The following is a 49,872-nucleotide window of genomic DNA, read 5'->3' on the forward strand; positions in this document are numbered from 1 at the left end:
CGCCCCGCCCGCCCCGTGAGGCGCGGTCTGGCGGCGGTCGGGTCGGGGGTGTTGATCGCGGCGTGCGTCCTCCTGCCGGCCGTCCAGTGCGGGGACGGCGGGCCGTCGGCGGCGGCTCCCGCGCGGGGCCGCGGCGGGGACGGCTTCAACGCCACCGACGTCATGTTCCTCCAGATGATGGTGCCGCATCAGGGGCAGGGCGTGCGGCTGGCCCGGCTGGCGCGGGACCGTCCCGTCCGGCCGGAGGTGAGGACGCTCGCCGCCGCGATCGAGACGACCGAGGTCGCCGAAATCAAGGACATGGCGGGACGCCTGCGCGGCTGGCACCGGCCGCCGACCGCCGACCCGCACGCGCACGCGCACGCGGCGCACGGCGGCATGCCCCAGACCACCGACAAGGAACTGAAAGCACTGGAACGCAGCCCCGGCGACCGTTTCGAACGCGAGTTCCTCAACCTGCTGATCGCCCACCAGGACGACGCCGTGCAGATGGCGCGGCTGGAGACCGGCAAGGGCGAGGACGCGTGGACGAAGCGGCTGGCACGGCGCGTCGACCGGTCCCGGTCGGCGCAGATCGCACGGATGCTGGCGCTCCTCGGCTCCCCGACCCCGAAGAACCTTCCACAGAAGTAGGTGTTCGGCATGCGAAGAACGATCGGATTAGTCCTCTGCTTCGTCGTCGTCGCGGCGCTGGCGGTCGCTCCCGCGCGGGCGGCGGAGCGGCTGACGGCCTCCTTCAGTCTGTCCGGAACGACCGGAAAGTACGTGGTCAGCAACCCCGGGACGGCCGCCGTGAGCGGCTGGAAGCTGACGTTCGAACTGCCGGCCGGCGTGACGGCGGGCAGCCCGCAGAACGCGTCACTGTCGCAGAACGGGACGACGGTGACGCTCACCCCCGCGTTCTCCATCGACACGATCAAGGCGGGCGGCAGCACCGAGCCGTACAGCCCGGCGTTCACGCTGAGCGCCGCCGCCCAGCCGGCGAACTGCACGCTGAACGGCGCGGCCTGCGACGGGACGGGTGCGCCGCCGCCGCTGCTCGAAGGCGTGACCGCGGAGTACTCGGTCAGCGGGACGAGCGCGAAGTTCATCGTCGCGAACCACACGTCCGCCGCGATCGACGACTGGACGATCGAGTTCACCCTCCCGGACGGGGTGACGGCGGGCAACGCCGCCAACGGCTCGATCAGCCAGAGCGGCAGTACGGTCACACTCAGCCCGGCGTACTACAACTCGACGATCGGGGCGGGCCGGACGACCGAGCCCTACAGCCCGACGTTCACCGTCAGCAGGTCCGGTGCGGAGCCGGCGGGCTGCCGCGTCAACGACGTCAACTGCGACGGGACCCCGGACGCGCCGCCGAGCGCCCCCGGCGGGCTGAAGCCGACGGTCACGACCACCAGGACCGTGTCGCTGGCGTGGGACGCGGCGGCACCGGGCAGCCTGCCGATCACCGCGTACGAGGTCTACAAGGGGTCGGCGCTCGCGACGACCGTCCCCGATACCGGCGCGACGGTCACCGGGCTCACGCCGGACACCGAGTACACGTTCACGGTGAAGGCCCGCGACCGGAAGGGGAACCTGTCCCCCGCCAGCGCGCCCGTCACCGTGAAGACGAACGACCCGGCGGACGACACGCAGGCGCCGTCCGTGCCGTCCGGGTTGAAGAGCACCGGCAAGGACTCGGCCAGCGTGAAGCTCGCGTGGACGGGCTCGTCCGACAACACCGGCGTCGCGAACTACGACGTGCTGGTGGACGGGAAGGCCGCCACGACCGTGACCGGGACGACCGCGACCGTCGCTGGGCTGTCGCCGTCCACCGAGTACTCGTTCACCGTCCGGGCGCGCGACCTCTACGACAACGTGTCCGCGGCGAGTACCGCCATCAAAGTGAAGACCGACGACGTGATCGGGGACGGTTACGCCCGCGTCGGCTACTTCGTCCAGTGGGGCATCTACGGCCGCCAGTACTTCGTGAAGAACCTCGACACGACCGGGAACGCCGCACGCCTCACCCACATCAACTACGCGTTCGCGAACATCGACCCGCAGAACCTGACGTGCCTGCAAGGCGTGACCAAGGGCACCACGTCCGACCCGCAGGACCCGGACCAGGGCGACGGCGCGGGTGACGCCGAGGCCGACTACGGGCGCCCGTTCAGCGCCGCGCAGTCGGTGGACGGCGTGGCCGACACCGGCTGGGAGAAGCTGCGCGGCAACTACAACCAGCTGAAGAAGCTGAAGGCGAAGTACCCGAAGCTGAAGGTGCTGATCTCGATCGGCGGCTGGACGTACTCGAAGTACTTCTCCGACGTCGCGAAGACCGACGCGTCCCGCAAGAAGTTCGCCGCCTCCTGCATCGACACCTACATCAAGGGCAACCTGCCGGACTACAACGGCGCGGGCGGGCCGGGCACGGCGGCCGGGATCTTCGACGGCATCGACCTCGACTGGGAGTGGCCGGGCGCCGAGGGGCACCCCGGCAACCACGTCAGCCCGGACGACAAGCACAACAACACGCTGCTGATCGCGGAGTTCCGCCGCCAGCTCGACGAGCTGACCAAGTCGACCGGCGAGCGGTACCTGCTCTCCGCGTTCACCCCCGCCGACCCGGCGAAGATCGATGCCGGCTGGGAACTGGCGGAGGTCGCCGAGTCCATGGACATCTTCAACATCCAGGGCTACGACTTCCACGGCGCGGGCAGCGACAACTCCTGGGAGCCCAACCGGACGGGCCACCAGGGCAACCTCTACACCGACACCGACGACCCGTACACGTTCCACTTCAGCGTCGAGAACGCGGTGCAGCCGTATCTGGACGCCGGGGTCAACCCGCGCAAGCTCACGATCGGCCTCGCCTACTACGGGCGCGGCTGGCAGAACGTGGCCGACGGCGGCAAGGGCGGCGAATGGCAGGCCGCGAAGGGAGCGGCACCCGGGCAGTTCCAGGAGGAGGCCGGGACTCGCGGTTACGGCAACCTTGTCTCCAGTCTCCCCAACTGCAAGATCACGCATGACGAACAGGCGGTGGCGACGTCCTGCTACACCGGCGACAACGGCCAGTGGTGGTCGTTCGACGACGCCTGGTCGATCCGGAAGAAGACCGAATGGCTCAAGAGCAAGAACCTGCTCGGAGCCATGATCTGGGAGATGTCCGGTGATCCGGGGGTCCTGACGAAGGCCCTGGATGACGGCCTGAGCTGAGCCCGTCCGAACCCGGGGCCGGCGTCGTTCCCCCGCTCGCGGCGCCGGCCCCGCTCCATGCCCTGGTGGCGGCAAGTCACCAGCGGTCGAGGTGCAGGATCTCGTCCAGCGGGACGCGGGCACCGGGGCGGAACGTCTCGCCGGTGTAGTAGGCGGTGGGGATGAGCGCGCCCTGGCGGACGTCGTCGGGCAGGCCGAGCAGTTCCGCCACTTCGCGCTCGTAGGCGAGGTGCAGGGACGTCCACGCGGTGCCGAGCCCGCGGGCGCGCGCCGCGAGGGCGTAGTTCCAGACGGCCGGGAGGAGCGATCCCCACAGGCCGGCCTGGTTGCCCTCCGGGAGCCGTCCGCCGTGCAGGCGCAGGCACGGGATCACGAGGACGGGCACGTCGCCCATGTGTTCGGCCAGGTAGGAGGCGCTCTCCCCGACGCGGCGCTGCACCTCGGCGCGGCCGGGATCGTCCTCGTAGGAGCCGGCGGAGGCGCCGCCCGCCTGCGCGTAGGCGGCGAACGAGCGCCGATAGTACTCGCCGATCTCCGCGCGGGTCTTCGGATCGGTCACCACGATCCATTGCCAGCCCTGCCGGTTGCTGCCGCTCGGCGCCTGGACGGCGATCTCCAGGCATTCGCGGACGAGGTCCATGGGCACGGGACGGTCCAGGTCGAGGCGTTTGCGGACGGTTCGCGTCGTGGTCAGCAGCTCGTCCGGGCTCAGCGGCAGCGTCGTCATGCGTCCATCGTCCCCCAGCGCGCCCACGCGCTCGCGGGCGACCCGGCCCACATGTTTGGACCAGGCGGTCCAAACATTCGTGGACCAGGCGGTCCAGTCTCCGCTATCGTCACTTCCATGGGACTTGAGGAACAGCTTCCGAGCGGCTTCCTGCTGAGCACGGTGGAGAAGCTCGCGGACTGGGCGCGGTCGAGTTCGCTGTGGCCGATGACCTTCGGGCTGGCCTGCTGCGGAATGGAGCTGATGGCCGCCGGGGATCCGCGGCACGACTTCTCCCGCTGGGGCATGGAACGCGCCTCGGCGACCCCGCGGCAGGCCGACGTGATGATCGTGGCGGGCCGGGTCAGCCAGAAGATGGCGCCGGTGCTGCGCCGGCTCTACGACCAGATGACCGGGCCGAAATGGGTCATCGCCATGGGGGTGTGCGCCTCGTCCGGCGGCATGTTCAACAACTACGCCGTGGTGCAGGGCGTCGACCACATCGTCCCCGTGGACGTCTACCTGCCCGGGTGCCCGCCGCGGCCGGAGATGCTGCTCGACGCGATCCTCAAGCTGCACGACCGGATCCAGAACGAGACCTTGGGCGCGCACCGGAAGGCGCAGGTCGCCGAACTCGATGAGCGGGCCTTGCCGGGGCACCGCCCGTCCCGGGCCGGCGCCTAGCGGTTCAGCCGGTCCCGACCATCCGGCGGATCACGCCGACCTGCAGGCATTTGATCCGCATGGCCTCGTCGGCGTCCGTCCGCCAGAGGTTCCGGAGGGCCCACGCGTCGATCGTCCACAGCGCGGCGAGGGTCAGCTCGCCCTGCAGGGACGGCGGCATGTCGTCGCGGACGGCGCCGGCGGCCCGCCCGGCGGCCAGCGCCCGGCCGAGCCAGTCGTCGATCCCGGCCCGCGCGCGGCCGAGCGGGCTGCCTTCGCCGGACGGGGCGCCCGTGGCGTAGAAGAGCCGCCAGAAGTCGATGAGCCGCGGATTGCGCCCGGCCACCTGCATGAGGTCGGTCCCGACCCGCTCCACCTCGTCCCAGAAACCGGGGGCGGCGAGGTCGCCCGGATCCGGGATCTTCAGGTCGCCGCGCAGCCCGTCGACGATCCGGGTGACCGCCGCGTCGAACAGCGCCTCTTTCGACTCGTAGTAGTAGTAAAAGGAGCTTTTGCTCATTCCGCAGGCCCGGATGATGCGGTTCAGCGAGGCGCCGTCGAATCCGTTGTCGGCGAATTCCCGCGTCGCCACGTCGAGCAGTTCGTCGCGCCGTTCCGGCGGCAGCGCGGCCTTCCTCGTTCCCACGCCCCGAGGATATCGGCCCGGCGGACGCGTTCGGCGGTGCGGATGGGGGTAGAGCATCTAGTCTGTCGTGATGGTTCCCGCTTCGGGTGTTTCACCCTCAACGTCCCGGCTTGGGTGGCTTGATGCGCTGCGAGGGGCGGCGGCCCTGGCGGTGGCCCTGCATCACGCGAGCTACGTGTACCTCCCCCGGTTACGCGTGCAGATGGCCGACTGGTTCGATCCCGGCCTCTTCGGCGTGCTCGTCTTCTTCCTCGTCAGCGGATACATCGTGCCCGCGTCGCTGGAACGCCGCGGCAGCGTGCGCGGGTTCTGGGTCGGCCGGTTCTTCCGCATCTACCCGCTGCTGGCGCTGACGTGCCTCCTCGCCGTCCTGCCGTTCCTGCTCGGAGTCCTCGGGCTGCGGGCGGGGCTGGAGAAGTACTCCCCCGCGACGGCCGTCATCGCGCACATGACGATGCTGCAGGACGTCCTGAACGTCCCGAACGCGATGAACGTGCTGTGGACGCTGTCCTACGAGATGGTCTTCTACCTGCTGATCGTCGCGCTGTTCGTGGTCGGCGGGCACCGCCGGTCGGCACCGGCCGCCGTCGTCCTCGTCGTGGTCGCGCTGGTCGCGGTCGCGCTCGCGGCCGGCGGGCTGCTCACCGGCGCGCACGCGCCGGCGGCCCTGCTGTCGCGCACCGCGGGGACGGGCCCGGTGGTCGCGGTGACGGCCGCCGCCCTCGTCGTGGCGATCGGCGCGGCCGTGTCCCGGCGGCCCGCGCCGCGGGTCGCGGGCGGGCTGCTCGGCGGGCTGCTCGGCGCCGTGCTGGTGACGGTCAACGGCCGCGTCGGCGCCTGGGAGGGCCTCGTCATGCTCGCGGTCATGTTCCTGGGCACCGCGATCCACCGCGCCGAGCACGGCCAGATCACCCGGCGCACGGGCCTGGCGGCCGGCATCCTGGTACTGGCGGGCGCGCTCGCCGCCGGCACCTGGAACGCCGCCCCCTACGGCCGGAACGCGCAACTGGTCTGGTGCGGCGCGGTGCTCGCGGCCGCCGCGACGTTCGCGGCGGCGTGGCACCTGCGGCACCGCCGGTTCCCCGCCTGGGCGACCGGCCTGGGCACCATCAGCTTCTCGGTCTACCTGCTGCATCCGCTGCTGCTGATGGTGGCCGCGCAGTTCCTCGGCTTCTCCGGACGCGAGGACACGGTCGGCCTGGCATTCTTCTTCCTCGTCCTGATCGCGGTCAGCTGGGCGTCGCAGCGCTGGATAGAGGCCCCCGCACAACGCCTGGGCCGCCGCTTCACCCGCCCCCCACGAATCGACAACCGCCTAGAACCCCAGCCCCTAGCCTCTTGACCGCTGTGATCGGCGTGTGATCGCGGGCGCCTACGGTTAATGGGTGACCCGCGACTACTACGCCGTCCTCGGTGTGCTGCGGGACGCGTCACAGGAGCAGATCAAAGCCGCCCGGCGGATACGGCTGCGCGAGGCCCACCCCGACGCGAACCCCGGTGATCCGACGGCGGTCGAACGTTTCCACCTCGTCTACAAGGCCGGCGAAATACTCGGGCATCCCGAGCGCCGCCGAATGTACGACGACTCGCTTCGCGAGGACACGACGGCGTTTGGTGGACGCGTCCAATGCCGTACCTGCCACGGCACGGGACGGCTCCCCGATCCCTGCTTCCGCTGCGACGGCAAAGGCTGGCGTTCCGCAACACCGCCATCGCGAGAGCGCGGTCAGACCTGCTACGAAGTGCTCGGAGTCGCGCAGGACGCGTCCGCGGCGCAGATCACCGAGGCGTACCGGAACATCGTGCGCGTCGAGGGAAAGCCGATCCCGGAAAGGGTGAAGTCGGCCTTCAGCCGGATCGGCGACCCCCGCCGCCGCGCAGGCTACGACCGCGGTCTCGGCATGACGACGAACGGCCGCGCGGGCGAGATCGACGTCCACGTCTCGCGGCGCGTCGCCCGGCAAGGGGCCGCCTCGCACGACTTCACCGTGCCCGACCGGGACCTGTGCCCGCATTGCGAAGGCGTCGGCCGCATCATGCTTCCCTGCCACAACTGCGAAGGGCGCGGCTACTGGCGCTGGGGCGGGTCGGCCACGAAATGCGACGCGTGCAGCGGCCGCGGCACCGACGAGCGAGCCTGTTTCAACTGCTCCTTCTCCGGATGGGTCGACGTCACTCGAACCCTGACCGGCCCGATTCCGGCCGGCTCAACCGAGAACTCGCGCATCACCGTCCGCGACGACCTTCTCGGCGTGGTCACCCTCCGCCTGGCCCTCGTCCCCGACTTCGCCCGGAGCAGCGAATGACCGTTGTCCGTGGCGACGACCATTCCGATACCCGCGCCGCGCTTCGGCATTGGCGGTCGCGGACGGGCCGCTAACGGGCGCGGTGGGGTAGAAGGGGGACGTGGGCGGCGCGCGAGGGGCGAGGAATCCGTGGGGTGCGGAGGTGATGGCCACCGGCGTCGTGTCCGTGGGGCTGCATCTCGCGGGGTTCGTGTGGGCGGCTCGGGTGCTGCTCGCGGTCACCGCGGCGCTGTGGGTGGTCCTGGCGGTGACGTTCTGCGCGCTGTTCGGCGGCGGTGTGACGCGCTGGCGGGAGGAGACGTCCACGCCGTCCGCGCTGACGACCGTGGCGGGCACCGGGGTGCTCGGCGACGGCGTCGCGATGATCTCCCATCCGGTGGCGGCCGCGGTGCTGCTCGGCCTCACCGCCGTGCTGTGGACGGTGCTGCTCCCCCGCGTCCTGCGGCAGCTGAGCCGACGCGTGCCGGGCGCCGCGTACCTGGTGACGGTCGCGACGCAGGCGGTGGCGGTGCTCGCGGCGACGCTGGCGGTCGAGCTGCCTGCGAAGTGGCTGGCATGGCCCGCCGTCACGATGCTCGCGCTCGGCCTCCTGCTGTACGTGCTGGTGCTGACGCGGTTCGACTTCGGTGAGCTGGTCGGCGGGGCGGGCGACCAGTGGGTGGTGGGCGGCAGCCTGTCCATCTCGGCGCTCGCGTCCGCGAAGGTGACGCTCGCGATGGACGCGCCGGCGCCCCTGGTGTGGCTGACGCTGGCGGTCCTCGCGGTGGCGCTCGCCTGGTACGCGGTCCTGGTGGGCTGCGAGGTGCTCCGGCCCCGGAGGGGCTACGACGGGCGCCGCTGGTCGACGGTGTTCCCGCTCGGCATGACGGCGGTCAGCGCGATGACGGCGGGGACCGCCTGCGGCGTCCCCTGGCTGGGGACGCTCGGCGAGGTCCTGCTGTGGCCCGCCGTCATCGCGTGGGCGCTCGTCGCGGCCGGGGCCGTGCGTCATGCCGCCGCGTCCGCGTGACCTGCCCGGCGGGGCTTCGGGAGGAACGCGACGATGGCCGTGCCGGCGGTGGTGATGAGGGCGGCGATCAGGAAGGCGGTCGAGTAGCCGTCCACGAGGTCGGACCCGGCCCTGGCGGCGGCCGTGCCGAGGACGGTGAGGCCGATCGCGCCGCCGATCGTGCGGGACGTGTTGACGACGCCCGCGACGGCGCCCGCCTCAGACGAGTCCGCACCGCTCGTGGACGCCTCCACCAGCGGGGTCATCAGGAGGCCGAAGCCGAGGGCCATGGTCGCGCCCGGTCCGAGGATGGCGGTGAGGAACGTCCCGTCGGCGTCCAGGACGAGGCTCTGCCAGGCGAACCCCGCGGCGGCCATCAGCCCGCCGATGCCCGCGAGGAGGCGCGCGCCGATGCGGGCCATGAGCGGCGGGGCGAGGCGGGAGCCGATGATGATGCCCGCGGTGTGCGGCAGGAACGACACGCCGGTGCGGACCGCGCTGTAGTGCAGGACGTTCTGCATGTAGAGCGACAGGAAGTACCAGAGCGCGAAGCCCGCCATCGTCCCGACGAGGGTGGCGAGGTTGCCGACCGCGACGCTGCGCAGCCTGAACAGCCGCAGCTGGACGAGCGGTTCCCGGGTGCGCGCCTCGACGGCGACGAACAGGGCGATCAGGACGAGTCCGGCGGTGATCGGGATCAGGGACGTCCAGCCGTGGTCCTCGGTCCGGCCGATGCCGAACGCGAGCAGCCCCACGCCGGCGGTCACCAGGACGGCGCCGGGCAGGTCGAGGCGGGCGCGCCGCGCGGTGTCGCGCTCGTCGCGGAGCCAGCGGGCGGCGATCACCGCGACGACCGCGCCGACCGGGACGTTGATCAGCAGCACCCAGCGCCAGCTGAGGTAGTCGGTCAGCAGCCCGCCGACGAGGCCGCCGGTGGCGCCGCCCGCGGTGCCGACGGCCGTCCACATGGCGATCGCCTTCGTCCGCGCCGGCCCCTCCGGGAACGTGCCGGTGACCAGCGACAGCGTGACGGGCGCGAGGATCGCGGCGCCGAGGCCCTGGGCGGCGCGAGCGGCGATCAGCATGGAGCCGTCCTGCGCGAACCCGCCGGCGAGGCTGGCGAGGGTGAACAGGCCGAGGCCGGTGATGAAGACCCGCTTGCGCCCGAAGAGGTCGGCGGCGCGCCCGCCGAGCAGCAGGAACCCGGCGAACGTCAGCGAGTAGGCGTTGACGACCCATTGCAGGCCGGTGGCGCCGAGGCCGAGGCCCTCGCGGATGTGGGGCAGGGCGACGTTGACGACGGAGATGTCCAGGACGACGAGGAACTGGCCGATGGACGCGGCGAGCAGCGCCGCCCAGCCGGGTGTCGCCCTGGCAGGGGGCCTCAGGGGCTTCAACGCGGGGTCCTGTGTCGTGTTCATGCCGTCCATGCTGATCGCCGAGGGGGTTCGCGCGCGTCGGGCGCCGGTCCCGGTCCGCCACGTCCGATGGGCCTAGGACCTCCGGGCCCGTCCATTTCGTCCTGAACCGGAGTCCGCCGTGCCGCGTCTACCAGGAAGCCGGTGATCACGTCGTGCGCGCGGGTCCCGGCCCGTCGGAAGGTGTGAATCCGGACGACTCGGAAACAAAGCACGCACCCAAGAGCATCGCCGGAGGTTTCATGCCCGACCCGCGGGACGACGACACGGCGGACCGCTTGATCGGCGACGCCCGGACCGTCCGGGAGCTGTTCGATCTGCTCCCGGCCCCGGTCGCCGGTGTGGAGGTCCCCGGCGACTACCGCGTGGTGGCGGCGAACGGCGCCTACCGGACGCTGATCGGCCGCGAGGGGTTCGTCGGCCGCTCCCTCAGCGCGCTGATGCCCGAGCTCATGGGGCAGCGGCTGTTCGGCGTGCTCGACCGCGTGTTCGCCTCGGGCGAGCCGGAGACGATCCGCGAATGGCGGATCCAGATCCCGACGGAGACCGGTCCCGGCGACATCCTCTACATCGACTGCGCCGTCATCCCGCAGCTGTCCGCGGACGGCGAGGTGACCCGGCTGCTGGCCTTCGTCCAGAACGTGACCGACAGCGTCGCCGACCGCAAGTCGGAGGAGCGGCGGGCGGACACGGCGGAGCGGCGCCTGGAGGAGGCCAGCGACGTCATCGAGATACTGCAGCGCAACCTGCTGCCGCCGGGCCTGCCGATCCTGCCGGGCCTGCAGATCGCGGGCAGCTACCTGCCCGCCGACGCCGAGACCGCCGGCGGCGACTGGTTCGACGCGGTCCCGCTGCCGGACGGCCGGACGGCGCTGGTCATCGGCGACGTGGTCGGGCACGGCGTCGCGGCGTCGGCGGCGATGGGGCAGCTCCGCGCCGTCCTGGAGGACCGCCTCGACCACAGCGGCGACATCGCCGAGGCGCTCGCCGCCGCCGACCGGCTCGCGGGCCGGCTGCCGGCCGCGCGCGCGGCGACGGTGTGCGTGGCGGCCGTGGACCCGGCCGGCGGAGCGGTGACGTACTGCACGGCCGGGCATCCGCCGCCGCTGCTGATCGCGTCCGGGGGCGACGGGCGCTACCTGCCGTCGTCGGGCGGCGGCCCGCTCGGCACCGGCTCGGCGTTCCCGCTCGCCCACGACCGGCTGGGCGTCGGCGACCATCTCGTCCTGTACAGCGACGGCATCATCGAGCGGCCCGGCGTCGACGTCAGCGCCGGCACCGTGGAGTTCGCGCGGGCCGCCGCGGACGTCGCCGCCGACCGGGCGCTGCGCGAGGAGTGGCTGTCCGCCGTGGACCGGGTGACGACGCAGACGATCGAGCTGCTGGTCCGGGAGACCGGGCACGCCGACGACATCACGCTGCTGGCCGCGCAGCGGACCGGCCTGCCGGCGCCGCTGCGGATGGACGAGCGGGCCCGGCCGGCGGTGATCCCGTCCGTCCGGCGGGCGCTGGACGACTGGCTGCACGGCCTCGGGACCCGCGCGGAGGACGCGATCCTGCTGCGGCACGCGGTCGGCGAGCTCGTCACCAACGTCGTCGAGCACGCCTACGGCTCGCCGCCCGGCCACGTGCGGGTGCGCGCCGAGGCCACCGGCCGCGGCTCGGTCGAGATCGAGGTCGCCGACGACGGGCGGTGGCGCGAGCACCGCCGGGAACCGGACCTCGAACGGGGCCGCGGCCTGGCCATGGCCGGTGACTTCGCCGACGACCTGCGCGTCGACGCGGAGTCGGCCGGGACGACGGCGACCATCCGGCACCGGCTGACCCGCCCGGCGCGGCTGCTCACCGCCGGGGACGTCACGCCGCCGCCCGCCCCCGCGAAGGACCTGCCGGAGCTGCTGCTGATCCTCGACCAGCCGTCGGAGCGCGCCCCGCGGATCCGGATGGACGGCCCCGTCGACGCCACCACCTCCGAGCAGCTGCGCGAGGAGCTGCGGATGCGCACCCGCGGCGGCACCGGGCCGCTCACCGTCGACCTGACCGGCGTCACCCATCTGGCCAGCGCCGGCGTGGCCGTCCTGTACGAGGCCGAAGCCCGGACCGGTGCCCCGCTGCTCCTCTACGCCCCGGCGGGCAGCCCCGCGCAGCACGTCATGGCCCTGGTCGCCCTCCCCCACACGACGACCGACCCCGGCTAGCCCGCTGCGGCAGGACGGCGGCCGCTCAACCCGCGATCGCCGCCTTCAGGACGTCGCGCAGCGGCGTCGGCGGGCGGCCGATCAGGTCGCCCATGGCCGGGTCGACGTGGGAGAACTCGCCTTGCCGGGTGGCGGCGAACATGCCGACGAGCATCTGGGCCGCGCTCTCGGGCACCCCGTGGCCCACGAGACCGGCGCGGTACTCGGCGTCCGAGACGACCGTCCGGCGGATCGTGCGTCCGGTCAGCTCGGAGGCGAGCGCCGCGACGCCGGCCATGTCGATCGCCTCGGCGGCGGTGAGAGCGGGGGTGGGTCCGTCGAACGGCTCCTTGGCCAGGATGACCGCGGCGGCCTCGGCCAGGTCGGCGTGGGCCGTCCAGGACACGGGACCGTCCTCCGGCACGGCCAGCTCGCCCGTCTGCAGGGCGGCGCCGAGCAGCCTCACCGTCGTGGACGCGTAGAAGCCGTTGCGCAGCGCGGTGAACGCCACGCCCGACTCCCTCAGCGCGGCCTCGGTCTCCGCATGGTCGGACATCGGCGGGAACGGCGAGGACGGGTTCACGCCCATGTGGCCGGTGTAGAGGATGCGGCGGGCGCCTGCCGCCTTGGCCCCCTCGATCGCGGCGCGGTGGGCGGCGACCACCTTCTCCCCGATGGCGTCCACGGAGACGATCAGAACCTGCGAGGCGCCCTCGAAGGCGTGCGCCAGGCTCGCGGGATCGCCGAAGTCCCCCTGCCGGACGCGGACGCCCCGCTCCTGGAACTCGTGCGCCTTCGCCGGCTCCCGGACGCTGAGCCCGACCCGCTCGGCGGGCACCCGTTCGAGCAGCCGCTCCACGACCGCGCGTCCGAGCAGCCCGTTCGCCCCGGTAACGATGATCACAACATCCTCCAGCCATGCCGAACCAGTGCTAACACGACAACGCTAGCACCGTTATCGAACCATCGCTAACGAGAAACTGTTATCGTCAGTACCGTGGACGATGACGGGCCGCGGGAGCGCATCCTCGCCGCCACGGCGAAGCTGCTCGCCGAGGGCGGCCGGGAGGCCGTGTCGACGCGCGCCGTGGGCGCCGCGGCCGGGGTCCAGGCCCCGACCATCTACCGGCTGTTCGGCGACAAGCAGGGACTGCTCGACGCCGCCGCGGCCGACGGCTTCGCCGCCTACCTGGCCGCCAAGACCGTCCCGGAACCCACGGGCGACCCCATCGAGGACCTGCGCACCGGCTGGGACCTGCACCTCGGCTTCGGCCTGGCCAACCCGGCGGTGTACCTGCTCATGAACGAGCCGCGCCCCGGGCCCGTCCCGCCGGCGGCCGTCGCGGGCATGGAGGTCCTCGCCGGGCTGATCCGCCGGATCGCCGAAGCCGGCCGGCTGCGCGTCCCCGAGGAACGCGCCGTCCAACTCGTCCACGCCGCGGGCTCCGGCGCCACCGTCACGCTGATCTCCATGCCCGCCGACCGGCGCGACCTTGAGCTGTCCGCGCTGGCCCGTGAGGCGGTCATCAGCGCGATCACGACCGACGCCCCGGCGGCCTCCTCCCCCGGCCCGGTCGGCGCCGCCGTCGCCCTTCGCGCCGTCCTCCCCCAGACCACCGCGCTGACCGAAGGCGAGCAGACCCTGCTAGACGAATGGCTGACCCGCATCGCCGCCACCTGACCCCGGCACGGCGCGGTTGCGGATGAGGGGGAGGTAGACCTCGTCCACGATCTCGATGAGGACCTCGTCGGGGGCGGTGGGCGCCCCGCGCATGACGAACTCGTTGCGGAGCAGGACCATGGCCACGGTGGCGACCCGGGGATGGAGGGCTTCGGGCGGCGCTTCGCCGCGGGCCACGGCACGGCCCAGGATGGTCAGCCAGGCGGCGGCGACACTGTCGGTGGACTGGTCCGGCAGCTGCGACAGCAGCTCCGAGGCGCCGCCTGCCGCGGCCATGAGGTCGCGCAGGATCCTGCCGAGCGGAGAGCTCCAGTGCCGGTTCGCGCGGCGCAGCTGCTCCAGGACGTCCCCGCGCAGGCTGCCGGTGTCGGGTAGCTGGACCGTGGTGGTCAGCTGCCGGTAGGCGGCGATGCCGAGTTCGAGGCGGTTCGGCCAGCGCCGGTAGATCGCGTTCTTGTTCGTGCCCGCGCGTCTGGCGACCCGGTCCATGGTCAGCCCGGCGTATCCGGCCTCGGTGAGCTCGCCGGCGGCGGCCCCGAGGATCGCCTCCTCCAGGGCGGCGCCGCGCCGCCGCCGTCCGGCCTCCGGCCGCCTCGTCGGATCGCCCGCCATGGCCCTCTTTCCTCAACCGGTACCGACCGTGCCTTCCAAGACTGGACTTGACGCAGGACGAGCGGCAACTAAGGTACGTCACGTACCTTAATTAGGAGGCAGGGCATGCGGGGCAAGGGCATCACCTACGACACCGGTTTCGTCCGGGACGGCGCGAACTCCCGGAAGCGGTTCGACCGGGACCTGGCCGAGCGGGAGCTGCGCGTCATCCGGGACGAGCTGCACTGCAACACGGTCCGCATCAGCGGCGCGGACCCCGACCGGCTGGAACTGGCCGCGTCGCTGGCCGCCGACCTGGGCCTGGAGGTCTGGTTCTCGCCGTATCCGCTCGAACTGACCGCCGAGGAGATGCTGTCGCTGTTCGCCGACTGCGCCGAGCGCGCGGAGCGCCTCCGGCAGCGGGGCGCCGAGGTCGTGTTCGTCACCGGCGCCGAGCTGAGCCTGATGAACAAGGGCTTCCTGCCCGGGGACAGCCTCAGCGAGCGGGTCGAAGCGCTGCTGAGCCAGCCGAACCGGGAGCGGATCGGCGAGGCCGCCACCAGGGTGAACGACTTCCTCGGCAAGGCCGTCCCGCTGGTCAGGGAGCGGTTCGGCGGCCGGGTCACCTACGCCTCCATCCAGCTCGACCGCGTCGACTGGACGCTCTTCGACATCGTGTCCATGGACCTGTACCGGTCGGCCGAGGTCGCCGACCGGTTCACGGAGGGCGTCCGGGCGCTCGTCGCCCAGGGGAAGCCGGTCGCGATCACCGAATTCGGCTCCGCCACCTGGCGCGGCGCCCCGGACGTGGGGGCACGCGGCCTGGAAATCGTGGAATACGACGAGGACACCGGCGAGCCGCTCCGCCTCAACGGCGACTACGACCGCGACGAGCCCGGCCAGGCCGCCTACCTGAGCGAACTACTGGACGTCTTCGAAGCGGAAGGCGTCGACAGCGCCTTCGTGTTCATCTTCGCCCTCTACGACCACCCGCACCGCCCTCACGGCACCCCCCGCGACGACCTGGACCTGGCCAGCTACGGCATAGTCAAGGTCTACGAAGACCGCCCCGGAGCCCCCTACCCCTGGGAGCCCAAAGCCGCCTTCACCACCGTCGCCAACCACTACCGAACCCACTGAGCCCTCGCGACGGGCGACACGTGCGGGCATCCACCACACAGCCTCGTCGACCAGGCCGGCGGCAAATGGATCTGGGCCCGAATACCCCCGTAGCCGCTGCTCTATCTGTGGCCGAAGCCGGTCAGAGGCAAGGCTATTGCAGGGCGCACCCACCAGGCGGCGATCCGCTACCTATGGGGGATGGGTACCGGGCTGAGCGTCACTACGAACGAAACTCCCGACGGGCGCCACATCGTCCACTACGACGGACAGTCCTTTGAGTTGACGTCGTTCTCGGGTGAGGTGATCTGCCCGGCAAGTGACGGGACGGCGCTCCATCACAGCCGGACCTGCAACCACATGGCCGGCTACGAGGACGGGTGGAAGATCTATCCCGACCAGGGCGGCGACCTGTGGCTACGTCTTCTCGAAGCCGCGCCGGCGGACGACGTGCGAGGACGTCAGGCGTTCGCCGAAGCCGCCGGACTGCGCAACGGGGCGGGCCGCCCGATTTCCAAGCTCTGCCAGACCTGCACCCTTGTTCCGCTCAGCAGCGTCGGTGGAATCACCACACCCGCGAAGCCGCTGTCAAAGGCTCTCGCCGAGTTCGACCGCACCGCCCTCGCGGCGCGGGTTGCCGAGGCGGAGTCGGAGGTCTCCCAGGTCACGCGTGACTTCCCGCTGGACGCCTGGCCGACCATGTCGCTTGAGCGGTATGCGCTGGGTACCGATGTGTACAAGCAATCCTTCAGCTATCGCATGGAATACGGCACCCGGAGTCTGTGTGACATCAGAGGCCGGACGGCCGGCAAGAACATCATCTACTGGAGCAAGAAACACAGCACGTGGAAGTATCCTGCCGAATACGGCGATGAGGTAGAGGCATGGGAGCGCGTGCGGGCGGGATTCGTCCAGGCATTCGACTCCGCCCGTGGTGACGGAGTCGCCTATGTCGACGCCATCGACGAACTGCGGACGGGCTTCGCGATCACCACCAAGGCGATCTCCTGCTACGTTCCCGGCGCGCTGATCCCCATCACCAACAAGGCGCACCTGCACGCATGCGTGTTCCGTCTGTCGGGCAAAGACGCGTCCAACTTGGACCCCTTCGCCGCGCATGAGCTGCTCAAGCAGCTCGTAGACGAAGATGAGCGCTTCGCCGGCTGGCAGCCGTACGAGGTGGCGTGGTTCTTGGACGAATGGGCCACCGCCAGTCCCGATCCCACAATTCTCATGGTGGCTCCTGGCGAGAAGGGCCGGTACTGGAACGACTGCCTTGAGGGCGGATACATGTGTGTCGGCTGGGACGAGGTGGGTGAGCTGACAAGGTTTGCCTCGGAAGAGGAGTTTCGCGCGGGATTCGAAGCCGCTGACCCGCATGGGCACAAGTCCACGAACTCCGTCAAAGCCAATGAACTATGGCGATTCCTCCAGCTCCGGCCCGGTGATCGTGTGATCGCGAACCGCGGCCACAAGGAGATCCTCGGAGTGGGAACCGTAACGTCGGAGGGCTATCGATGGCGGCCCGACCGGCCGGAGTACTTCAACACCGTGTCCGTCGACTGGGATACGGGATACGCGCAGACGCTGCCCGTATCCCAGCAGTTGAGTGGGCAGAAGACGGTACGGGACGTCCAGGCAGACCTTTGGCAGACCATCCAGTCCGGCGGGCGTGGCTCAACGCCGGAGGCGGAGATGGTCATTCCAGATGATCCGCTGTTCGACCAGCTCTCCGACCTGCTCGCACGCAAGGGGCAAGTCATCCTGTACGGGCCACCCGGGACCGGCAAGACGTACGCCAGCCTCCGGTTCGCGCTGCGTTGGCTCGGCACCCGACAAGAGCCCGTCAACGGGGTCGAGCCTCTGGCGAAATACGGCACCACCGAATTCCGCCAAAGCCTCAACGCACTTCACGAGGCCGGATACCTGACCCAGGTGACGTTTCATCCCGCGTACGGCTACGAGGACTTCATCGAGGGATTCCGTCCAGATGAGGGGGCTGACGGCGGGCTCCGGCTGGTATTGCGGGACGGGATCTTCAAGAGGGTGTGCAAAGCCGCCGAGGCGAATCCCAAGCAGCCGTACCTGCTGCTGATCGACGAGATCAACCGGGGGGACATACCGAAGATCCTCGGTGAGCTGATCACGTTGCTGGAGCCGGACAAGCGCGGCATGCACGTCATGCTTCCGAGCGGATGGCCGTTCGCCGTGCCGTCCAACGTCCACATCCTGGGGACGATGAACACGGCGGACCGCAGCATCCGGCTGCTGGACTCCGCGTTGCGGCGGCGGTTCGCGTTCCATGAGCTGCTGCCCGACACCGGCGTCCTGGACGGGCAGAAGGTCGGCGCCGTGGATCTCGGGCTGCTGCTTCGGGAGCTGAACGGCCGGGTCGTCAAGGAGCTGGGGCGGGAACGGCAGATCGGGCACTCGTTCTTCCTGTCCGGTGCCGAACCGGTGGACAGCGAGGCGGAGCTGGCGGCGGTCATCCGCACCGAGGTGCTGCCGCTGCTGCAGGAGTACGCCTATGACGACTACTCGATGCTGTCCCGGTTTCTCGGCGAGAGGATCGTGGACGTGCAGGCGCACACCGTCGCCGGGTTGAGCGACGAGCAGCTCGTCGAAGCGCTCTCGGCGGAGCTCCAGGCGAACGCGGGCGATTGATGGAGCCGATCGTCGTCGACGAGTACGAGAAGCGGCGTGTGCAGGGCGTTGCGCCCACCGCCGCCGACCTCGCCGTCGCCGAGTCGGAGGAGGTCTCGAAGAGGATCACGCTGCGCTGGTTGCGGGGCGACGCTCTGGAGATCGAGGCCGGGTCGCATGTGGGCGTGGTCGATCTGGAATGCGCGTCCGTTCACGTCCGGCCGAAGCTCGTGGGTTCGGAGCTCGGTGTGCTGCAGATGCTCGACTATGCCGCGGGGCTGGGGTCCCTGCGTGATCTGCCGCTGGTCCACCGGCTCGGTGAGGGCCTCGATCTGCGTGACCTTGTGTGCCTGCTGCTGACGAGGGAGTGCGACAGGCTGCTTCGGCACGGGCTGCGGCGGGATTATCTGCGGCGGGAGGAGTCGCTGCCGGTCGTCCGGGGGCGGCTGCTGGTGGAGCGGCAGGTCACGCACCGGTTCGGGATGCTCGACCGGCTGGAGTGCCGGTACGACGAGCGCAGCGGCGACATCCTCGACAACCGGCTCTGCGGGGCGGCGCTGCACCTCGCCGCCAGGACCGCGCGGGACACCGGTGTTCGAGCGCATGCGCGCCGGCTCGCCGCCGACTTCGCCGCCGTGTGCGCCTTGGACGGCTTCGACGTCCGGGCGGCTGTGGAGCGCCTCACGTACCACCGTGCGAACGAGCACTACCGCGAAGCGCACCGCTGGGCACGGATGCTGCTGGAGGGGACCTCGTTCCGCAGCCTCTACGCCAGCGCCGGAGGAACGACGCACGCGTTCCTGATCGACATGAACACGCTGTTCGAAGACTTCGTGACGCGGCTGCTGCGGGACGCGTTCGCCGGATCCGGCGTGGCCGTGCGCGCGCAGCTGTCTCTGCCGAGCGCCGTGCGAGGGTATGCCGGTTCCTACACGTCGATCCAGCCCGACGTGCAACTCGTCCAGGGGCACGGGACGAGGGCTCGGCGGTGTTCCGTGGACGCCAAGTACAAACTCTACGCGGACAAGAAGGTCGCGACCTCTGACCTATATCAAAGCTTCGTGTACGCACAGGCGGTCGGTAATTCGGACGAGCCGCCGGCCGCTTTCATCGTCTACCCCGCCGACCGTGACGTGCCGTCGAAAACGGTCAGCCTGCACCGTCACGACGGGGCCGTCGCGGCTCTGGTGACATATGTGGCGGTCAACGTGCCCTTGGTACTGCGGCCCGGCGACGCCCGAGAAGCATTGTTCGACCGGTTTCGCGGACTGATGGGATCGCCGTTTCATCGAGCGTGAGCGTTCGGGCTCATGGCCTTTCGCGCAGCTTTGCTGCGATGGCGTAGTGAATGTGGACGTCGCGGTAGGTGACGTTCTCCTCGACCTCGTCCGGCAGGTTCGTGCGGATGCTTCCGGACGTGGAGTCGTCGGCGGCGTCTTCGGTGAACTCGACTGAGCTGTCGGGGACGACCTCGAAGCGGAGTTCGTCGGCCTTCAGCTTGACGGTGAAGAGGATGTCCGCGGTGCGGCGGAGCTCGTCGTCGGGATAGTCGTCGCGGGTCATGATCAGTCCTTGGACTGCTGGGAGATCATTCGGAGCAGCGCCCGTCCGAGGTCGCGCACGGAGTCCTCGGTCTCGTGGAGCGCGCTCCGGAGCGTCGCGGCGTCCTGATCACCGTCGTCGGCGGCGGGGGCGTCTTCGGCGTCCTTCGAGTGGGTGTCGCCGGGTGGCGTGTCGTTCCGATCAGGGCTGGCCGCAGCGCCGTTTTGGATGGCTCCACCGGTTCTTTCACCGACGTCTTCGACCGCGTCGCCAGCGCTGCCGACATCGCGGACGCCTTCACCGGTGCCCTTCCCAACATCCTGAACAGCCCCGCCAGCGCCCTTCCCGACATCCCCGACCGCGCCACCGGCGCCCTCGCCCACGTTCTCGACGGCGCCACCGGCTCCCTCGCGGACGCCTTCACCAGCACCCTTCCCAACATCCTGAACAGCCCCACCTGCACCCTTGCCGACGTCCCGGACGGCGCCGCCCGCGCCTTCGCCTACGTTCTCGACCGCGCCGCCCGCGCCGCGGCCCACGTCGGCGACGGCGCCCCTTGCGCCCCTGCCGACCTCGCCCACCGCGGTGCCGGTACCGGCTCCGATGTCGCGGGCCGCTGACTCGACGCCGCGTCCGATGTGCTGGAGGATCTCCGGGTTGCGGTCGAGCGTGGTCAGCACGCGGTCGACGATGACGGCCACGTTGTCGAGCCGGACTTCGAGCTGCGCCTCCGCCTCGACGCCCTTGATCTCCAGCTTGACCCTGCCGAGGAACACGTCCGCGCCGACGTTCAGCCTCAGCATGTCGAGGACCTGGGCGACGAGGGAGACGTGCGCCTCAAGGTTCTCGACCTCAAGGGATATCTCGTCCACCTTGAGCTGCGGCACGTTGAGGTAGACGTCCGGCCCTTCACCGGCGCGTGGACGCTTGTCCGGGTTCAGGGCCCGGCCGGTCAGGCTTTCCGCCTCACCTCCGGGCTCGCTCCGCTCGGTCTCCGGCCTGCCGGACGTGTCGCCCATGGTTCCCCCCGCTGCTCGGTCTGCCCCGCTCCCTGGCTTCACTACCCCCATCAGCGGAAACATCAGGCCGTTGAGCTTTCGGCCTTCTCCTCGGCCGGGGCTTCGGGCTTGGTCTTCGCGTCGCTCTCGCCGTCAGCGCGGTGGTCCTCGCGGCCCCCGGCCTCCTCGTCCTCCTTGAGGGCGTCCTCGTGGGTCTTGACCACCTCGCCGTCGCGGATCTCGCCGCGCCAGCCCTCGACCTCGTCCTGCCTCAGCAGCGTCTGCGTCATCATGTGGCGCTTGATGTTCTTGAAGTCCAGGCGCAGGCGGCGGCCCTGGGCGCGCCAGAGGTTCGCGGTCTTCTCGAAGAAGCCGTCCGGGTGGTATTCGGCCACCAGGAGGACGCGCGTCATGGTGGGTGCCAGCTCGTGGAACGTCACGGCACCGTCGACATAGCCCTTGGAGCCCTTGGACGTCCAGACGATCCGCTCGTCCGGGACCTGCTCGGTGATCGTGGACTCCCAGCTGCGATGGGACAGGAAGATCTGCGCCCGCCAGTTGACCTTCTCGTCGGACTCCTGCTCGACGCTCTCCACCTTCTTGGTGAAGCTCGGATAGTCGGCGAACTGCGTCCACTGGTCGTAGGCGACCCGGCGCGGCAGGCCGACGTCGAACTCCTCGACGATGTTGATGACCTTGGCGCCGCCGCCCCCCTTGCCGCCTCCGGAGCCGCCGCCCACGGCGTTCTTCACCTTCTCCTTCGCGCCGGCCGCGCCCGCGCTGAGGCCCGCCTTGAGCGGGGAGTCGCCTTCGGCGAGCTTCTTCACGCCGGCGGCCGCCGCCTTCTTCCCGGCTCCGCCGCCGTCCGCGGCATCGTTCAGCCGCTCCGTCAGGCCCTCGATCCTGCCGCCGGCCTTTTCGAGCGTCCGCACCATGAGCGCTTGGACGAACTCACGGCCGGCCTCCTTGAGCTGCTCGACGGGGAGCTCCTGGCCCTTGCCGCCGCCACGGCCCCCGGTGTCGGTCTCCGTCATGATCAGCACTTCGCTTCCTCGCCGGCTCCCCTGACCCTGACGACATAGCCGAAGAAACCGCGACAAAACGACCAACAGCGCCGCTGACCAGCGAAAACGAAAGATCTACCATCCGCTTACGGTGGCGCGGGGCGCCCGACGAGCGGGTCCGGACGCGTCGCGAGAGCGGCGGAGTTCGCGGAGCAGCGGCAGGACGCCGGGACCGATCTCGGCGAGCGCGTCGCTCGCTGACTTGCGCTCGCCGTTTGCGTGACGGCGGCTGCGGCGGCCCGCGGAAGACTATTTCGCGTAGCGGGTGGCGATCGTGGTGGCGCGGTTGCGCAGGGAGGTGCGCAGCCACTGCGGGGCCAGGGCTTCCGCGTTCGTGGCGAGCTGCCACAGGGCCCATTCGGCGTGTCTCGAATCCTGGAAGGTCACCTCCAGCCGCAGCCGGCCGTCCGCTTCGGCCTCTTCGGCGAGGACGGCCAGCGCGGTGCCCGCCAGTTCGTCCCGCCGCGCCGGGTCCACCCGTACCAGGACGGCGACCTGGTCGCCGCCGGTCCGGAAGCGCGTGCTGCGCTCCTGCCAGGCGCGGTTCAGGTCGACCCGGTCCGGTCGCTGCGCGGGTTCGTCCAGTTCCTCGGCGGCCAGCACCCGCGACAGCCGGTAGGTGCGGTCCGCGCCGGACCTCGTGGCCAGCAGGTAGCCCTGGTCGCGGACGGTGACCAGGCCGATCGGGTCCACCGTCCGCCAATAGGGGGCCTGATCCACGGCTGCGTAGTGAATGCGCAGCCTGTGTCCGGCGAACACCGCGCGGCGGACCTCGGCCACGACGGCGTCGGGCACCTCCTCAGCGGCCTGCCGGCGCGAGAGGAGGTCGATCTCCGGGTCGATGAGCAGTCGCTGGACCGCTCCGGCCGCGGTGTCCCGCTGGCCTTCGGGTAGCGCGTCGACCACCTTGAGCATGGCCGAAGCGAGCGCCGAGCCGAGGCCGAACGCCTGCGCGCCGCGCCGCGATCCGGCGACCAGCAGGGCGAGCGCCTCGTCGTGGTTCAGCCCGGTCAGCTCGGTCCGGAAACCGGGCAGCAACGCGAAACCGCCGTGCCGGCCGCGTTCGGCGTAGACCGGGACGCCGGCCGCGGACAGCGCGTCGATGTCGCGCAGCACGGTGCGCGTGGACACCTCCAGCTCGCGGGCCAGGGCGGTCGCGGACAGCCGGCCGTGCTGCCGCAGCAGCAGCACCAGCGAGACCAACCGGTCGGCGCGCATACGTGAACCCTCCGAAATACACGACACAGGATGTCGTGATTCGTTGGGAGGCTACCGGAGCCGAAGGACCTGCAAAAGAATGGAGCCGATGTGGCGATGGAGCGAACGGCGGTCAACCCGTGGGCGTGGTCGGTGCAGATGGGCTACAACCAGGGCGAGATCGTCTCCGGGCACACCCGGACCCTGTACTGCTCCGGGCAGACCGCGATGAGCGGCGAGGGCAAGCCCGAGCACGCCGGTGACATGGCGGCGCAGCTGGCGCTGAGCCTCGACAACTTGGAGGCCGTGCTCGGCGAGGCCGGCATGGCTCTCGCGGACCTCGTCCGGCTCAACGTCTACACCACCGACGTCGACCGGCTCTTCGAGCACTACGGCGTGCTGGCGTCGCGATTGGGCGCCGCCGGGGTGGCACCGTCCACCACGATGCTCGGGGTGACGCGGCTGGCGGTCCCCGATCTGATGGTCGAGCTTGAGGGGACCGCCGTCGCGTGATCGCTATTTCGTGACGTGCAGGATTCCGTGGGCGCCGGATTCGCCGTGGCGCATGTCGTGGTCGACGAAGGGGTAGTGGCCGGCTTCGGGGACGACGGTCTCGACGAAGCCGCCTTGGCCGGAGGCCAGGTCGAGGACCTGCGCACCGCCCGGGTCGCCCTTGCGCAGGAGGTAGGCGCCTTCCTTGTAGACGGTGTCGAACTGGGCGCCGACGATATGGAACGCGGTTCCGGAGGACGGGCCCGCGTCCACCACCCAGATCCGGACGCGGTCGCCGGCGCGGGCGGTCAGCGGGGCGTGGTCGTAGCCGGCGGCGCTGCCGTTGAACATCCAGGCGTCCGGGCGGCCGTCGCGCATCTTGGCGACCTGGGCGGACGAACCGGGCGTCCCCAGGTACAGCTCACCCTGGACGAGGACGTACTCACGGTCAGCGTGCGGCAGGTTCGGAGGATCGATGATGACGGCGCCGTACATCCCGTTGGCGATGTGCTGCAGCATCGGCATGGTCGAGCAGTGGTACAGCCAGGCACCGGCATGCTCGGCGCGGAACCGGTAGGTGAGGCGCTGCCCCGGCTGGATGGTGCGCATGGGGACGTCCGGGGCCAGTGACCCGGCGTGGAAGTCGATGCCGTGGCCCATCGTGGTGTCGTTGACCAGGGTGATGGTGAAGACGTCGCCGATCCTGCCGCGCAGAACCGGGCCCGGGACGGTGCCGCCGAACGTCCACATCGTCTGGCGGACGCCAGGGGCGACTCCCAGAACCCGATCCGTGGCATGCAGTTCCAGGCGGTGTTCCTTGGCGCCCGGTGCGGGCTTCACCGCCGCGTCGTAAGGCTTCCAGCCGGGCGACGGATGTGCCGTCAGGTCGAGTTGCCCGGCGCCCATCGATGGTGCGTGCGTCGTGTGCGCGTGCGTCGTGTCTGCGTGCGTTGTTCTGATCCGCATGGTCATCCCGGCCGCTCGGTGACCGGGCACCGTGCACCAGCCGTCGATCGTCCCGTTCACCGACGGCACCGTCAGCGTCGCCGACTCCCCCGGATCCAGCATCGGGGTCGCCTGGCCGGACTCCAGCCGCAGATCGTGCTGCATCGCGTCCTTGTTCGTGACCCGCAAGACCAGGCGGGTGCCCGGCGCGGCCTCGATCGTGCCTGGACGGATGCGCATGCCGACCAGGCTCACGTCCACCGCACGCGTCCCCGAGGCGGCGACGGTCTGAGGGGACGCCGAGTGGCCGCCGCCCACCGTCACCCCGACCGCCAGCGCGGTGAGAAGGACACCCGCGCTGACGCCCGCGACGACCGCGGACGGCCGGTGCGCACGCAGTATCGTCGCGACCGCCAGCAGGACGAACGCGGCCAGCGCGGCGAGAACGACGATCCACGCGGTGCGGGACGCCCACTCCGGCACCGGGAGCACGAGCAGCGGCACCGCGACGTTGATCGCGGCGACCCGGACCGGCCAGACGCGTTCGATCACGGCGGCGTTGGCCTTCAGCGCGGCCGGTCCGCCGCCCAGGACGACGGGCAACAGGAACGTGAGGGCGCCCAGCAGCGTCTGCCCCACGAAGCCGACCAGCACAAGCGCCAGCAGCCCGGAAAGGCTCTGCCGGGCCGCGTCCACGACCAGGACGACGGCGAACCAACCCGTCGAGGCGGCGAGCATCCACGACGCGGGCGTGTGCGGGCGGCGCTGACGCAACGTCCGGACGAAGGGCACGAGGGCCAGCGCGGCGGCGCCCGCGTACACCAGGAGGCCGGCGGCGACGACCCAGCGCAGCCCGGCGAGGAGTCCGCCGACCGCGAGCCCGAGCCCTGGCACGGCGAAGCGCAGGGACCAGCGCGCGATGCGCCCCGTCCCGTCCACCATGCGGGTGCGCAGGACGGTCGGCCACAGCGTGAACAGCGTGCCGAGCACCGCCAGGCCGACCCAGCCCAGGATGTTGACCTGCGCGTGCGCCGCGTGCATCCGCTCGTGCCAGCCGGACGGGACGCGCCCGGACGCCATCAGCCCGCCCAGCGTCCCACCGGTGATCAACGCGGCCCCGGCCCACAGGTACCAGGCGACGACGGGCGTGAAGCGCCCGCCCAGAGCGCCGCGCCCCCGCACGGCCAGCACCGTGATGTGCGCGGCGACGACGCCCACGACACCGGCCGCCCCGCCGGCGGCCAGAGCGGCGAACCCCTCCGAAACGCCGGCGAGCACCGCGACGATCGCCGCGTTCAGCACCCCCAGCCGCGCCATCGGCCACCAGTCCGGTGGCGCCGGAACGCGCAGCAGCGCGGACGCGAAGTGCTCGGTCCAGGTGACGATGGCGTTGGTGACCGCGCCCAGCAGGAACAGGTGGATCAGCAGCCAGCGCGGTTCCCCCTGAAAGACAGCGGCGGCGACGGTCAGCGTCAGCCAGACCAGCACCACCCCGTTGGCGACGGCATGCCACACGGACCGCGAGCGGCGCGGCGCGGGGGGCGGGCCCAGCTTCGGCCGCACACCGATGGACGTCATGACGGGTTCCTTCGCAGCAGGCGGGACGCGGCAACGGCGCACGCGCCGAAGAGCAGGAGCGACACCTCGCCCAGGACGCCACCGACCGTCCGCACAACGGCAACGGCGGACAGGTCGCCCACGGCACGCACGGCCAGCGAGGCGTGCAGCAGCGCGAGCGGGGCGTAGAGCAGCGGGTGGTACGGCAGCCGGATCCGCAGGACGGCGGGCAGGATCACCGGGGCGTGCCCGAACACCATCGACATCACGAAGCCGAGGAAGACGGCGTGCAGGGCGGCGTCGTACAGCCCGCCGCTGGACGGCCGTCCGGCGGCGAGCCAGATCGTCCCGGCGGCGGCGAGCCACAGGTATCCGGCGAGCAGGCAGGCGGCGGCGTAGCGGGGCAGGCCCGTCGAGCGGATCGTCCGGCGCGCGACGTCGTTGACCGCCAGCCATCCCGCGAGCGCGACCATGCCGAACCCGGCGAGGCGCCATCCCGCGTCCGGCCACCCGATGGACGCGGCCGCGCCCGCGAGGACCAGGCCCGCGGCACCCACCAGCCCGTCGGACACCCGGCGGCCGAGAAACGCGACGCGGGCGAGTTCGAGGCGCTCCCCCGCGATCGTGAGTACGAGGAACGCGGCGAGCCACGGGACGATGTCGCCGACCGTCCGGCCGCCGATCCACAGCAGCCCGCCGACGTACCAGGCGGCGGCGCCGGACGCCTGCACGGCCAGGTCACGTCCGAGCCGGCGGCCGAAGACGGCGATGTAGACCGCGACGAGCCAGCCGCCGGCGGCCGTCAGCAGCAGCCGTCCGGGCACCGGGAATCCGGCGGCGGTGGCGAGGGCGCCGGCAGCGGCGAGGGCCGGGGCGGCGTAGGCCCAGGGGCGTCCGAGCGCGACGGCGCGTTCGAGCGCGATCAGCGTGCCGAGGAAGCCGAGCGCCATCAGCGGGCCGTGCTGCTGCGCGAACGCCGTGCGCGGGTGCGGGACGGCGGCGTCCAGCAGGCCGAGTGCGCCCCACAGGCCGGCGGTGAGGGAGAGCAGCGCGCCGGCGAGCAGTGGGAGCCGGCGCGCCGCGATGCGGGGTGCGCCCGGGGGGTGGGCGGCGACCCCGATGACCCGATTCTCCATGCAATAGATTATAAATACAAGTAGCGTTGTAAAAAATAGCCCGGCACCAAGGAGTGCGCATGACCACATCGACCGCGAGCCCGCAGCAGGAGACCGTGCGGGCGATCCTCGACCACCACGAGCGGCTCGGCCGGACGATGGCCGACCACGCCCTCACCATCGCCCGCGCCGCCGACCGGCTCACCGCGCCCTACGACCGGCGCGACAAGCTCGCCGCGTTCTGCGCGGAGGAGGTCCTCCCCCACGCCGAGGCCGAGGAGCGCACGCTGTACCGGGCGGCGGAGGAACTGCCCGAGGCCGGGCTGCTGCTGCGCGCGATGCTGCGGGAGCACACCGTCCTGCGGGAGAAGGTCGCCGAGCTGGAGGCGGCGCGGACGCCCGGGGAGGCGGTCGGCGCGGCGGCGGCCCTCGACGCCCTGTTCCAGTCGCACCTCGCCAAGGAGAACGACCAGCTCCTGCCCGCCCTCGTGGACGCGGGCACCGACCTCGGCGCCCTCGTCGACGGAATGCACGAGATCCTGGGTCAGCCGGCCGGAGGCCATCACTGCACGTGCGGCGGGCACGACGACCCCGGCACGCCCGGCGCGACGGCCGAGCTCTCCGAAGACGGCGAGCTGGACGTCCGGACACTCGTCCCGGCGCAGCGCCACCAGCAGATCTTCGCCGCCTTCGGCGCCCTCGCCGCCGGGACGGCGTTCGTCCTGGTCAACGACCACGACCCGAAGCCGCTCTACTACCAGTTCGCCGCCGAGCACCCGGGCGAGTTCACCTGGGACTACGCGGAGCCGGGCCCGGAGGTCTGGCGCGTCCGCATCGGCCGCCCCTGACCCCTTCCCGAGACACGCCTGACGGCCGCGGCGCGGCGGCCGTCAGGCGTCCCTGCGCTTATCTGGGGTCGTAGGCGAGGTTGGGGGCCAGCCAGCGTTCGACTTCGGTGATCGGCAGGTCGACGCGGGTGGCGTAGTCCTCGACCTGGTCCTTGCCGATGCGGCCGACCGTGAAGTAGCGCGAGTCCGGGTGGGCGAAAATCAGGCCGCTGACGCTGGCGGCCGGGGCCATCGCGTACGACTCGGTGAGCTTCATGCCGAGGCGGCCCGCGTCCAGCAGGTCGAACAGGGTCTGCTTGAGGCTGTGGTCGGGGCTCGCCGGGTAGCCGAGCGCGGGGCGGATGCCGCGGAACCGCTCGGCGTGCAGGTCCTCCAGCGCGGGCTCGGCGCCGGGCTCGAACCAGGCGCGGCGGGCCTCCAGGTGGATGTACTCCGCGAACGCCTCGGCCAGCCGGTCGGCGAGGGCCTTGACCATGATGGCCTTGTAGTCGTCGTTCTCCTGCTCGTACTTCGCGGCGAGGTCCTCGGCGCCGAGGACCGTCACGGCGAAGCCGCCGAGGTGGTCGCCGGACGGGGCGACGTAGTCGGCGAGGCAGCGGTTCGGGCGGCCCTCCGGCTTGGACGTCTGCTGCCGCAGCATCGGGAAGCGGGCCTCGGGCAGGATGATGTCGTCGCCGGCGGAGTGCGCGGGCCAGAACCCGTACGCGCCGGACGCTTCGAAGGACCCGTCCGCGATGATCTGGTCGAGCAGCTCGTTGCCCTCGTCGAACAGCTCGCGCGCGACGGGCTGGTCGAGGATCGCCGGGTACTTGCCCTTCAGCTCCCAGGCCAGGAAGAAGAACTGCCAGTCGATCATCTCGCGGATCGCGGTCAGCTCCGGCCGGACGATCCGCACGCCCGTGAAGGCGGGGGCCGGGACGTCGCCGAAGCCGACCCGCTCCCGGTTGGCGCGGGCCTTCTCGATGGTGAGCACCGGGCGGCGCTGCTTGTTCTCGTGCTGCTCGCGGAGCCTGGCCTGCTCCTCCCGGTTGGCGGCGTCCAGCGCGGCGGCGCGGTCGCCGTCCAGCAGGTCGGAGACGACGCCGACGACGCGGGACGCGTCCAGGACGTGCACGGTCGTCGACTCGTAGGCGGGCGCGATCTTCACGGCGGTGTGCTGCCGGGACGTGGTGGCGCCGCCGATCAGCAGCGGCAGCCTCATGCCGCGCCGCTCCATCTCGGCGGCGACGGAGACCATCTCGTCCAGCGACGGGGTGATCAGGCCGGACAGGCCGATCGCGTCGGCGTCCTCCTCGACCGCCGTCTCCAGGATCTTCGCGGCCGGGACCATGACGCCGAGGTCGATCACGTCGTAGTTGTTGCAGCCGAGGACGACGCCGACGATGTTCTTGCCGATGTCGTGCACGTCGCCCTTGACCGTCGCGAGGACGATCTTGCCTTGGCCGCGGTCGCTCATGACACGGCCGGCCGCCAGCGCCTCCTGCTTCTCCTTCTCCATGAAGGGCTCCAGGTAGGCGACCGACCGCTTCATCGCGCGGGCGCTCTTGACCACCTGCGGGAGGAACATCTTGCCGGACCCGAACAGGTCGCCGACGACCTTCATGCCGTCCATCAGCGGGCCCTCGATGACGTCCAGCGGACGGGCGGCCTCGCGCCGGGCCTCCTCGGTGTCCTCCTCGATGAAGTCGACGATGCCGTGGACGAGGGCGTGCGACAGGCGCGCGGCGACAGGCGCCTCCCGCCAGGACAGGTCGACCTCGCGCTTGGTGGCCTCGCCCTTGACGTTCTCGGCGAACGACACGAGCCGGTCGGTGGCGTCGGGACGCCGGTCGAACAGGACGTCCTCGACGAGTTCGAGCAGGTCGGCGGGGATGTCCTCGTAGACGGCGAGCTGCCCGGCGTTCACGATGCCCATGTCCAGGCCGTTGCGGACGGCGTGGAGCAGGAACGCCGAGTGCATCGCCTCGCGGACGACCTCGTTGCCCCGGAACGAGAACGAGAGGTTGGAGATGCCGCCGCTGGTGCGGGCGCCGGGGCAGCGCTCCTTGATGAGCGGCAGCGCGTCGATGTACGCCTTCGCGTACCCGTTGTGCTCGGAGATGCCGGTCGCGACGGCGAGGACGTTCGGGTCGAACACGATGTCCTCGGCGGGGAACCCGGCCTCCCGCGTGAGCAGGTCGTAGGCGCGCCCGCAGATCTCCACCTTGCGCTCGGTCGTGTCGGCCTGGCCGGTCTCGTCGAACGCCATGACGACGACGCCGGCGCCGAAGTCGCGGATGCGGCGGGCCTGCTCCAGGAACGGGCCCTCGCCCTCCTTGAGCGAGATCGAGTTGACGACGCCCTTGCCCTGGACGGTCTTCAGCCCGGCCTCCAGCACGCTCCACCGCGAGCTGTCGACCATGATCGGGATGCGCGCCACCTCGGGCTCGGTCGCGATCAGGTTCAGGAACGTCGTCATCTCCCGCTCGCTGTCGAGCAGGTCGGCGTCCATGTTCACGTCGAGGAGGTTCGCGCCGCCGCGCACCTGGTCGAGCGCCACGTCCACGGCGGCCTGGTGGTCGCCGGCCTCGATCAGCTTGCGGAACCGCTTGGAGCCGGTGACGTTCGTCCGCTCACCGATCATGATGAAGCCGGTGTCGGCGCCGATCTCGAACGGCTCCAGGCCGCTGAACCGGCTCGCCTTCGCCGGCCGCGCGACCTCGCGCGGCGCCGTGCCCCGCACCGCCTCGGCGATCTTCGCGATGTGCGCGGGGCCCGTCCCGCAGCAGCCGCCGACGAGGTTGACCATGCCGGCGGAGGCGAACTCGCCGACCTTGGCGCTGGTCTCCTCCGGGGTCTCGTCGTAGCCGCCGAACGCGTTCGGCAGGCCGGCGTTCGGGTGGCTGGCGACGTAGGTGCCGGCGAGCCGCGCCAGCTCGGCGACGTGCGGGCGCATCTCGTCGGCGCCCAGCGAGCAGTTCACGCCCACGACCAGCGGCTCGGCGTGCTCGATGGACCGCCAGAACGCCCCGACGGTCTGCCCGGACAGCGTCCGGCCGGACAGGTCGACGATCGTCACCGAGATCCACAGCGGCAGCTCGGGCGCCACCTCCCGGGCGGCGGCGATCGCGGCCTTGGCGTTCAGCGTGTCGAAGATCGTCTCGATCAGCAGCAGGTCGACGCCGCCCTCGGCGAGCCCGCTGATCTGCTCGGCGTAGGAGTCCTTGACCTGGTCGAACGTGACGGCGCGGTAGGCGGGGTCCTCGACCCGCGGGGACAGCGACAGCGTGACGTTCAGCGGCCCGACCGAGCCGGCGACGAACCGTCCGCCGAACGCGTCGGCGGCCTGCCGCGCCAGCCGCGCGCCCGCCACGTTCATCTCGCGGACGAGGCCCTCCAGCCCGTAGTCGGCCTGGCCGATGCTCGTCGCGGTGAACGTGTTGGTCGTGGTGATGTCGGCGCCGGCCTCCAGGTACTGCCGGTGGACGTCGAGGACCACGTCCGGGCGGGTCAGGTTGAGGAGGTCGGGGTCGCCGGTGACGTCCTTCGGATGGTCGCCGCCGATGCGGTCGCCGCGGTAGTCGTCCGGCGTCAGGCCCGCTCCCTGGAGCATCGTGCCCCACGCGCCGTCCAGCACCGCGATCCGCTGCTCCAGCAGCTCGCGCAGTTTCGTCTGAGTCATATTCCCCGAGCACCTCCCATTTCACGTGGGAGGCGCCCTTGCGAAAGTCCGTGTCCCGGGCCGAGCGTGGCGGGCTCTCACCCGTTGCAGCGCCTCTCGGCCCGTACCGAGGCTACCTTCCCCGCCCCCGATGTGTCAGTCGCGTCCCATGATGCGAGCGAGGACCGGACCGTCACGGGCGCCATTGTTCTCGGTAGGCGGGGTGGGTCGCGTAAGGGAGGGCCAGGAGGCGGAGGACCGATTCGCGGACGGCCTGGGCGGCTTCGAGTTCCGGTGTCGCGTGGCCCTGGCCGATGATCCAGGACTGCTTCTCGTAGTCGTCCAGGATCTGGCGTCGGGCGGACACCTCGGCGAGGGTGCGGGACGGGTCGTGGCGCGCGATGTGCTCGGCGTACGCGTCGTTCTCCGCCGTCGACACGTAGGCGGGGTCGTCGGTGTCGGTGTTGACGGTGCCGGAGGGGTTCGCCTTCCAGGGGGCGCCGGAGCAGGCGCGGGCGATCTGCTCGTCCCTGTCCAGCCGGGCGCGGAGGAACTCCACCAAATCCATAGGGCCATCCTGCCCCGTGCGGGGGCGGGATGGCCCTGGCTGGATTCCGGCCGCTGGAATCAGGCGGCGCAGTTCCCGGTGGCGGGCTTGCCGGCGAAGCGGTCGGCGAGGAACGTCATCGCGTCCGGCTCGCTCCACAGCATGCCGGTGGCGTGCTCGGCGAAGGTGTAGGTCTTCCAGGTGACGTTGGCGCCCTTCGCGCACCACGCCTTGTGCAGGGTGTCGGCCTGCTCGAACGGGATGATCTCGTCGTAGACGGCCTGCGTCTGGAGGACGGGGGCGCTCGGGGCGGTGGAGCCGAGCTTGTTGGCGTTCAGGCGCGCCTGCCATTCCGGCGTGGCCAGCGGGTCACTGATGGTGTAGTCGCTGATGTGCTTGAACGCGGTCTGCAGCACCGTGGCGGGGCCGTCGAAGCTGACCAGGCACATGTTCTCGGCCTTCTTCAGCAGCTCGCGGCCGTTGTCGTTGAGGTACTTGTCCAGGTCGAGCTCGGGGTAGGCCGCGTCGTAGCCGACGGCCGCCATGAACATGAGCGCGATGAACGCGGAGCCGTCCAGGCTCTTGGCGACGGCGTGCAGGTCGGCCGGGACGCCGCCGGCGAACGTGCCCTTGACCGCGAGGTCCGGCGCGTACGACTTGGCGAGTTCCGCGGCCCAGCCGGCGGTCGTCCCGCCCTGGGAGTAGCCCGAGAGGCCGACCGGGCTGCCGGCGAGGCCGGCGTCCGGGAGGCGCTGCGCGGCCCGCGCCACGTTCAGCAGGGCCTTGCCCTGCGAGGTGCCGACCTCGTAGGTGTGCTGGCCGGGGGTGCCGAGCCCCTCCATGTCGGTGACGGCGACGGCCCATCCGCGGTTGAGGGCGTCCGCGATGAACAGCTCCTCGTAGTCCATGCCCTGGGTGAGGGTGTAGGACGGGGCGCACGCGTCGCCGAGTCCGCGCGTGCCGACGCCGTAGGAGACGAGGGGGCGCTTGCCCTGGCCGGTCCACGCCTTGGTCGGGACGAGGACCATGCCCGACACGGCGTTCGGCTGTCCCTGGGCGGTCTCCGACCGGTAGAGGACCTGCCAGGACTTGACGCCCTCGTAGGGCGAGTGGCTGATCGGGTCCATGGTGAACACCGCGGGACGCGACCGGACGACGTCGCCGGGGCCGCCGTCCGGGAGCGGGGACGGCGGCTTGTAGAACGGATCCTCGGCCGGGGTCGTGCTGTCCTGCGGCGCCGCGGCGGCGGTGCCCTGCAGGGTGGCCGCGGCGATGGCGATCCCCAGGCAGGACGCCACCGCGGTGCGCAGCACCCGGCGGACGGTGATGGACATGGCGGGTAACCCTTCGTCTGGCCCTGCCGTCGGCGTGACGGCTACCAGACGGTAACGTAATTAGACACTTACTCCAATGCGGCTGGGGACGCATCCGCGGCACCGGTTTTGTACCGTCCTGACAAAGCGCGGGCTTACCACCGGACGGGGAGCCGTGTCGGTCCTCTGACCAGGCTGGTCGTGCGCCACGGGACGTCCTCGGCAGGCACCGCCAGGGCGAGGTCCGGGAACTCGGCGAGCAGGACGGTCAGCGCTACCTCGGCCTCCAGGCGGGCCAGGCCGGCGCCGAGGCAGAAGTGCGCGCCGTGCCCGAAGGCGAGATGGGCGGGGCCGTCGCGGTCGGCGTCGAAGCCGTCGGGCTCGCCGAAGACCCCGGAGTCGCGGTTGGCCTCGGCGAGGAGGGGGAGCACCGTCTCCCCCGCCGCGACCGTGCCGGACGGCAGGTCGACGTCCCGCGTCGCCACTCGCGGGAGCGCGTAGAGGGCCGGGGTGTCGTGCCGGAGCAGCTCCTCGACGAGCCGCTCGGTCGGGGCGAGGCCCCGGTAGAGGCCCTCGCTGAGCAGGGTGAAGACGCCCGAGGCGATCAGGTTCGCCGTCGTCTCGTGGCCCGCGACGATGAGGTTCGAGGTCAGGCTGACGAGCTCGCGTTCGGAGAGGGCGTCGGAGCCGTCCCGGGCGGCGATCAGGTCGTCGAGGAGGGCCTCGCCCGGGTGCGCGCGGTGCGCGGCGAGGTGCTCCCGGATGTACGCGCGGAACTCCCGGCCCGCCTGCACCCTCTGCTCGGCGTCCGCGTCGGACATGCTCAGCATCGTGTCGGCCCAGACGCGGAACCGGTCGCGGTCGGCGTCCGGGATGCCGAGCAGCTCGCAGATCACGCGGACCGGCAGCGGGAACGCGAACTCGCCGACCAGGTCGGCCGGCGGCCCGGAGGCGGCCATCTCGCCGGCCAGCTCCCGGGTGATGGCGAGGACCCGCGGCCGCCGGCGCGCGATCCGGCGGGGCTTGAACGCGCCCGCGACGATGCGGCGGATCCGGGTGTGCTCCGGCGGGTCCATGTTCAGCAGCGAGTGCGGGTCGTCGCTGACGTCGCGGCCCCGCACCATCCGCTTGCCGTGGGCCCGCCGCATGTCCCGGCTGAACCTCGGGTCGGTCAGTACCTGGCGGACGTCGTCGTAGCGGCGCGCGGTCCTCATCGTGTCGCCGCTCGGGAGAGCGATCTCGTCGGTCATGGTTTCTCTCTAACACCGGCGCCGGGCCGCGCGGAATGGCGTCACCTCTTTATGGGCGTTGCCGCCGTGCGGCCCTTCCATGCGCCGCCTTGACCGGAACGGTGCCTGCGTGCGGAGTCAAGGGTCATCGCCGAATACATCAGGGCCACAAGTGGCAGGGCGAGGGCGCGCAGCGGCGACAGCCCGTAGAAGCGGAGCATCGGCGTGAAAGTGACCGCCATGATCAGCCAGGCGAGGGCTCCGGCGGCGAGAGCCGCGTCGTTCCCGGCGGCCAGGCCGGCGATCGTCGCGGCGGGCGGGACCGCGTAGAGGAGGAGCAGGCCGAGGACGGTGCCGGCGAGCAGGGCGGGCGAGTAGCGGAGCTGGTGGTAGGCGCTGCGGGCGATCATCGTCCAGAGGTCGGCGAGGCGCGGGTAGGGGCGGCGGCTGACCACGTCGCGGCTCAGGTCGAGGCGGCAGCGCCCGCCCGCGCGCTTGATGAGGCGTCCCATCGCCACGTCGTCGATCAGCGCGTCGTGGATCGCGGCCAGGCCGCCCGCGCGCTCCAGGACCTCGCGGCGGACGAGCATGCAGCCGCCCGCCGCCGCGGCGGTGCGCGACCCGTCGCGGGTGACGCGGCGGAACGGGTAGAGCTGGGCGAAGAAGTACACGAAGGCCGGGACGACGACCCGTTCCCAGCGTGTCGCGGTGTTGAGCGTCGCCATCTGCGAGACCAGGTCGCGGTTCTCGGCGGCGGCCACGCGCACGAGCGTCTCGACGGTGCCGGGCTCGTAGGCGATATCGGCATCGGTGAAGAGGAGGAATTCCGGCTCGCCCGCGGCTTGGACGCCTTCCGACATCGCCCAGACCTTGCCCGCCCATCCCGCGGGACGTTCCGCCGCGGCCACGATCTCCAGGTCGCCCAGGCGCGCGGCCGTTTCCGCGGTGCCGTCGCTGCTTCCGTCATCGACCAGGACCACGCGGAAACGGCCCGGATACTTCTGGGCGAGCAGCGTCGGCAGCGTCTCCGGCAGGACGGCCGCCTCGTCCCGGGCCGGCACCACGGCCACGACCTCGGGCCATTCGCTCGGCTCCGGCGCTTCCGGCAGCCCGGGGCCGGTCAGCCAGAAACCGCCGTGGCCGAATGCCAGGTACAGCCATCCCACCAGAGCCGCCAGCGCCAGAACGCTCAGGACCACCACGTCCGGCAGCGTCGCACCGCACCGGCCCGCCCGTCCAACACGCACGTCACCCCAGCGCGCCGGACGCCGCGCGCTAAAGTCACGCGGATGGACGAGGTCCTCTGGAAGGCGGCCGCCAAGCTGCGTGGTTCGGTGGACGCGGCGCAGTACAGGGACTTCGTTCTCGGGCTCGTCTTCCTCAAGTACGTGTCGGACTCGTCCGCCGACGGGGCGCTGTGGGCGGGCCTCGGCTCCGGAGACGGAACGGTCGGCGAACGGGTCGACGCGGCGATGGACGCGGTCATGCGGGCCGACCCTTCGCTCGACGGTGTGCTGCCGCAGATCTTCACGAGGATCGACCAGCGGCGGCTCGCCGAGCTCGTCGCGCTGATCGGCGGGGTGCGGTTCGGCGGGAAGTCCGCGCGGGACGTCTTCGGCGAGGTCTACGAGTACTTCCTGGAGAAGTTCGCGCGGGCCGAAGGCAAGCGGGGCGGCGAGTTCTATACGCCGTCCTGTGTCGTCAGCCTGCTGGTCGAGGTCCTCGAACCGTTCAAAGGGCGCGTCTACGACCCGTGCTGCGGATCGGGCGGCATGTTCGTGCAGGCGGAGAAGTTCGTCCTGAGCCATCGGGGGCGGCTGGACGACATCACCGTCTACGGGCAGGAGGCGAACGAGCGCACGTGGCGGCTCGCGAGGATGAATCTGGCCGTTCACGGAATGGCCGGCGACATCCGGTCCGCCGACACGTTCTTCGAGGACGCGCATCCCGGGCTCCAGGCGGACAACGTGCTGGCCAATCCGCCGTTCAACATGTCGGACTGGTACCGGGACGGCGGCGACCCGCGCTGGCGGTACGGCGTCCCGCCGGCCGGGAACGCCAATTTCGCGTGGATGCAGCACATCGTCGCCAAGCTCGGCCCGCGCGGTCGTGCGGGCGTCGTGATGGCGAACGGCTCCATGTCGTCCCGGCAGTCGGCCGAAGGCGCGATCCGCGCGGCACTCGTGGAAGCGGACCTGGTGTCGTGCGTGGTGGCGCTGCCGGACCGCCTTTTCCGCACCACCCCGATCCCCGCGTGCCTGTGGTTCTTCGACAAGGACAAAAGGACGCCGGGCCGCGTCCTGTTCATCGATGCCCGCGACATGGGCACGATGGTCGACCGCACCGAACGGATCCTCACCGGCGACGACATCGCCCTGATCGCAGGCGCATACCGCTCCTGGCGCGGTCACGGCCATTCGGACGCGCCCGGGTTCAGCTACTCCGCGAGTCTGGACGAGATCAGGTCGCACGACCACGTCCTCACGCCCGGCCGCTATGTCGGCGCACGTCAGGCGGACACCGGGGACGAACTCGCCTCCGACAGGGTCGAGCGGCTCACCAAGGAACTCTTCACGCATTTAGAGGAGTCGGCGCGCCTCGACCAGGTCGTCCGGGCGGAACTCGGGCGTTTGAATGGCTGACGGGAACGTCCCGCTGGCCGACCTCGTCACGTTCTCGAACGGCCGCTCCCAGTCTGCCGAGGGAACGGCTTACAGCACATTCGGTGCCAACGGCGTCATCGGCACGTCGGGCGAGTTCAACGCCGAACGCGACACCGCCATCATCGGACGCGTCGGGTCGTACTGCGGCGCCGTGCATTACAGCCCCGACCGATGCTGGGTCACCGACAACGCCATCGTCGCCACGGCGAAACAGGACGTGAACCCCCGCTACGTCTACTACCTGCTCAAGCGGCTCGGCCTGAACCGGTACCGCATCGGGTCAGGGCAGCCGCTGCTCACCCACGGAATTCTGAATCGGCTCACCGTCCCGCGGTTGACCAGGGCGGAGCAGGATTCCGTGGCCGCCGCGCTCGGCGCCCTCGACGACAAGATCGCCGTCAACGGCCGCATCGCCGCGTGCGGCGACGCGCTGATCCGCGCCCGCTACGGGGAAACGGCGCCCACGTCCCGGATACCGATCGGCGAACTCGGCGACCTCGCCCGCACGAGCGTGCCGTCCCACCTGATCGGCCGGGACGAGAACTACATCGCACTGGAGCACATGCCGAAACGGCACATGTGGCTTCCGGCCTGGACTTGCGCGTCCGGTGTCATCAGCACGAAAAGGCGCTTCGTGGCGGGCGACATCCTCTTCGGCAAGCTCCGCCCCTATTTCCACAAGGTCGGCCTCGCCTTCGTGGACGGTGTCGCATCGACGGACATCCTCGTCGTCCGTCCGAAAGAGCCCGACTACCGCGGCTGGCTGCTCGCCGCCTTGTCGAGCGACGAAGTCGTGGCGCACGCCTCCGCCGTCGGCGACGGCACGAGGATGCCGCGCGCCAACTGGGCCGACATCGCCGCGTTCGCAGTCCCCTGGCCCGGCGAGGGGGAGGCCCGGAGATTCAACGAGTTCGCGGCGACGCTGGCGCGCCGGGTGGAAGCCGCCGCGTCCGAGAGCAGAACCCTGGCCGACCTGCGGGACACGCTCCTGCCGAAGCTGATCCCCTGATGACGCGGCGCGTGAACTTACGGGGGATTCGGCGCGATCTAAAGCGGCATGTCGCGATCATGGATGGGCCTCGGCGGGCGGGAGATCACCCGGACGCGCGCGCTGACCTTGGGCGGCGGGCTGCTCGCCGTGCTGCTCGCCGTCCTCGTGGTGGTCAAGGTGGCCGGGTCCGGCGGCGAACCGCTGCCGGACGGCGAGAAGCGGCCGGAACCGATGGCGTTCAGCGACAAGCCGCTGTGGGACGAGCACAAGCTCGGCATGGGGAACGTCGACGGCGTCGAGCTGCGCGGTGACGTCGCCATCGTCGCCGGGGACATCGAGCCGACGGGCTTCCGGCTGGCCGTGGTGGACGTCCGCACCGGCGCCCCCCGCTGGGTCGTGGACGACGGCCACCCGCTCAAGGGCGGCGACGGCGCCATCGCGGACGCCGAGCCCGGCAACCCTCCCGAGTCGGTGCGGGACGCTCTGGGGAAGCCCATCGTGTACGGCGACGGCGACGACTGGACGGTCCTCGTCCAGTACAGGAAGGGCGAGTCGGACAAGGAGTCGGAGTTCGGGGTCGCGGCGCTCTCCGGACGGGATGGAACGGTCCGATGGATGCGCCCGCTCGTCCGGCCGAAGCCCGACGGGGACGGGAAGCAGCGGCTGGACTTGCTCACGGCGGACTCCAACGTCGTGCTGGCGAGCGTGCAGGCGTCGAACGAGGCCGATCCCCGGACGGTCGCGCTCGACCCGTCGTCCGGCCGCGAGCTGTGGCGGCACGAAGGCGGCTGGGCTTACCGGATCGCCGGCGGCCTGGTCCTCGGTCAGACGGCCGGGGACAAGCCGTCGTCGGCGAAGCTCGAAGGCGCCGGCGTGTTCGCGCTGGACGCGAAGAGCGGCCGGCAGCAGTGGAATCTCCAGAACGCCCGGCTGCAGGCGGTCGCCGGAGGGACGGCCCTCATCCGGGTGAGCGAGAAGCAGCAGGGCCGGTCCTACGACGAGGAGCGGACGGTCGTGACCGACACCGCGACCGGCCGTCCGGCCGGGAAGTCCCCCAAGAGCGAGGCGCTCCGGTTCGTCTACGGCTGCGCGGACGACGGACGCGCGCTCATCGCCTGCGCCGGCTCGGACGGCGACCTGGTCACGATCCGGTCCGGCAAGCACGGCGAACCCTTCACCACTGGAAGGCAGCCGTTCGGCGAGGACGCCACACCCGGGGTCGACCTGGTCCGGGACGACCGGATCTTCGTCACCCGCGCCCCCCGCTCGATTGTCGTGGACCGGGCGGGCAACCAGCTCGGCGACGCGCTGCCCGGTGCCGCCCTGGCGGTGTCGGACCGGGCCGCCGCGTTCCAGGTGCACCGCAAGGGGACGTCCGGAAAGGACGGGCTCGTCGTGCACGCGGCGGCCGTCGGCAGGCAGCCGGCGGTGCCGCCCGGTCCCGCCGAGGCGGCCTTTCAGCCGCCCCGGATCGACGCGGCACCGCTGTGGACGGCCACGACCGGCAAGCTCCCCGCGCCGAGCCCGGCCGAGGACACCGGGATGAGCTCGCTGATCGGCGTCGAGCTGGCCGGGGACGCGGTCGTCTACACCGGCTCGGCACGCGACGGCGACCACGTCACCAAGCAGGTCGCCGCCGAGGCCGCCACGGGCAAGGTGCGCTGGTCGGTCCAGGACGGCACGCCGCTGGGCGGCGGGATCAAGGCGGACTACGTCGGCGTCCCCCGCATCGTGAACGCGGGCGGGGAACGGCTGTCGCTCGTGACCTACGAGGCGTCCGGAGACGAGCAGGGCGTCGCGGCACTCTCACTCGACGACGGCAAGGTCCGCTGGAAGAAGCGGATGCTGACCGGGGACGGCTACGTCTACCTGGACGAGGCCGGCGACGAGACGTTCGCCGTCACCGTCTCGCGGTCCGGCTCGTCCGGCAAGGAGACGGTCGTGTACGCGACCGGGACGCGCCGGGAGCTGTGGCGCGAACGCGAGGTCAAGGCCGTGGGCGTCGGCGGCAACCTGGTTCTCGCCGCCAAGACCGAGCAGGCCGGGAACTGGTCCGTGCGACATGTCGACCTCATCGCCTACGGGGCGTCGGACGGCGAGAAGCGCTGGAACCTCGCCAAGCGGTACCCGGAACCCGAACTCCTCTACGACGGAGGCGGCAAGACGGTCGTCGTGGGAACGGCCGAGGGCGGCGCCGTCCTCGACCGGGCCACCGGACGCGAGCTGGCCGCGACGAGCACCCACCTGACCCGATGCGACGGGGACGGCGACGCGTTCATCGTCTGTACCGCGGGGATCGGCCAGAGTGGTCGCAGCTCCGCCGAGCGGGCCGTGACCGTGCGGACCACCGGCGGCGGCACGAAGATCAACGACCTGCTGGAGACCGGCGACCTCACCCGCTACGGCGCGGCCGGGAACGGGTTCGCCGCCGTCCGGCCGCCTGCGCAGGACGAGCCCGCCGCGTACTTCTGGCTGGACGGCGAGGGGCGGCGGCTCGCCGCGAACCTCCCGGGCAGGCCGGCGGAGATCGGCGGCGGCTACGCCGTCCTCATGCCGCCCCCGACCGACGTGATCAGCCGTGCCGCGTCGAGCTTCACGGTCCACCGCACGCGGGGATGACACGCGGCGGGTGGCGGATCTTGGACGGTGCGTGACGGCGCGCAGGGTGCGGCAAGGCCCTTGCATGCGCGCAAGCGTCGGTGACCGATCCGCGCGGGCTGCGTCAGAGTGTGTGTCGTCTCACTACCACGTCCGATACCGACCAGGCCGAAGAGCACATGTTCGCTTACAGCCCGACACGGAGACGTGAAACCAACGCCGCCATGAACGCATCAGACGCGTGGTCCGGGGCACCCGTGCTGGTCCCCGCGCCCGCCCCCTCGCTGGAGGCCGGACTCCCGTCCGCCTGGAACAACGGCAAATCGTCCGGGCGCCTGATCGGCGAGATCGACCTCGCCGCCACGCCGCCCGCCGTCCGGCTCGCCCGGTCCTACGTCCGCGAGCTCGTCGGCCAGCACTTCGGCGCCGACCGGTCCGAGCTCGGCGACCTCGAACTGCTGACCAGCGAGGCCATGACGAACTCGGTGCTGCACGCGCGGCCGCGCCGGGACGGGACGGTCATGCTGTCGGTCCTGCACGTCGACCGGTACGTCCGGGTCGAGGTCACCGACGGCGGTGCCGCGCCCGGCCGGCCGCGGGCGGCCGACGAACCGCTGCCCGCGGGCGGCCGCGGGCTCGCCCTGATGAAGGCGCTCGCCACCGACTTCGGCACCGGCCGCGGCAGGAACGGGACGTCCACGTTCTGGTTCGGGGTGGGCGTCCGGGAGGGATGGCGGCTGCCGTGACCCCGGGGTCGACGCTGAGCCCGGCCCACCGGGCCGGGCCCGGGGCTCCGGCCGTCGGCGTCGCCCGGATGTGCAACTACTTCCTCGGCGGCAAGGACAACTACGCGGCGGACCGCGCGTTCGCCGAGCGGGTGCTGCGCAGTTGCCCGATCGTGCCGCGGCTCGTCCAGGCGAACAGGGGCTTCCTGGACCACGCCGCCGCGCTGCTCGCCGGGGAGGCCGGACTGCGGCAGTTCGTCGACATCGGCTGCGGGCTGCCCGCCGACGACAACCTCGGCGACATCGTGCGGCGCACCGATCCGGCCTGCCGCGTCGCCTACGTCGACAACGACCCGATGGTGCTCGCGCACGCGCGGGCGCTGCTCGCCGTCGACGCGGGCACGGGCGCGTTCGCCGGGGACGTCCGCGACCCCGGCGCGCTGCTCGCCGACCCCGGGCTGGGGCGGCTGATCGACTTCGGCGCGCCCGCCGCGGTGTTCCTCATCGGCGTCCTCGACTTCATCGCCGACGAGGACGATCCGCGGGGCGTCGTGGAAGCGCTTGCCGAAAGGCTGGCCCCGGGCAGCCACGTGGTGATCACCCACGCGGAGCGGTCGGCGGCGCTGGACCCGCTCTCCGGGCCCCGGCAGCCGGTCGACACGCCGTTCCGGCCGCGCGGCGCCGAGGAGATCGCCGGGATCTGCCGGAGCCTGCGCATGATCGGCCGCTACCCCGCCCGGCTGCCGCTCCTCGCGGACGGCGCCGTCCACATCGCGAGCCCGCTGCCGCTCATCGGCTGCATCGGGCGCGTCCCAGGGTGACCGCCGGCCATGCCCACCGTGCTTCTCACTCACCGGCCGCCCCGGACGCCCGGCGCTTCGCTACGATCGGACCGTCAGCAACTGCCACCTGTAGGGCGACCGATGACAGCGGACGGCGAGCCGAAGTCCCTTTCCGACATCACCAGGGACATGGGACTCAACATGTCCGACGTCGCTGCCTTCTCCGGGCTCGACGAGAGCACGGTCTTCCGGCTCTGGGACAACGTGGAATGGCTCGACCGGGTCAGCGGACGGTCGCTGCAGAGCCTCATGTCGTCCGTCCCGGGAATCGCCGAGTACTCGATGGCGCACGCCGTCCGGAAACGGCGCGACGAACTCGTCACCGACCTGCACGGCGAGGGGCTCACCGTCGACCTGACCGCCCTTGAGGGGTCGGCCGTAGCGCAGCAGCACCTGCTGAACGCGCTGGAGGCGGCGCTGCACATCATGCGCGGCCAGGCGACGCAGAAGACGTCCTCGTTCATCGCCCGGTTCTGGGGCCGCGAGCAGGACATCGCCCTTTCCGCGCTCTACTCCCCCGACACCGGCCACGGCCTGCTCGAAGACCCGCAGAAGCTCTTCGACTCGTCCATCGAACTGGCCCCCCGGCTCAACCGCAAGACCTACTCGTTCCACTCGATCCTGGCGCTGAACATCCTCACGCACCAGGTCAGCAAGGTGACCGGCGCGCTGGAGGCCGACCTCGGCTTCGAGGTGCCCGGACGGCAGGCCGCGTTCATGATGCGCGGCGTCGTGATGGGCTCGCTGATCGGCTCCGACGACTTCGAGCTGGCGGAGCGGTACCGCCGGGAGCTGGACGCGACGCCCGTGTACGCGGCCCTTGAGGAATGGTCGTTCCCCACCTACACCAGAGACGGCCGGATCAGCAGCGACTTCACCCTTCCGAGCTCCCTTTCGCTGCGCAACACGGCCACCGAGGTACTGCGCGAGATCGCGGCCTACAACGACGCCTACCTGTACTACCTGGTGTCGACGTACATTCCGCTGGCGATGCAGCGCGACCCCGCGTTCGGCGGGCGGGTTCCCGAGCTGATCCAGGCCCTCGAACTGCGCGGGGCCGGGTGCCGGGACAAGAGGATCAGGCAGACCTGCAACACCCTGGTGCGACGGCTCAGGGGCCTCGCCTGAGCCAGGATCTTTTGAAGAATGGGGAGCCGGTGGAAGACACGGCGCAAGCCATCGCGAAACTGACGCGTGAGCGGTGGGAGGCGAACGCGCAGTACTGGGTCAAGGTCATCAGGGAGCGGCGCGACCGGTACCGGACCGAACTGACCGACGCCGCCGTCCTGGACGCGGTCGGCCCCTGCGCGGGGCAGCGCGTCCTGGACGCCGGCTGCGGCGAGGGCTACCTCTCCCGCAAGCTCGCCTCCATGGGCGCGGACGTGACGGGCGTCGACGCGGCGCAGGGCCTGATCGACGCGGCGGCGTCCCACCCGTCCCCGGAGGGGAAGGCCGCGTTCACCCGCGCCAGCGTCGAGGACCTGCCGCTGGAGGGCGACCAGTTCGACCTGGTCCTCTGCAACCACCTGTTCAGCCACTTGCAGGACCCGACCCGCGCGATCGGCGAGTTCGCGCGGGTCCTCAAGAGCGGCGGGCGGCTGATCCTGCTGACCCTGCACCCCTGCTTCTACGTGGAGAACGCCGAGCAGGGGGCGTCGAACAGCGTCCCGGCGTCGCGCTACTTCGCCTCGCGCGGGATCGACCAGCGCTTCCTGGTGGACGGCCTGGAATCCCCTTCGATGATCACAAGCTGGCTCCGGCCGCTGGAGTACTACGCTGGAACGCTCCGAGACGCCGGATTCGTCATCGCGGACCTCCGCGAACCGCACCCGACGGAAGAGCAGCTGCGGGACGACCCGTGGTGGCGCAAGGGCTTCCCCACGGCCATGTTCATGCTCCTGATCGCGGAGCGCCGCTAACCTCGTCGGCATGGAGGACCTGCCGGACGGGCTCGCCGGGCATCCGGACCGGCTGCGGTGGAACGCCAAGTACTCGGACGCCGCCGCCAAGCCGCCGCACGCCCACCCGCTGGCCGAGCGGGCCCTGTCGCTCGGATTCCCGGACGGCCCGGTGCTCGACCTGGCGTCCGGCCCGTCCGGCAGCGCCCTGCTGGCCGCCGAGGCGGGCCGCGCCGTGACGGCCGTCGACATCTCCGAGATCGCCCTGGACCGCCTGTCAGCAGAGGCGCGCAAGCGCGGCCTCACACCACTGATCACGACTATGCAAGCCGACCTAACCGACTGGCAACCGGACGCCCTCGGCTACGCCCTCATCCTGTGCACCGGCTTCTGGGACCGCGCTGTATTCGAGCGCGCGGCCGGGGCCGTCCTCCCCCACGGCCTCCTGGCCTGGGAGGCATTCGCAGAGGAAGCCCGACGAGACCGCCCGCACCTCCCGGCCGAATGGTGCCTCAACCCAGACGAGCCCGCATCGCTACTCCCGGACGACTTCACCGTCCTCGACGAGACTGACACCAACGGCAAACGCCGCTTCCTCGCCCGTTCCGAGCGCTAGTCGAGGTCGACGACGATTGGGGCGTGGTCGGAGGGGCCCTTGCCCTTGCGGGCCTCGCGGTCTACGTAAGCTGCCGTGACTCGCTGGGCCACGGTCTCGCTCGCATAGAAGAGGTCGATGCGCATGCCCATGTTCTTGTGGAAGGCGCCGGCCCGGTAGTCCCAGTAGGTATAAGGGTGCGGGCCCTTCATGGGGGTCGGGACGACGTCGTGGAGGCCGAGGGCGCGGAGTTCGGCGAGCGCTTGGCGTTCGGCGGGGGTGACGTGGGTGGAGCCGACGAATACAGCCGGGTCCCAGACGTCCTCGTCCGTGGGGGCGACGTTGTAGTCGCCGCATGCGACCAGTGGTGTCCCGTCGGCGAGTTCGGCGCCGAGGGCGTCGCGGAGGGCCGCGAACCAGGCGAGCTTGTAGGTGTAGTGCGCCGAGTCCGGCGTGCGGCCGTTCGGGGCGTACAGCGACCAGACCCGCACGCCGCCGCAGGTGGCGCCGATCGCGCGGGGTTCGGGCGTCAGCAGGACGGGCTCGGTCAGCTTCGTCTGCTCTTCCGCTTCGCCCTCGTAGGCGGGCTGGCCGGGGAAGCCGTTGGAGACGTCCTCGATGCCGACCCGTGAAAGGACGGCGACGCCGTTCCACCGGCCGTCGCCGTGCGCGGCCGTGGCGTAGCCGAGTTCCTCCACGTCGGCCGCGGGGAACTGGTCTGCGCGGCACTTGGTCTCCTGGAGGCAGACGACGTCCGGCCTCGTCTCGTCCAGCCAGGAGAGGAGGCGCGGAAGCCGTGCCTTGACGGAATTGACGTTCCACGTCGCAAGGCGCATCCCCCCAGCCTGCCATCCGGGGCGTCGGGGCGTGAGTCATCGGCCGAGCGGGGATATCCTGGCGGCTTCTCCTGTCCCCTGCCAGATGGCTCCGCACATCGTGTGTGACCGGTAGATTGCGGGTCGGCCTCCTTTGCACGGTTTTCACGCTGCGCTTAGCCCGGCCCTGGAAGGGTGGTCACGTTCGTGGTGTCGTCGAACCCGGAGCGAGTGAGGAAACATGTCCGAGGATGACAAGCCCCGGGGCAAGCCGGCGGTCAAGGCGAAGATCCCGAACGCCCAGAACATCCGCAGCCCGGAGTTCACCCCGCACGGCATCAGCGCCGGGCGCGGCAGCGGGCTGAACCGGCCGTCCGGGCCGTCCGGGCTGACCGCCAAGGACGCCAAGAAGCGCCGGCTGATGATCGCCGCCGGGATCGTGGTCGCCGCGCTGGTGGTCTCCGGCGGCGTGTACTGGTGGGTCAACCGGCCCGATCCCGTGGTCGAGGTGACCGGCAAGTTCGCGTCCGAGCCCAAGGTCAAGATCCCGACCAAGCTGGCGCCGACCAAGTCGCTCAAGGTGAGCACCCCGATCAAGGGCTCCGGCCCCGCGGCCGCCGAGGGCGACACCGTCTTCGTCCAGTTCGCCACCTACAAGTGGTCGAAGGACAAGGACGAGGACAACTCGCGTGTGAAGAGCACCAGCGAGAAGGTGCGCTCGTCCTACGAGGAGCAGCAGCAGCAGGGCGCGCAGGGCGGCGGCCCCATGAAGCTCCAGGTCGGCAAGAGCGGCCTCAAGAACATCGACAAGAGCCTGGTCGGCAAGACCGCCGGCAGCCGGATCGTGCTGCAGCTCCCGCCGTCCAAGGAGCTCACCCAGCTCAGCCCGCAGCAGATCACCGCCAAGGACGCGATCCTGTTCGTCATGGACATCCAGGCCGTCGTCCCGAAGGACCAGAAGCCGCAGGGCACCGAGCAGAAGCTGGACGACAAGTCGCTGCCCAAGGTCGAGGACAAGGGCGCCGGCAAGGAGCCCAAGGTGACGATCCCCGACGAGGACGCGCCCGGCAAGCTCCAGGCGAAGACCCTCGTCCAGGGCAACGGGCCGGCGCTGGCCAAGGGCGACGAGGCCGTCGTCAACTACACGGGCAAGATCTGGAAGTCGGGCGACAAGTTCGACTCCAGCTGGGACAACAAGCAGCCCGCCACGTTCCCGATCGGCCTCGGGCAGACGATCCCGGGCTTCGACAAGGGCCTCACCGGCGTGAAGGTCGGCAGCCGCGTGCTGCTCGTCCTGCCGCCGGACGAGGGCTACGGCAAGAAGGGCAGCCCGCCCAAGATCAAGGGCGACGACACCCTGGTCTTCGTCGTGGACATCCTCGCCAAGGTCTACAAGTGAGCTGACCGAGACGCGACCGCGCGAGCGCGAGCGGCGGGCACCCGGCCGGGTTCCCGCCGCTCGGCGTTTCCGGGAACCGGGCAGATGCGACTTCCGTCACGACAACCTGAGAGGCCGATTGCCCGTCCTCCTAATGGGAGGCCATGGGATGCGCATTGGGCGGACGGCGCACGGATCCCCTCACGGTATCGTCGGTAACGCAATAATCACGGGGGGCTTGTGAGCGACAGCGAAAAGGTTCCGGAGGGCACGGAGCCCGCCGGGACGGGCGAGGCGGACCGCGACGACACCGAGGCCGGGACGCCGGCCGGCGCGGACGGTCCGGCGACCACCACGCTGGCCACGGACACCGCACCAGAAACCGAAGAATCCGCCCAGGACGCAGAAACCGCTCAAGACGCAGAATTCACCCACGAGCGCGACATATCTCAGAACGACGACAAGAGCCCCGGGGCGACCGGCGGCGCGGGGGACGAGCCCGAAACGCGCGAGCCGGATAACGCCCCCGGCGAGTCCGAAATGCCCGCCGATGAGGCGGTAGAGGCGAAAGCGGCCGCCGAGCCGCCGGCGTCCGGTGGTGTCGGAGGGCCGGCGACGGGTGATACCAAGACCATGCCCGCCGTCTCGTCCAAACGCTCAGTGCCGAAACGCGCAGGGCCGCCGCCGGGCGGTGGTCCCCCGCGCGGCGGAGGCGGTGGCGGCGGCAAGGGCCCCGGGAAGCCGCCGCGCAGCCGCAGGGCGCGGCTCCTGCGCCGGACGCTGTTCGCGCTGCTCGGCTTCATCGGGTTCTGCGTCGTCGCGTTCGGCATCGCGTACCTGTTCACGCCGGTCCCGTCGCCCCAGGAGCAGGCGGTCGCGCAGGGCCCGATCTTCTACTACTCCGACGGCAAGACGCAGATCGCCAAGACCGGGGTGAACCGGGACGCGGTCAAGCTCGACCGGATCCCCGAGAGCACCCGCGACGCGGTGATCGCGGCGGAGAACCGCAGCTTCTACGACGACCCCGGGGTGTCGGTCCAGGGCACGACGCGTGCGGTCTGGTCCACGGTCACCGGCAAGCAGTTGCAGGGCGGCTCGACGATCACGCAGCAGATGGTCCGCAACTACTACGGCGGCATCGGCAAGGAGCGCTCGGTCACCCGCAAGCTCAAGGAGGTCATGGTCTCCCTGAAGGTCGGCCGGGAGAAGGACAAGGACTGGATCCTTGAGCAGTACCTCAACACCATCTTCTTCGGGCGGGACGCCTACGGGGTGCAGGCGGCCGCGCACGCCTACTACGACAAGGACGTCTCGCAGCTGACGGCCGCGGAGGGCGCCTACCTCGCCGCCGCGATCCAGCAGCCGAGCAACTTCGCCGACCCGTCGGGCGGGCAGCGCGCCCACGCCGAGCAGCGCTGGCGCGCGGTCGTGAACAACATGGTCCGGGACGGCGCGGTCAGCTCCGCCGAGGCGGCCTCGATGAAGTTCCCGGTGCCCGGCAAGCAGAAGATCACCGACGTCCTCAAGGGCCAGAAGGGCTACATGGTCAATGTGGCCAAGAAGGAGCTCACCGAGCGCCGCGGCTACAGCGAGGACGAGATCAACCGCAGCGGCCTGAAGATCACCACGACGTTCGACAAGCGGCTGATGGACTCGCTGAAGCGGTCCGTCGCGCAGAACGAGCCCGACGGGATGAGCAAGAAGATCCGCACCGGCGCGGTGTCGGTCGACCCGTCCACCGGGCAGGTGCTCGCGTTCTACGGCGGCCGCGGCTACCTGGAGGAGGCGCTGAGCAGCGCGTTCGGGGACTGGGCGCAGGCCGGGTCCGGGTTCAAGCCGATCGCGCTCGCCACCGCCCTCGACCAGGGGAAGTCGCTCGCCACCACCTACGACGGCAGCTCCCCGCAGTACTTCGCCGGCTCGGACATCCACAACGACAGCAACGAGAACTTCGGGATGGTGAACCTCGTCACCGCCACCGAGCACTCGATCAACACCGCCTACGTCAACCTCGGCCAGGACGTCGGCACCGAGAAGATCGCCGAGATGGCCGAGAAGATGGGCATCCCGGCGTCGCAGATGAAGCCGGCGCAGCGGAACGCCGCCACGTTCCCGCTCGGCATCGTGTCGCTGCATCCCGTCCAGCAGGCGGGCGTGTACTCGACGTTCGCGTCCGAGGGCACGCACCGGACGCCGTTCGTGGTCAAGTCCGTCACCGACAACGAGAACAACAAGCGGACGTTCACCGAGAAGGGCGACCGGGCGTTCAGCAAGCAGACCGCGCGGGACGCCACCTACGCGATGCAGAAGGTCGTGCAGGGCGGCACCGGCACCGGCGCCCAGCTGCCCGACGGCCGCGACGTCGCCGGCAAGACCGGCACCACCGACAAGGGCCGCGCGATCTGGTTCAACGGGTTCATCCCGCAGATGGCGACGAGCGTCGCGATGTTCCGCAGCGACGGCAAGCCGCTGAACATCCCCGGCTACGGCGCGTACGGCGGCCAGCTGCCCGCGCAGGTCTGGCGTTCCTACATGTCGGACGCGGTGAACATCATGAACTACGAGCCCGAGTCGTTCGGGTCGCCCTCGATGACGCCTGGCGGCGGCTGGGGCGGGCCGACGCGCAACACCCCGCCCGACGGTTCGGAGGGGCCGGGCAGTTCCGGGCCCGCGACGCCGCCCACCGACTCCCCCGAGATCCCGACGCCGCCGACCGGCCTGCCGACCAATCTCCCGAC

The 49,872-nt window shown here is 71.2% G+C and carries 40 protein-coding genes and 1 riboswitch; of the genes, 23 read left to right on the forward strand and 17 right to left on the reverse strand.

Annotation, left to right across the window (positions count from 1 at the left end; all coding sequences use genetic code 11):
* Together E1293_RS10325 and E1293_RS10330 are read left to right on the forward strand one after the other, a co-directional pair.
* Nucleotides 1–633, forward strand: a 633-nt coding sequence (locus E1293_RS10325; RefSeq protein WP_207938771.1) for a DUF305 domain-containing protein, incomplete at its 5' end; no start/stop codon positions are given.
* A gap of 9 nt (nt 634–642) precedes the next feature.
* Entirely contained in the window at nt 643–3,204 is a 2,562-nt protein-coding gene (locus E1293_RS10330) for a glycosyl hydrolase family 18 protein (protein WP_132196336.1), read from the forward strand.
* 76 nt (nt 3,205–3,280) lie between these two features.
* On the opposite strand, the gene E1293_RS10335 is transcribed toward E1293_RS10330, so the two are convergent.
* Nucleotides 3,281–3,931 carry a nitroreductase family protein gene (locus tag E1293_RS10335; protein ID WP_132196338.1) on the reverse strand — a complete coding sequence of 217 codons (651 nt, stop codon included), beginning with the start codon at nt 3,929–3,931 and terminating at the stop codon, nt 3,281–3,283.
* Nucleotides 3,932–4,048: 117 nt separating this feature from the next.
* Between E1293_RS10335 and E1293_RS10340 the strand changes: the two genes are divergently transcribed.
* A complete protein-coding gene (locus tag E1293_RS10340; RefSeq protein ID WP_132196340.1) occupies nt 4,049–4,594 on the forward strand; it encodes a NuoB/complex I 20 kDa subunit family protein in 546 nt (181 codons plus the stop codon).
* A 4-nt stretch (nt 4,595–4,598) separates the two neighbouring features.
* On the opposite strand, the gene E1293_RS10345 is transcribed toward E1293_RS10340, so the two are convergent.
* Nucleotides 4,599–5,219 carry a TetR/AcrR family transcriptional regulator gene (locus E1293_RS10345; protein ID WP_165978162.1) on the reverse strand — a complete coding sequence of 207 codons (621 nt, stop codon included), beginning with the start codon at nt 5,217–5,219 and terminating at the stop codon, nt 4,599–4,601.
* A 70-nt stretch (nt 5,220–5,289) separates the two neighbouring features.
* Between E1293_RS10345 and E1293_RS10350 the strand changes: the two genes are divergently transcribed.
* The 3 genes from E1293_RS10350 to E1293_RS10360 all read left to right on the forward strand — a co-directional run bounded on the left by E1293_RS10350 (nt 5,290) and on the right by E1293_RS10360 (nt 8,534).
* Nucleotides 5,290–6,561, forward strand: coding sequence for an acyltransferase family protein (locus E1293_RS10350; protein WP_132196344.1), 1,272 nt, complete (start codon nt 5,290–5,292; stop codon nt 6,559–6,561).
* Nucleotides 6,562–6,604: 43 nt separating this feature from the next.
* Nucleotides 6,605–7,525 (forward strand): J domain-containing protein, encoded by a 921-nt coding sequence (locus tag E1293_RS10355; RefSeq protein ID WP_132196346.1) that lies wholly within the window; start codon nt 6,605–6,607, stop codon nt 7,523–7,525.
* A gap of 145 nt (nt 7,526–7,670) precedes the next feature.
* The gene (locus tag E1293_RS10360; protein ID WP_132196348.1) at nt 7,671–8,534 is read left to right on the forward strand and encodes a tellurite resistance/C4-dicarboxylate transporter family protein; all 864 of its coding nucleotides are present in this window, start codon (nt 7,671–7,673) and stop codon (nt 8,532–8,534) included.
* Here the strand turns inward: E1293_RS10360 and E1293_RS10365 are convergent.
* Nucleotides 8,513–9,934 carry an MFS transporter gene (locus E1293_RS10365; RefSeq protein WP_132196350.1) on the reverse strand — a complete coding sequence of 474 codons (1,422 nt, stop codon included), beginning with the start codon at nt 9,932–9,934 and terminating at the stop codon, nt 8,513–8,515. The two genes, E1293_RS10360 and E1293_RS10365, sit on opposite strands and share 22 nt — an antisense overlap.
* A 239-nt stretch (nt 9,935–10,173) precedes the next feature.
* On the opposite strand from E1293_RS10365, the gene E1293_RS10370 reads away from it, so the two are divergent.
* Complete coding sequence (locus E1293_RS10370; RefSeq protein ID WP_132196352.1) at nt 10,174–12,129, forward strand: SpoIIE family protein phosphatase; 1,956 nt, start codon at nt 10,174–10,176, stop codon at nt 12,127–12,129.
* 25 nt (nt 12,130–12,154) lie between these two features.
* On the opposite strand, the gene E1293_RS10375 is transcribed toward E1293_RS10370, so the two are convergent.
* A complete protein-coding gene (locus E1293_RS10375) occupies nt 12,155–13,012 on the reverse strand; it encodes an NAD(P)H-binding protein (protein ID WP_132196354.1) in 858 nt (285 codons plus the stop codon).
* Nucleotides 13,013–13,105: 93 nt separating this feature from the next.
* Between E1293_RS10375 and E1293_RS10380 the strand changes: the two genes are divergently transcribed.
* Nucleotides 13,106–13,789, forward strand: a complete 684-nt coding sequence (locus E1293_RS10380; protein ID WP_132196356.1) for a TetR/AcrR family transcriptional regulator — start codon at nt 13,106–13,108, stop codon at nt 13,787–13,789.
* Here the strand turns inward: E1293_RS10380 and E1293_RS10385 are convergent.
* The gene (locus E1293_RS10385; RefSeq protein ID WP_132196358.1) at nt 13,754–14,401 is read right to left on the reverse strand and encodes a TetR/AcrR family transcriptional regulator; all 648 of its coding nucleotides are present in this window, start codon (nt 14,399–14,401) and stop codon (nt 13,754–13,756) included. The two genes, E1293_RS10380 and E1293_RS10385, sit on opposite strands and share 36 nt — an antisense overlap.
* 105 nt (nt 14,402–14,506) lie before the next feature.
* On the opposite strand from E1293_RS10385, the gene E1293_RS10390 reads away from it, so the two are divergent.
* From E1293_RS10390 to E1293_RS10400, 3 genes are all read left to right on the forward strand, one after another.
* Nucleotides 14,507–15,520: a hypothetical protein gene (locus tag E1293_RS10390; protein WP_132196360.1), complete on the forward strand. Its 1,014-nt coding sequence runs from the start codon at nt 14,507–14,509 to the stop codon at nt 15,518–15,520.
* Nucleotides 15,521–15,700: 180 nt separating this feature from the next.
* Entirely contained in the window at nt 15,701–18,163 is a 2,463-nt protein-coding gene (locus E1293_RS10395) for an AAA family ATPase (RefSeq protein WP_132196362.1), read from the forward strand.
* Nucleotides 18,163–19,440, forward strand: a complete 1,278-nt coding sequence (locus E1293_RS10400; protein ID WP_132196364.1) for an McrC family protein — start codon at nt 18,163–18,165, stop codon at nt 19,438–19,440. The genes E1293_RS10395 and E1293_RS10400 overlap by 1 nt, the downstream gene beginning before the upstream one ends.
* 10 nt (nt 19,441–19,450) lie before the next feature.
* On the opposite strand, the gene E1293_RS10405 is transcribed toward E1293_RS10400, so the two are convergent.
* From E1293_RS10405 to E1293_RS10420, 4 genes are all read right to left on the reverse strand, one after another.
* Nucleotides 19,451–19,705, reverse strand: coding sequence for a hypothetical protein (locus E1293_RS10405; protein WP_132196366.1), 255 nt, complete (start codon nt 19,703–19,705; stop codon nt 19,451–19,453).
* A 2-nt stretch (nt 19,706–19,707) separates the two neighbouring features.
* On the reverse strand, nt 19,708–20,703 hold the full coding sequence (locus E1293_RS50155; protein ID WP_132196368.1) for a hypothetical protein: 996 nt from the start codon (nt 20,701–20,703) through the stop codon (nt 19,708–19,710).
* A gap of 62 nt (nt 20,704–20,765) precedes the next feature.
* The gene (locus tag E1293_RS10415) at nt 20,766–21,716 is read right to left on the reverse strand and encodes an SRPBCC family protein (RefSeq protein WP_132196370.1); all 951 of its coding nucleotides are present in this window, start codon (nt 21,714–21,716) and stop codon (nt 20,766–20,768) included.
* Between the two features lie 279 nt (nt 21,717–21,995).
* A complete protein-coding gene (locus E1293_RS10420) occupies nt 21,996–22,964 on the reverse strand; it encodes a helix-turn-helix transcriptional regulator (RefSeq protein ID WP_132196372.1) in 969 nt (322 codons plus the stop codon).
* A 96-nt stretch (nt 22,965–23,060) separates the two neighbouring features.
* On the opposite strand from E1293_RS10420, the gene E1293_RS10425 reads away from it, so the two are divergent.
* Nucleotides 23,061–23,456: a RidA family protein gene (locus tag E1293_RS10425; protein WP_132196374.1), complete on the forward strand. Its 396-nt coding sequence runs from the start codon at nt 23,061–23,063 to the stop codon at nt 23,454–23,456.
* 3 nt (nt 23,457–23,459) lie between these two features.
* Here the strand turns inward: E1293_RS10425 and E1293_RS10430 are convergent, their stop codons facing one another.
* Together E1293_RS10430 and E1293_RS10435 are read right to left on the reverse strand one after the other, a co-directional pair.
* A complete protein-coding gene (locus E1293_RS10430) occupies nt 23,460–25,958 on the reverse strand; it encodes a multicopper oxidase domain-containing protein (RefSeq protein ID WP_132196376.1) in 2,499 nt (832 codons plus the stop codon).
* On the reverse strand, nt 25,955–27,073 hold the full coding sequence (locus E1293_RS10435; protein WP_132196378.1) for a hypothetical protein: 1,119 nt from the start codon (nt 27,071–27,073) through the stop codon (nt 25,955–25,957). Before E1293_RS10435 ends, E1293_RS10430 begins: the two co-directional genes overlap by 4 nt.
* 59 nt (nt 27,074–27,132) lie before the next feature.
* Between E1293_RS10435 and E1293_RS10440 the strand changes: the two genes are divergently transcribed.
* Nucleotides 27,133–27,900, forward strand: coding sequence for a DUF2249 domain-containing protein (locus E1293_RS10440; protein ID WP_132196380.1), 768 nt, complete (start codon nt 27,133–27,135; stop codon nt 27,898–27,900).
* Nucleotides 27,901–27,958: 58 nt separating this feature from the next.
* Here the strand turns inward: E1293_RS10440 and metH are convergent, their stop codons facing one another.
* The 5 genes from metH to E1293_RS48545 form a co-directional block, all read right to left on the reverse strand.
* Nucleotides 27,959–31,561 carry a methionine synthase gene (metH, locus tag E1293_RS10445; RefSeq protein ID WP_132196382.1) on the reverse strand — a complete coding sequence of 1,201 codons (3,603 nt, stop codon included), beginning with the start codon at nt 31,559–31,561 and terminating at the stop codon, nt 27,959–27,961.
* Between the two features lie 23 nt (nt 31,562–31,584).
* A riboswitch (S-adenosyl-L-homocysteine riboswitch) is annotated at nt 31,585–31,665 on the reverse strand.
* A 68-nt stretch (nt 31,666–31,733) separates the two neighbouring features.
* Nucleotides 31,734–32,108 (reverse strand): DUF6221 family protein, encoded by a 375-nt coding sequence (locus tag E1293_RS10450; RefSeq protein ID WP_132196384.1) that lies wholly within the window; start codon nt 32,106–32,108, stop codon nt 31,734–31,736.
* Nucleotides 32,109–32,167: 59 nt separating this feature from the next.
* A complete protein-coding gene (locus tag E1293_RS10455; protein WP_132196386.1) occupies nt 32,168–33,421 on the reverse strand; it encodes a lipase family protein in 1,254 nt (417 codons plus the stop codon).
* A gap of 134 nt (nt 33,422–33,555) precedes the next feature.
* The gene (locus tag E1293_RS10460) at nt 33,556–34,650 is read right to left on the reverse strand and encodes a cytochrome P450 (protein WP_132196388.1); all 1,095 of its coding nucleotides are present in this window, start codon (nt 34,648–34,650) and stop codon (nt 33,556–33,558) included.
* A gap of 41 nt (nt 34,651–34,691) precedes the next feature.
* Complete coding sequence (locus E1293_RS48545; protein WP_243716141.1) at nt 34,692–35,876, reverse strand: glycosyltransferase; 1,185 nt, start codon at nt 35,874–35,876, stop codon at nt 34,692–34,694.
* Nucleotides 35,877–35,918: 42 nt separating this feature from the next.
* Here E1293_RS48545 and E1293_RS48550 point away from each other — a divergent pair, with 42 nt between their 5' ends.
* The 8 genes from E1293_RS48550 (at nt 35,919) to E1293_RS10500 (ending at nt 44,962) form a co-directional block, all read left to right on the forward strand.
* A complete protein-coding gene (locus E1293_RS48550; protein ID WP_132196392.1) occupies nt 35,919–37,271 on the forward strand; it encodes a type I restriction-modification system subunit M in 1,353 nt (450 codons plus the stop codon).
* The gene (locus E1293_RS10475) at nt 37,264–38,301 is read left to right on the forward strand and encodes a restriction endonuclease subunit S (RefSeq protein WP_132196394.1); all 1,038 of its coding nucleotides are present in this window, start codon (nt 37,264–37,266) and stop codon (nt 38,299–38,301) included. The genes E1293_RS48550 and E1293_RS10475 overlap by 8 nt, the downstream gene beginning before the upstream one ends.
* Before the next feature lie 48 nt (nt 38,302–38,349).
* Nucleotides 38,350–40,902, forward strand: a complete 2,553-nt coding sequence (locus E1293_RS10480) for an outer membrane protein assembly factor BamB family protein (protein ID WP_132196396.1) — start codon at nt 38,350–38,352, stop codon at nt 40,900–40,902.
* A 203-nt stretch (nt 40,903–41,105) separates the two neighbouring features.
* Complete coding sequence (locus tag E1293_RS10485; protein WP_165978165.1) at nt 41,106–41,627, forward strand: ATP-binding protein; 522 nt, start codon at nt 41,106–41,108, stop codon at nt 41,625–41,627.
* Nucleotides 41,612–42,427 carry an SAM-dependent methyltransferase gene (locus E1293_RS10490; protein WP_132196400.1) on the forward strand — a complete coding sequence of 272 codons (816 nt, stop codon included), beginning with the start codon at nt 41,612–41,614 and terminating at the stop codon, nt 42,425–42,427. The genes E1293_RS10485 and E1293_RS10490 overlap by 16 nt, the downstream gene beginning before the upstream one ends.
* A 162-nt stretch (nt 42,428–42,589) precedes the next feature.
* Nucleotides 42,590–43,576, forward strand: a complete 987-nt coding sequence (locus E1293_RS47350; protein WP_165978166.1) for a hypothetical protein — start codon at nt 42,590–42,592, stop codon at nt 43,574–43,576.
* A 29-nt stretch (nt 43,577–43,605) separates the two neighbouring features.
* Nucleotides 43,606–44,367 (forward strand): class I SAM-dependent methyltransferase, encoded by a 762-nt coding sequence (locus E1293_RS10495; protein WP_165978167.1) that lies wholly within the window; start codon nt 43,606–43,608, stop codon nt 44,365–44,367.
* Nucleotides 44,368–44,377: 10 nt separating this feature from the next.
* Entirely contained in the window at nt 44,378–44,962 is a 585-nt protein-coding gene (locus E1293_RS10500; protein ID WP_132196404.1) for a methyltransferase domain-containing protein, read from the forward strand.
* On the opposite strand, the gene E1293_RS10505 is transcribed toward E1293_RS10500, so the two are convergent.
* A complete protein-coding gene (locus tag E1293_RS10505) occupies nt 44,959–45,777 on the reverse strand; it encodes an exodeoxyribonuclease III (RefSeq protein ID WP_132196406.1) in 819 nt (272 codons plus the stop codon). The genes E1293_RS10500 and E1293_RS10505 overlap by 4 nt on opposite strands.
* A gap of 220 nt (nt 45,778–45,997) precedes the next feature.
* On the opposite strand from E1293_RS10505, the gene E1293_RS10510 reads away from it, so the two are divergent.
* Together E1293_RS10510 and E1293_RS10515 are read left to right on the forward strand one after the other, a co-directional pair.
* Entirely contained in the window at nt 45,998–47,155 is a 1,158-nt protein-coding gene (locus tag E1293_RS10510) for an FKBP-type peptidyl-prolyl cis-trans isomerase (protein WP_132196408.1), read from the forward strand.
* 219 nt (nt 47,156–47,374) lie between these two features.
* On the forward strand, nt 47,375–49,872 hold a 2,498-nt coding region (locus tag E1293_RS10515; protein ID WP_132196410.1), incomplete at its 3' end, for a transglycosylase domain-containing protein.

It is taken from the genome of Actinomadura darangshiensis (assembly GCF_004349235.1).
GTDB lineage: Bacteria > Actinomycetota > Actinomycetes > Streptosporangiales > Streptosporangiaceae > Spirillospora > Spirillospora darangshiensis.

What these genes read in the sequence shown, in the direction of transcription:
- E1293_RS10330 (WP_132196336.1), top strand. Translation starts at nt 643, where the DNA reads ATGCGAAGAACGATCGGATTAGTCCTCTGCTTCGTCGTCGTCGCGGCG.
- E1293_RS10335 (WP_132196338.1), bottom strand. Translation starts at nt 3,931, where the DNA reads ATGACGACGCTGCCGCTGAGCCCGGACGAGCTGCTGACCACGACGCGA.
- E1293_RS10340 (WP_132196340.1), top strand. Translation starts at nt 4,049, where the DNA reads ATGGGACTTGAGGAACAGCTTCCGAGCGGCTTCCTGCTGAGCACGGTG.
- E1293_RS10350 (WP_132196344.1), top strand. Translation starts at nt 5,290, where the DNA reads ATGGTTCCCGCTTCGGGTGTTTCACCCTCAACGTCCCGGCTTGGGTGG.
- E1293_RS10360 (WP_132196348.1), top strand. Translation starts at nt 7,671, where the DNA reads ATGGCCACCGGCGTCGTGTCCGTGGGGCTGCATCTCGCGGGGTTCGTG.
- E1293_RS10365 (WP_132196350.1), bottom strand. Translation starts at nt 9,934, where the DNA reads ATGAACACGACACAGGACCCCGCGTTGAAGCCCCTGAGGCCCCCTGCC.
- E1293_RS10370 (WP_132196352.1), top strand. Translation starts at nt 10,174, where the DNA reads ATGCCCGACCCGCGGGACGACGACACGGCGGACCGCTTGATCGGCGAC.
- E1293_RS10385 (WP_132196358.1), bottom strand. Translation starts at nt 14,401, where the DNA reads ATGGCGGGCGATCCGACGAGGCGGCCGGAGGCCGGACGGCGGCGGCGC.
- E1293_RS10390 (WP_132196360.1), top strand. Translation starts at nt 14,507, where the DNA reads ATGCGGGGCAAGGGCATCACCTACGACACCGGTTTCGTCCGGGACGGC.
- E1293_RS10395 (WP_132196362.1), top strand. Translation starts at nt 15,701, where the DNA reads ATGGGTACCGGGCTGAGCGTCACTACGAACGAAACTCCCGACGGGCGC.
- E1293_RS10400 (WP_132196364.1), top strand. Translation starts at nt 18,163, where the DNA reads ATGGAGCCGATCGTCGTCGACGAGTACGAGAAGCGGCGTGTGCAGGGC.
- E1293_RS10405 (WP_132196366.1), bottom strand. Translation starts at nt 19,705, where the DNA reads ATGACCCGCGACGACTATCCCGACGACGAGCTCCGCCGCACCGCGGAC.
- E1293_RS50155 (WP_132196368.1), bottom strand. Translation starts at nt 20,703, where the DNA reads ATGGGCGACACGTCCGGCAGGCCGGAGACCGAGCGGAGCGAGCCCGGA.
- E1293_RS10415 (WP_132196370.1), bottom strand. Translation starts at nt 21,716, where the DNA reads ATGACGGAGACCGACACCGGGGGCCGTGGCGGCGGCAAGGGCCAGGAG.
- E1293_RS10420 (WP_132196372.1), bottom strand. Translation starts at nt 22,964, where the DNA reads ATGCGCGCCGACCGGTTGGTCTCGCTGGTGCTGCTGCTGCGGCAGCAC.
- E1293_RS10425 (WP_132196374.1), top strand. Translation starts at nt 23,061, where the DNA reads ATGGAGCGAACGGCGGTCAACCCGTGGGCGTGGTCGGTGCAGATGGGC.
- E1293_RS10430 (WP_132196376.1), bottom strand. Translation starts at nt 25,958, where the DNA reads ATGACGTCCATCGGTGTGCGGCCGAAGCTGGGCCCGCCCCCCGCGCCG.
- E1293_RS10435 (WP_132196378.1), bottom strand. Translation starts at nt 27,073, where the DNA reads ATGGAGAATCGGGTCATCGGGGTCGCCGCCCACCCCCCGGGCGCACCC.
- E1293_RS10440 (WP_132196380.1), top strand. Translation starts at nt 27,133, where the DNA reads ATGACCACATCGACCGCGAGCCCGCAGCAGGAGACCGTGCGGGCGATC.
- metH (WP_132196382.1), bottom strand. Translation starts at nt 31,561, where the DNA reads ATGACTCAGACGAAACTGCGCGAGCTGCTGGAGCAGCGGATCGCGGTG.
- E1293_RS10450 (WP_132196384.1), bottom strand. Translation starts at nt 32,108, where the DNA reads ATGGATTTGGTGGAGTTCCTCCGCGCCCGGCTGGACAGGGACGAGCAG.
- E1293_RS10455 (WP_132196386.1), bottom strand. Translation starts at nt 33,421, where the DNA reads ATGTCCATCACCGTCCGCCGGGTGCTGCGCACCGCGGTGGCGTCCTGC.
- E1293_RS10460 (WP_132196388.1), bottom strand. Translation starts at nt 34,650, where the DNA reads ATGACCGACGAGATCGCTCTCCCGAGCGGCGACACGATGAGGACCGCG.
- E1293_RS48550 (WP_132196392.1), top strand. Translation starts at nt 35,919, where the DNA reads ATGGACGAGGTCCTCTGGAAGGCGGCCGCCAAGCTGCGTGGTTCGGTG.
- E1293_RS10475 (WP_132196394.1), top strand. Translation starts at nt 37,264, where the DNA reads ATGGCTGACGGGAACGTCCCGCTGGCCGACCTCGTCACGTTCTCGAAC.
- E1293_RS10480 (WP_132196396.1), top strand. Translation starts at nt 38,350, where the DNA reads ATGTCGCGATCATGGATGGGCCTCGGCGGGCGGGAGATCACCCGGACG.
- E1293_RS10485 (WP_165978165.1), top strand. Translation starts at nt 41,106, where the DNA reads ATGAACGCATCAGACGCGTGGTCCGGGGCACCCGTGCTGGTCCCCGCG.
- E1293_RS10490 (WP_132196400.1), top strand. Translation starts at nt 41,612, where the DNA reads ATGGCGGCTGCCGTGACCCCGGGGTCGACGCTGAGCCCGGCCCACCGG.
- E1293_RS47350 (WP_165978166.1), top strand. Translation starts at nt 42,590, where the DNA reads ATGTCCGACGTCGCTGCCTTCTCCGGGCTCGACGAGAGCACGGTCTTC.
- E1293_RS10500 (WP_132196404.1), top strand. Translation starts at nt 44,378, where the DNA reads ATGGAGGACCTGCCGGACGGGCTCGCCGGGCATCCGGACCGGCTGCGG.
- E1293_RS10505 (WP_132196406.1), bottom strand. Translation starts at nt 45,777, where the DNA reads ATGCGCCTTGCGACGTGGAACGTCAATTCCGTCAAGGCACGGCTTCCG.
- E1293_RS10510 (WP_132196408.1), top strand. Translation starts at nt 45,998, where the DNA reads ATGTCCGAGGATGACAAGCCCCGGGGCAAGCCGGCGGTCAAGGCGAAG.